The organism is Alcanivorax sp. IL3, assembly GCF_047495465.1.
Lineage (GTDB): Bacteria > Pseudomonadota > Gammaproteobacteria > Pseudomonadales > Alcanivoracaceae > Alcanivorax > Alcanivorax jadensis.
In genome coordinates, this window is sequence record NZ_CP179931.1 from 3542311 (window position 1) to 3599981 (window position 57671).

The 57671-nt window shown below is 57.4% G+C and carries 54 protein-coding genes and 4 pseudogenes (2 of these 58 only partly in view); 22 read left to right on the forward strand and 36 right to left on the reverse strand.

Annotated elements, in window-relative coordinates:
- Positions 1–690, forward strand: the 3' portion of a protein-coding gene (locus ACMG4M_RS16545; protein ID WP_035248624.1) for a thiazole synthase. It extends 90 nt beyond the left edge of the window; 690 of the gene's 780 nt are visible here — the last part of the coding sequence; its start codon lies beyond the left edge, outside the window; the stop codon is at positions 688–690.
- A 166-nt stretch (positions 691–856) separates the two neighbouring features.
- On the forward strand, positions 857–1573 hold the full coding sequence (gene trmB / locus ACMG4M_RS16550; protein WP_035248627.1) for a tRNA (guanosine(46)-N7)-methyltransferase TrmB: 717 nt from the start codon (positions 857–859) through the stop codon (positions 1571–1573).
- 97 nt (positions 1574–1670) lie between these two features.
- On the opposite strand, the gene ACMG4M_RS16555 is transcribed toward trmB, so the two are convergent.
- Positions 1671–2972, reverse strand: coding sequence for an MFS transporter (locus ACMG4M_RS16555; protein ID WP_414430450.1), 1302 nt, complete (start codon positions 2970–2972; stop codon positions 1671–1673).
- A 90-nt stretch (positions 2973–3062) separates the two neighbouring features.
- Here ACMG4M_RS16555 and ACMG4M_RS16560 point away from each other — a divergent pair, with 90 nt between their 5' ends.
- The 5 genes from ACMG4M_RS16560 to ACMG4M_RS16580 all read left to right on the forward strand — a co-directional run bounded on the left by ACMG4M_RS16560 (position 3063) and on the right by ACMG4M_RS16580 (position 6936).
- Positions 3063–3578 carry a hypothetical protein gene (locus ACMG4M_RS16560; protein ID WP_272962277.1) on the forward strand — a complete coding sequence of 172 codons (516 nt, stop codon included), beginning with the start codon at positions 3063–3065 and terminating at the stop codon, positions 3576–3578.
- A 96-nt stretch (positions 3579–3674) separates the two neighbouring features.
- Positions 3675–4877, forward strand: a complete 1203-nt coding sequence (gene metX, locus ACMG4M_RS16565) for a homoserine O-succinyltransferase MetX (RefSeq protein ID WP_156964895.1) — start codon at positions 3675–3677, stop codon at positions 4875–4877.
- Positions 4870–5460: a methionine biosynthesis protein MetW gene (gene metW, locus ACMG4M_RS16570; RefSeq protein ID WP_035248636.1), complete on the forward strand. Its 591-nt coding sequence runs from the start codon at positions 4870–4872 to the stop codon at positions 5458–5460. Before metX ends, metW begins: the two co-directional genes overlap by 8 nt.
- A 126-nt stretch (positions 5461–5586) precedes the next feature.
- Complete coding sequence (gene rdgB / locus ACMG4M_RS16575) at positions 5587–6174, forward strand: RdgB/HAM1 family non-canonical purine NTP pyrophosphatase (RefSeq protein WP_035248640.1); 588 nt, start codon at positions 5587–5589, stop codon at positions 6172–6174.
- A gap of 75 nt (positions 6175–6249) precedes the next feature.
- Entirely contained in the window at positions 6250–6936 is a 687-nt protein-coding gene (locus ACMG4M_RS16580) for a hypothetical protein (protein WP_414430451.1), read from the forward strand.
- On the opposite strand, the gene ACMG4M_RS16585 is transcribed toward ACMG4M_RS16580, so the two are convergent.
- A complete protein-coding gene (locus ACMG4M_RS16585; RefSeq protein WP_035248646.1) occupies positions 6927–7379 on the reverse strand; it encodes a YaiI/YqxD family protein in 453 nt (150 codons plus the stop codon). The two genes, ACMG4M_RS16580 and ACMG4M_RS16585, sit on opposite strands and share 10 nt — an antisense overlap.
- Before the next feature lie 167 nt (positions 7380–7546).
- On the opposite strand from ACMG4M_RS16585, the pseudogene hemW reads away from it, so the two are divergent.
- Both hemW and ACMG4M_RS16595 read left to right on the forward strand, forming a co-directional pair.
- Positions 7547–8693: pseudogene (hemW, locus tag ACMG4M_RS16590) on the forward strand (radical SAM family heme chaperone HemW).
- 66 nt (positions 8694–8759) lie between these two features.
- Positions 8760–9515: a TetR/AcrR family transcriptional regulator gene (locus tag ACMG4M_RS16595; RefSeq protein ID WP_414430452.1), complete on the forward strand. Its 756-nt coding sequence runs from the start codon at positions 8760–8762 to the stop codon at positions 9513–9515.
- A 184-nt stretch (positions 9516–9699) separates the two neighbouring features.
- On the opposite strand, the gene ACMG4M_RS16600 is transcribed toward ACMG4M_RS16595, so the two are convergent.
- The 4 genes from ACMG4M_RS16600 to mutM all read right to left on the reverse strand — a co-directional run bounded on the left by ACMG4M_RS16600 (position 9700) and on the right by mutM (position 14549).
- Entirely contained in the window at positions 9700–12630 is a 2931-nt protein-coding gene (locus ACMG4M_RS16600; RefSeq protein ID WP_414430453.1) for a hypothetical protein, read from the reverse strand.
- Between the two features lie 14 nt (positions 12631–12644).
- Positions 12645–13160 (reverse strand): outer membrane beta-barrel protein, encoded by a 516-nt coding sequence (locus ACMG4M_RS16605; RefSeq protein ID WP_272975156.1) that lies wholly within the window; start codon positions 13158–13160, stop codon positions 12645–12647.
- Between the two features lie 67 nt (positions 13161–13227).
- Positions 13228–13563: a hypothetical protein gene (locus tag ACMG4M_RS16610; RefSeq protein WP_035248658.1), complete on the reverse strand. Its 336-nt coding sequence runs from the start codon at positions 13561–13563 to the stop codon at positions 13228–13230.
- A 176-nt stretch (positions 13564–13739) separates the two neighbouring features.
- The gene (mutM, locus tag ACMG4M_RS16615) at positions 13740–14549 is read right to left on the reverse strand and encodes a bifunctional DNA-formamidopyrimidine glycosylase/DNA-(apurinic or apyrimidinic site) lyase (protein ID WP_272975155.1); all 810 of its coding nucleotides are present in this window, start codon (positions 14547–14549) and stop codon (positions 13740–13742) included.
- 128 nt (positions 14550–14677) lie between these two features.
- Here mutM and ACMG4M_RS16620 point away from each other — a divergent pair, with 128 nt between their 5' ends.
- Positions 14678–16657 carry a hydantoinase/oxoprolinase family protein gene (locus ACMG4M_RS16620; protein ID WP_414430454.1) on the forward strand — a complete coding sequence of 660 codons (1980 nt, stop codon included), beginning with the start codon at positions 14678–14680 and terminating at the stop codon, positions 16655–16657.
- Positions 16658–16863: 206 nt separating this feature from the next.
- A pseudogene (locus ACMG4M_RS16625) lies at positions 16864–18055 on the forward strand (fatty acid desaturase).
- Between the two features lie 195 nt (positions 18056–18250).
- Here ACMG4M_RS16625 and ACMG4M_RS16630 read toward each other — a convergent pair.
- The 15 genes from ACMG4M_RS16630 to ACMG4M_RS16700 all read right to left on the reverse strand — a co-directional run bounded on the left by ACMG4M_RS16630 (position 18251) and on the right by ACMG4M_RS16700 (position 30050).
- Positions 18251–20008 carry a hypothetical protein gene (locus ACMG4M_RS16630; RefSeq protein ID WP_414430455.1) on the reverse strand — a complete coding sequence of 586 codons (1758 nt, stop codon included), beginning with the start codon at positions 20006–20008 and terminating at the stop codon, positions 18251–18253.
- 22 nt (positions 20009–20030) lie between these two features.
- Positions 20031–20303, reverse strand: coding sequence for a hypothetical protein (locus ACMG4M_RS16635; protein WP_035248672.1), 273 nt, complete (start codon positions 20301–20303; stop codon positions 20031–20033).
- A complete protein-coding gene (locus ACMG4M_RS16640) occupies positions 20300–20971 on the reverse strand; it encodes a tetratricopeptide repeat protein (RefSeq protein WP_035248674.1) in 672 nt (223 codons plus the stop codon). Before ACMG4M_RS16640 ends, ACMG4M_RS16635 begins: the two co-directional genes overlap by 4 nt.
- Before the next feature lie 15 nt (positions 20972–20986).
- Positions 20987–21856, reverse strand: a complete 870-nt coding sequence (locus tag ACMG4M_RS16645; RefSeq protein WP_035248676.1) for a type II secretion system F family protein — start codon at positions 21854–21856, stop codon at positions 20987–20989.
- Positions 21849–22769: a type II secretion system F family protein gene (locus tag ACMG4M_RS16650; RefSeq protein WP_035248678.1), complete on the reverse strand. Its 921-nt coding sequence runs from the start codon at positions 22767–22769 to the stop codon at positions 21849–21851. Before ACMG4M_RS16650 ends, ACMG4M_RS16645 begins: the two co-directional genes overlap by 8 nt.
- Positions 22766–23926 carry a CpaF family protein gene (locus ACMG4M_RS16655; protein WP_035248681.1) on the reverse strand — a complete coding sequence of 387 codons (1161 nt, stop codon included), beginning with the start codon at positions 23924–23926 and terminating at the stop codon, positions 22766–22768. Before ACMG4M_RS16655 ends, ACMG4M_RS16650 begins: the two co-directional genes overlap by 4 nt.
- 11 nt (positions 23927–23937) lie before the next feature.
- A complete protein-coding gene (locus ACMG4M_RS16660; protein ID WP_035248683.1) occupies positions 23938–25128 on the reverse strand; it encodes an AAA family ATPase in 1191 nt (396 codons plus the stop codon).
- A 4-nt stretch (positions 25129–25132) separates the two neighbouring features.
- Positions 25133–26305 (reverse strand): type II and III secretion system protein family protein, encoded by a 1173-nt coding sequence (locus ACMG4M_RS16665; protein ID WP_232222095.1) that lies wholly within the window; start codon positions 26303–26305, stop codon positions 25133–25135.
- Positions 26295–27137 (reverse strand): Flp pilus assembly protein CpaB, encoded by an 843-nt coding sequence (gene cpaB, locus ACMG4M_RS16670; RefSeq protein WP_035248685.1) that lies wholly within the window; start codon positions 27135–27137, stop codon positions 26295–26297. The genes ACMG4M_RS16665 and cpaB overlap by 11 nt, the downstream gene beginning before the upstream one ends.
- Positions 27138–27194: 57 nt before the next feature.
- Positions 27195–27605 (reverse strand): hypothetical protein, encoded by a 411-nt coding sequence (locus ACMG4M_RS16675; RefSeq protein WP_052042908.1) that lies wholly within the window; start codon positions 27603–27605, stop codon positions 27195–27197.
- Between the two features lie 75 nt (positions 27606–27680).
- The gene (locus ACMG4M_RS16680) at positions 27681–27908 is read right to left on the reverse strand and encodes a Flp family type IVb pilin (protein ID WP_035248689.1); all 228 of its coding nucleotides are present in this window, start codon (positions 27906–27908) and stop codon (positions 27681–27683) included.
- 452 nt (positions 27909–28360) lie between these two features.
- Complete coding sequence (rpmG, locus tag ACMG4M_RS16685; protein ID WP_007151127.1) at positions 28361–28528, reverse strand: 50S ribosomal protein L33; 168 nt, start codon at positions 28526–28528, stop codon at positions 28361–28363.
- Between the two features lie 21 nt (positions 28529–28549).
- On the reverse strand, positions 28550–28786 hold the full coding sequence (rpmB, locus tag ACMG4M_RS16690) for a 50S ribosomal protein L28 (protein ID WP_035248690.1): 237 nt from the start codon (positions 28784–28786) through the stop codon (positions 28550–28552).
- 194 nt (positions 28787–28980) lie between these two features.
- Complete coding sequence (radC, locus tag ACMG4M_RS16695; protein WP_272975152.1) at positions 28981–29655, reverse strand: RadC family protein; 675 nt, start codon at positions 29653–29655, stop codon at positions 28981–28983.
- Positions 29656–29657: 2 nt separating this feature from the next.
- Positions 29658–30050, reverse strand: a complete 393-nt coding sequence (locus tag ACMG4M_RS16700; RefSeq protein ID WP_414430456.1) for a four helix bundle protein — start codon at positions 30048–30050, stop codon at positions 29658–29660.
- A gap of 149 nt (positions 30051–30199) precedes the next feature.
- Between ACMG4M_RS16700 and coaBC the strand changes: the two genes are divergently transcribed.
- From coaBC to slmA, 5 genes are all read left to right on the forward strand, one after another.
- Positions 30200–31399, forward strand: coding sequence for a bifunctional phosphopantothenoylcysteine decarboxylase/phosphopantothenate--cysteine ligase CoaBC (gene coaBC / locus ACMG4M_RS16705; protein WP_035248694.1), 1200 nt, complete (start codon positions 30200–30202; stop codon positions 31397–31399).
- An 87-nt stretch (positions 31400–31486) separates the two neighbouring features.
- Positions 31487–31939: a dUTP diphosphatase gene (gene dut / locus ACMG4M_RS16710; RefSeq protein WP_035248696.1), complete on the forward strand. Its 453-nt coding sequence runs from the start codon at positions 31487–31489 to the stop codon at positions 31937–31939.
- 198 nt (positions 31940–32137) lie between these two features.
- Complete coding sequence (locus tag ACMG4M_RS16715; RefSeq protein ID WP_035248698.1) at positions 32138–34534, forward strand: phosphomannomutase/phosphoglucomutase; 2397 nt, start codon at positions 32138–32140, stop codon at positions 34532–34534.
- Between the two features lie 215 nt (positions 34535–34749).
- Positions 34750–35649, forward strand: coding sequence for an acetylglutamate kinase (gene argB, locus ACMG4M_RS16720; RefSeq protein ID WP_035248699.1), 900 nt, complete (start codon positions 34750–34752; stop codon positions 35647–35649).
- A gap of 110 nt (positions 35650–35759) precedes the next feature.
- Positions 35760–36347 (forward strand): nucleoid occlusion factor SlmA, encoded by a 588-nt coding sequence (gene slmA / locus ACMG4M_RS16725; protein ID WP_414430457.1) that lies wholly within the window; start codon positions 35760–35762, stop codon positions 36345–36347.
- Positions 36348–36396: 49 nt separating this feature from the next.
- Here the strand turns inward: slmA and ACMG4M_RS16730 are convergent, their stop codons facing one another.
- The 3 genes from ACMG4M_RS16730 to rph are packed head-to-tail and all read right to left on the reverse strand — an operon-like array spanning position 36397 to position 38408.
- Positions 36397–37017, reverse strand: a complete 621-nt coding sequence (locus tag ACMG4M_RS16730) for a hypothetical protein (RefSeq protein WP_414430458.1) — start codon at positions 37015–37017, stop codon at positions 36397–36399.
- A gap of 2 nt (positions 37018–37019) precedes the next feature.
- Positions 37020–37682, reverse strand: coding sequence for an orotate phosphoribosyltransferase (pyrE, locus tag ACMG4M_RS16735; protein WP_035248706.1), 663 nt, complete (start codon positions 37680–37682; stop codon positions 37020–37022).
- Positions 37683–37691: 9 nt separating this feature from the next.
- Positions 37692–38408 carry a ribonuclease PH gene (rph, locus tag ACMG4M_RS16740; RefSeq protein WP_035248709.1) on the reverse strand — a complete coding sequence of 239 codons (717 nt, stop codon included), beginning with the start codon at positions 38406–38408 and terminating at the stop codon, positions 37692–37694.
- Positions 38409–38566: 158 nt separating this feature from the next.
- On the opposite strand from rph, the gene ACMG4M_RS16745 reads away from it, so the two are divergent.
- The 4 genes from ACMG4M_RS16745 to ACMG4M_RS16760 all read left to right on the forward strand — a co-directional run bounded on the left by ACMG4M_RS16745 (position 38567) and on the right by ACMG4M_RS16760 (position 42849).
- Positions 38567–39418, forward strand: a complete 852-nt coding sequence (locus tag ACMG4M_RS16745) for a YicC/YloC family endoribonuclease (protein WP_414430459.1) — start codon at positions 38567–38569, stop codon at positions 39416–39418.
- Positions 39419–39710: 292 nt separating this feature from the next.
- Positions 39711–40928: a tyrosine-type recombinase/integrase gene (locus ACMG4M_RS16750; RefSeq protein ID WP_414430460.1), complete on the forward strand. Its 1218-nt coding sequence runs from the start codon at positions 39711–39713 to the stop codon at positions 40926–40928.
- A gap of 449 nt (positions 40929–41377) precedes the next feature.
- The gene (locus ACMG4M_RS16755) at positions 41378–41692 is read left to right on the forward strand and encodes a helix-turn-helix domain-containing protein (RefSeq protein WP_052042919.1); all 315 of its coding nucleotides are present in this window, start codon (positions 41378–41380) and stop codon (positions 41690–41692) included.
- Positions 41693–41925: 233 nt separating this feature from the next.
- Entirely contained in the window at positions 41926–42849 is a 924-nt protein-coding gene (locus tag ACMG4M_RS16760; RefSeq protein WP_035248713.1) for an alpha/beta hydrolase, read from the forward strand.
- Between the two features lie 74 nt (positions 42850–42923).
- On the opposite strand, the gene ACMG4M_RS16765 is transcribed toward ACMG4M_RS16760, so the two are convergent.
- From ACMG4M_RS16765 to ACMG4M_RS16795, 7 genes and pseudogenes are all read right to left on the reverse strand, one after another.
- Entirely contained in the window at positions 42924–43493 is a 570-nt protein-coding gene (locus tag ACMG4M_RS16765) for a LysR substrate-binding domain-containing protein (protein WP_231866110.1), read from the reverse strand.
- Positions 43494–43682: 189 nt separating this feature from the next.
- Positions 43683–43809 (reverse strand): annotated as a pseudogene (locus tag ACMG4M_RS16770) (LysR family transcriptional regulator); the annotation flags it as partial.
- 194 nt (positions 43810–44003) lie between these two features.
- A pseudogene (locus ACMG4M_RS16775) lies at positions 44004–44165 on the reverse strand (integrase core domain-containing protein); the annotation flags it as partial.
- 19 nt (positions 44166–44184) lie between these two features.
- Entirely contained in the window at positions 44185–44544 is a 360-nt protein-coding gene (locus ACMG4M_RS16780; RefSeq protein ID WP_082844634.1) for an iron-containing alcohol dehydrogenase, read from the reverse strand.
- 163 nt (positions 44545–44707) lie between these two features.
- Positions 44708–45889, reverse strand: a complete 1182-nt coding sequence (locus tag ACMG4M_RS16785; RefSeq protein WP_063508269.1) for a lipid-transfer protein — start codon at positions 45887–45889, stop codon at positions 44708–44710.
- A gap of 23 nt (positions 45890–45912) precedes the next feature.
- Complete coding sequence (locus ACMG4M_RS16790; RefSeq protein WP_063508268.1) at positions 45913–48900, reverse strand: peroxisomal multifunctional enzyme type 2; 2988 nt, start codon at positions 48898–48900, stop codon at positions 45913–45915.
- A gap of 56 nt (positions 48901–48956) precedes the next feature.
- On the reverse strand, positions 48957–50132 hold the full coding sequence (locus ACMG4M_RS16795; protein ID WP_063508267.1) for an acyl-CoA dehydrogenase family protein: 1176 nt from the start codon (positions 50130–50132) through the stop codon (positions 48957–48959).
- Between the two features lie 162 nt (positions 50133–50294).
- On the opposite strand from ACMG4M_RS16795, the gene ACMG4M_RS16800 reads away from it, so the two are divergent.
- Entirely contained in the window at positions 50295–50960 is a 666-nt protein-coding gene (locus tag ACMG4M_RS16800) for a TetR/AcrR family transcriptional regulator (RefSeq protein WP_035248720.1), read from the forward strand.
- 681 nt (positions 50961–51641) lie between these two features.
- Here ACMG4M_RS16800 and ACMG4M_RS16805 read toward each other — a convergent pair.
- The 4 genes from ACMG4M_RS16805 to ACMG4M_RS16820 all read right to left on the reverse strand — a co-directional run bounded on the left by ACMG4M_RS16805 (position 51642) and on the right by ACMG4M_RS16820 (position 56374).
- Positions 51642–52874 (reverse strand): NAD(P)/FAD-dependent oxidoreductase, encoded by a 1233-nt coding sequence (locus tag ACMG4M_RS16805; RefSeq protein ID WP_035248721.1) that lies wholly within the window; start codon positions 52872–52874, stop codon positions 51642–51644.
- Positions 52875–52971: 97 nt separating this feature from the next.
- Positions 52972–54627 (reverse strand): GMC family oxidoreductase, encoded by a 1656-nt coding sequence (locus ACMG4M_RS16810; RefSeq protein ID WP_035248722.1) that lies wholly within the window; start codon positions 54625–54627, stop codon positions 52972–52974.
- Entirely contained in the window at positions 54627–56039 is a 1413-nt protein-coding gene (locus ACMG4M_RS16815) for a cytochrome P450 (RefSeq protein ID WP_035248723.1), read from the reverse strand. Before ACMG4M_RS16815 ends, ACMG4M_RS16810 begins: the two co-directional genes overlap by 1 nt.
- A gap of 14 nt (positions 56040–56053) precedes the next feature.
- Complete coding sequence (locus tag ACMG4M_RS16820) at positions 56054–56374, reverse strand: 2Fe-2S iron-sulfur cluster-binding protein (RefSeq protein ID WP_008930234.1); 321 nt, start codon at positions 56372–56374, stop codon at positions 56054–56056.
- Between the two features lie 122 nt (positions 56375–56496).
- Here ACMG4M_RS16820 and ACMG4M_RS16825 point away from each other — a divergent pair, with 122 nt between their 5' ends.
- Positions 56497–57543, forward strand: a complete 1047-nt coding sequence (locus ACMG4M_RS16825) for an AraC family transcriptional regulator (RefSeq protein WP_035233471.1) — start codon at positions 56497–56499, stop codon at positions 57541–57543.
- Positions 57544–57599: 56 nt separating this feature from the next.
- On the opposite strand, the gene ACMG4M_RS16830 is transcribed toward ACMG4M_RS16825, so the two are convergent.
- Positions 57600–57671, reverse strand: partial view of a TetR/AcrR family transcriptional regulator gene (locus tag ACMG4M_RS16830; RefSeq protein WP_063525805.1) — the 3' end only. Its footprint extends 534 nt past the window's final position; 72 of the gene's 606 nt are visible here — the last part of the coding sequence; the start codon falls outside the window, past its right edge — the gene reads right to left on this strand; the stop codon is at positions 57600–57602.

The following is a 57671-nucleotide window of genomic DNA, read 5'->3' on the forward strand; positions in this document are numbered from 1 at the left end:
GAGGCTATCGAAACCAGTGGCGCCGAGATCGTCACCGTGGCCATTCGCCGTACCAATATTGGCCAGAACGCAGACGAGCCCAACCTGCTGGATTTCATTAACCCGGACAAGTACACCATCCTGCCCAACACCGCCGGCTGTTTCTCCGCCGAGGATGCGGTGCGCTGTTGCAAGCTGGCGCGGGAACTGCTGGACGGCCATGATCTGGTAAAGCTGGAAGTGCTGGGTGACCAGAAAACCCTGTATCCGAACATTACCCACACCCTGCGAGCGGCCCGGGAACTGATCGATGACGGCTTCAAGGTGATGGTCTATACCAACGATGACCCGATTGTGGCCAAGGAACTGGAAGACATGGGCTGTGTGGCGGTAATGCCGCTGGGTTCACTGATCGGGTCCGGCCTGGGCATTCTCAACCCGCACAGTATCCGTCTGATCCTGGAAGAGGCGAACGTGCCCATCATCGTGGATGCCGGCGTCGGCACCGCCTCCGACGCCGCCCTGGCCATGGAAATGGGCTGTGACGGCGTGCTGCTCAACTCCGCCGTGGCCCATGCACAGAAACCAGTATTGATGGCTTCCGCCATGAGAAAAGCGATCGAGGCCGGGCGCGAAGCTTTCCTGGCCGGGCGCATGCCCCGAAAGGCGTATGCCTCAGCCTCTTCACCGCTGGACGGCATCAGTCGATAAAAAAAAGGCGCCGATCTTGGGGGAGAGTCGGCGCCGGGGTAATGGGGTTTTCAATACCATGACTTGCAGGGTGATAATCACCCACTTGCCATCAAGGTGACGTGAACCCCACCCACTCGCGGTTTTTGCTACAATCGCTCCCCGCTTCAACTCACCTGGCAGCCCCATGCTCGATTTCATCAAACAGGATCAAGACCCGGAAACCGGCAAGGTCATGCGCAAGGTGCGCAGCTTTGTGTTGCGCGAGGGCCGCCTCACCGCCGGACAGCGTAATGCGCTGGATAGCCTCTGGCCGCAATTTGGCCTGGAGCGCGCCGATGGAGTGCTGGATCCACAAGCGGTCTTCGGTCGCGATGCCCCTCGGGTTCTGGAAATTGGCTACGGCATGGGGCACTCCCTGGCGGATATGGCGCAGGCCGATCCAGACAAGGATTTTATCGGCATCGAAGTGCATCGCCCGGGAGTGGGGGCCCTGCTGATGGAAATCCAGCAGCGCGGCCTGAGCAACCTGCGCAGCTATTGCGATGACGCGGTGGAGATTCTCGAGCTATGCATCCCGGATAACAGCCTGGCCCGGGTGCAACTCTACTTCCCCGACCCCTGGCACAAGAAAAAACACCACAAGCGCCGCATCGTTCAACCCGCCTGGGTGGCCCTGGTGCATCGCAAGCTGCAGCCCGGCGGCGTGCTGCACATGGCCACGGACTGGGAGAATTACTCCGAATACATGATGGAAGTGATGAACGACGCCGAAGGCTTCACCAATACCGCCGGTACCGGACAATTCTCACCCCGGCCATCATGGCGCCCGGAAACCAAATTTGAACGGCGCGGTGAAAAACTGGGGCACGGGGTGTGGGATCTATTGTTTGAAAAAAGCTAAGCCCTCCCCGTTGGAGCTTTGTTCACAAAGCGAAGAGTGGACGCCCTTGCCTCTCTCGCTCTTCGCTTTGTGAACAAAGCTCCAACAAATACGCGTATTACACGTCTTTCAGCAATCTCGCACTGAGCACTCCCACCGCGCCCATACCCCCCAACACCAGCAAGGCCCAGTCATTGCCCAACAGTGCCACCCCCGCACTGATGCCACCCACTGCCAGCAACAGAAAGCCAATAACGGTATTACTCACTGCGGTGTAGTCCGTGCGCTTGGTGCCACCCGCCATGTCCACCATGTAGGTCTTGCGACCGATGCGCACGCCGGCATGGGCAATGGCCAGCACGAAGAAGGCCAGCGGATACAGCCAGTGGAGCCAATCCGCCTGCGGACCCCAGGCGGCGAACCCACCGGCCAGCAGACAGACCAGCGCCGCCAGCCCACCGCCCCGCACCATCACATTACGGCTGGAGGTGTCGGCCATATAGCCCCAGACCGTGGCGCTGACGGTACTGGCCAGGCTGGAGGCCAGCACGAAGCTGCCCAGCAGCAGCGGCAGCGAGGCCTGCTCCTGGGCCACCAGCACCAGGAACGGCGAGGCCAGCGACGACGCCATCAGCAAGGCGCGGGTGATCACAAAACGGCGGAAAGGGGCATCGGTTTTCAGCAGGCTCAGACTGCCCAATGCTTCCTTGAAGGCGTTATTGCCTCCTTCCCTGGCCCCCGGATACTCGTCTACGGTAAAGAACACGCCAGCAGCCACCAACCAGGCCACCCCTGCCGACGCCAACAACGCCCCATAGAACGCCATGGACGGGTCCTCACCACCGCGGAAGATAACCAGTGACAGCGCGAAAGTGATGGCGCCGGAGAGCGTGGCAGACAACCCGGTGAGGCGACCACGGCGAGACTTGGGGATGCACTTCCCCTGCACATCCTTCATGGCCACGGAACAGAAGCCGCGACTGATACTGAACAGAACCAACAAACCGATAATCGCCAGACCTGCCTGCATGCCCTCCAGCAACCAGACCGCTGCGGCCATTGCCAGCACGGCGATACCCTGCAGCGCCGCCCCCAGGGTCCAGAAGCCCTTGCGTACCGGGTAGCGACGCACCAGCGCACCGATCATCAACTGGGGAATCAGCGAGCCGGATTCACGAATGGGCACCAGTAACGCGGCAAGATAAGACGGCGCCCCTACCGCGGTGATCAGCCAGGCCAGCACGGTTTTCGGGTTGATCAACAGATCGCCGATCTTGGTCAGGGTATTGGCGCAGATGATACGAAAGAAATTCCCGGGCACCTCCCGACAGGCGGCATCACTGATGTCCGTGCAGGTACGTGCGTCTTCCTCGTTGGCCACCTGGGCGTAGAGGCGGTCGAGAAGATCCTGTTTTGCCATGCTTCACCCCATCTTGATCACTTTTTGACCCGGCACTCACTGTGGCAGGCTTAGCGTGAACCCAACATATAACGACGGAGGGTAAGACGCATGTATCGGGTTTACTATCTCGTTCCCAACCTGCAACAGGTCACCAACGCGATCACCCGCCTGGATACCGCCGGTATCGGTGGAGATCGTATTCATGTCATGGCACGGGATGCCGGTGAGCTTGATCGTCACGGCATCAACGCCACCACCCCCTGGGAAGATACTGACATCATGAGTAATGGCTACAGCGGCGCCACCCGCGGCCTGCTGATCGGTCTGCTTGCCGGTTATGCCATCGCGTTCATTGATCCATGGGGCGTGGATGCCCATCTGGGAGTATGGCTGCTGACTGCCCTGTTTTTCACCTGCTTCGGTGCCTGGGCCGGCGGTCTACGCGGTATTTCCCAGTCCAATCATCATCTGGCCCCCTATCTGCAGTCAGTGAAAAACGGCAATTACCTGCTGCTGATTGATGTGGATCGAAAACATGAACGCAATCGCGTCCACCAGGCGCTGGATCATCACATCGACATCCGCAACCAGAGCGAAGAGGAACATTTCTCCCCTCTGGGATAAATCATCCACTGATTAACAGGCCAACCGCCCGGTCGCCGATTGCACGGCCACCGGGCGGGCTTTAGACTTTGCGGCATCCTTTGCAAGCGAGTCATCATGCCGCAACAGATCCCCGACGACGCTCCATGGTCTGCTGAAGACTCTGTAGGTCTGGTCGAGCCCAGAACGCTCCAGTTTGATACTGCTCTCGAACTGGAATGCGGCCGTACCCTGACGTCCTACGAGCTGGTCTATGAGACCTATGGCACCCTCAACAGCAACGCCTCCAATGCGGTGCTGATCTGCCATGCCCTGTCCGGCCACCACCATGCCGCCGGCTATACCAGCAAGAGCGACAAGCGCCCCGGCTGGTGGGATGCCTGCATCGGGCCCGGCAAGGTGATCGATACCAACCGCTTTTTCGTGGTCAGCCTGAACAATCTGGGTGGCTGTCACGGCTCCACCGGCCCCGCGTCCATCAACCCGGAAAGCGGTCAGCCCTGGGGGCCGGACTTCCCCATGATGACGGTGAAGGACTGGGTGAACAGTCAGGCCAGGCTGGCAGATGTGCTGGGAATTTCCCGCTGGGCGGCGGTGATCGGCGGCAGCATGGGCGGCATGCAGGCACTGCAGTGGTCCATCGACTACCCGGACCGACTCAGTCATGCGGTGGTCATCGCCGCGGCGCCGAAACTGTCTGCCCAGAACATTGCCTTCAATGAAGTGGCGCGCCAGTCGATTCTTACCGACCCCAACTTCCACGGCGGGCGCTATTACCTGCACGACACCTATCCCCGTCAGGGACTAATCCTGGCGCGCATGGTCGGCCATATCACCTACCTAAGCGACGACGCCATGCGCATGAAGTTCGGTCGCGACCTGCGTGCCGGCCGCTTCCATTTCGGCTTCGACGTGGAATTCCAGGTGGAATCCTATCTGCGCCATCAGGGCGAAGTGTTCTCGCGCAATTTCGACGCCAACACCTACCTGCTGATGACCAAGGCGCTGGATTATTTCGACCCGGCCCGGGAGTTCGATAATTCCCTGGAAACCGCCCTGGCAAAGCCGGAGTGCAAGTTCCTGGTCATGTCTTTCACGTCGGATTGGCGCTTTGCGCCGGAGCGCAGCCGGGAAATCGTCAACGGCCTGGTCCATGCCGGCCGTGATGTGAGCTACGCGGAAATCGATACGCCCAAAGGCCACGACGCCTTCCTGCTGGATATTCCCGAATACACCAAGCTGTTCGGCGCCTACATGCACAGGGTCGCCAACGAAGTGGAAAACGGCGTCAACAATGTGGAGGCAGGCGACCATGCGTGATGACCTGCAACTGATCAGTGACTGGATCCCCGCTGACGCCAGCCTGCTGGACCTGGGCTGTGGTGACGGCACCCTGCTGGCCCACCTGCAACACCACAAGCAGATCCGTGGCTACGGCCTGGAGATCAACCAGGACAACCTGGCGGCCTGTTTTGAAAAAGGCGTCAATGTACTGGAACAGGATCTGGACGAAGGCCTGGGCAATTTCCAGAATCATCGTTTCGATTATGTGGTGATGACCCAGGCCCTGCAGGCCGTGCTACGCCCGGACCAAATCCTCAATGAAATGCTGCGCGTGGGTCGCGAAGCGATTATCACCTTCCCCAATTTCGGCCACTGGCGGGTGCGCGCCTACCTGGGTCTGAAAGGACGCATGCCGGTGTCTTCCACGCTGCCCTACGAGTGGTACAACACGCCCAACATCCACTTGTGCACGGTGCAGGATTTCGAAACCCACTGTCGCAAGAGCAATATTCGCATCCTGGAACGGCAGGTAATCAACCGCCGCCATCGCAGCGGCCTGCTGGCAAGACTATGGCCGAACCTGTTCGGAGAAATTGCGATCTATCGGGTGACGGTATAAAAGCAGCTACGAGCTACGAGCTAAACAGTTGGATAACAAAGAGCCGGGCACTCAAGTTCCAGGCTTTTCTCTTTTCCTCGCAGCTCGTCGCTAGAAGCTCGCCGCTAACGACGTCAGGAGTTTTCCATGGAAAAAATCGTTCTTGCCTCCGGCAACGCCAAAAAACTCGCCGAAATGCAGCAACTGCTGGCGCCACTGAATATTGAGGTGGTGGCCCAGAGTGAGTTTTCCGTGCCGGAAGCGGATGAAACCGGTACCACCTTTGTGGAAAACGCCATTATCAAGGCCCGCAATGCCAGCAAATACACCGGCCTGCCCGCCATCGCCGATGATTCCGGCATTGAAGTGGCAGCACTGAAAGGAGCCCCTGGGGTGTACTCAGCGCGTTTTTCCGGGGTCGGCGCCACCGATGCCAAGAACAATGCCTTGCTGGTGGAAATGCTGACCGATGCGCCGGACGTCTCCCGTAACGCCCGCTACGTAGCCGTGATCGTGCTCATGCGCCACGAGGATGATGCCACCCCGCTGATTTGCCAGGGCACCTGGGACGGAGAAATCGTACTGGAACCCCAGGGAGAGCAGGGCTTCGGCTATGATCCGCATTTCTTTGTTAAAGAAAAGCACTGCACCGCCGCCCAGTTGCCCGCGCAAGAAAAAAACGCACTCAGCCACCGGGGCAAGGCCATGGCCCAGCTGATCCAGGCCCTGCAGTAATGTTCTCCAGTCACCTTCACCCGTGTATCTTCCCGGCCTGTTAGCATGGACTTCACGTGCAGCAGGGATGCCATTATGCGAACACGACAACTTGCCGTCGCCAGTGCCCTGACATCACTCGTCTCACTGGCCCAAGGCAGTGGCCTGGAGGGCAGCTTCCAGTCTCAGTGGCAAAGCCGCTATGTGACCGAAGGGCGAGACAACCTGGACGGCAACCCTCTGGTCTCCGCTGCCGTTGACCTGACCCGCCAGGCCATCACCGCCGGGGTCTGGCAGGCCTGGGCCAATGGCAGCGATTACCGGGAAAACAATCTCTTCGTGGAATACGCTCCCTACGTGGAGCACTGGAGCCCCTACCTCAACGTCACCTACCTGCAGTTTCACCCGCAGGGTGCGGATGATGTGGAAACCGGCGCCGGTTTTACCGCGCCGCTTCAGCCCTGGCTATCCGTATCTCTGGATGGCACCTGGAGCAAACAGGCCTCTGGCGCTTTCTATGCTCTGACACTGCACGCCCGGAGAGAACTGGCCCCCGATTGGACCGGTAAACTTCATATCACCCAGACCTACGATGACGGCTATGCCAGTGAGGATTACAACGGCCCGAATCACAGGGAGGTGGGCGCTCATTTACTCTGGGACGTACTGCCGGCACTGGAACTGCATGCGGGCTGGCAACATAGCTGGGCCGGGGAAGACGTACGCCGGGACGGCGGTAATGACCTCAGCTGGGGCCAGATCGGCCTGACCAGCTATTTCTGAACACGAGCCAGCCAGCGATCCAGGGCATTGGCGAATCTCGCCTTGTCCTGACCCGAATAACTGCTGGGGCCGCCGGTCTGCATACCGGCCGAGCGCATCTCTTCCATGAAATCGCGCATATTCAACCGCTCGCGCACGGTATCCTTGTCCAACCAATGCCCGTGTGGCGTTACCGCCTCCGCCCCCTTGGCGACCACCTCTGCCGCCAGCGGGATATCCTGGGTCACCACCAGGTCCCCCGGCTCGCAGCGGCGCACAATCTCGTTATCGGCCACGTCAAAGCCCTGTCTCACCTGAATGGCACGGATCAACGCAGAGCGCGGCACTGCCACCGGTTGATTGGCCACCAGAGTGCACGGAACCTGCACCCGCTGAGCCGCCCGAAACAACACCTCTTTCACCGGCCGCGGACACGCGTCGGCATCTACCCAGATATGCACCATATAGACCAGTTGATAATTGACAGTGAACAGTTGACAGCTAAAACCCTGTAAGCCCCATAACTCGACGCAACTCTTTGTTTTTCGCTGTCAATTGTCAACTATCAACTGTCAACTATTCTGCTACCATGCCCACACTTTCCCATTGCCCCAGCGCTCCTCCAACTCTCATGCCTCTGAAGAACCCACCCCTCTCCCTCTACATCCACACCCCCTGGTGTGTGCGCAAATGCCCTTATTGCGATTTTAATTCCCACGAGCGGGGTGAATTGCCAGAGGCGGCTTATCTACAGGCACTGCTGAAGGATCTGGATCAGGATCTACCGCTGATCAAGGACCGGCCGGTGGAAACCGTGTTTATTGGTGGCGGCACGCCGAGTTTGCTGTCCGGGGATTTTTATCAACAATTGTTTCAGGGTATCCGGCAACGGCTATGCCTGACCGATCAGGCTGAAATCACTCTAGAGGCCAATCCTGGCACGGTGGAAGCGGGTCGCTTTGCCGGCTTTCGGGAGGCTGGCATCAACCGGCTGTCTATCGGGGTGCAGAGCTTTAACAATGCGCACCTTCAAGCCCTGGGCCGCATCCATGATGCCAGTACCGCCATTGATGCCGCCCGCCAGGCCCGGGAGGCCGGCTTCACCACCTTCAACCTGGATATCATGCATGCCCTGCCCGGCCAGAGCCGGGCCCAGGCCCTGGATGACCTGCAACAGGCCATTGCGCTGCAGCCGACACATCTGAGCTGGTACGAGCTAACCATCGAGCCGAACACCGTCTTCTACCGCTCCCCCCGACCAGCCCGCACCCGACAGCATGGCCGATACCGAAGAGGCCGGCTTTGCCCTGCTGGCCAGCGAGGGGTTTCAGCGCTATGAGGTTTCTGCCTTTTCCCTGGACGGCCATGCCTGTCGGCATAACCTGAATTACTGGCAATTCGGCGATTACCTGGGTATCGGCGCAGGCGCCCACGGCAAGATCACCGATGCCGCCCGGGGCACCATCCACCGCTACCAGAAAACCCGTAAGCCGGAAGACTATCTGGCCCACCCGGAACAGGCCCGCCGCCAGTTCCAGCCAGTGACAGAAGATGACCGCTTGTTCGAATCCCTGATGAACGGCCTGCGACTCGTGGAGGGTATCCGGTTACAGACTGTAGAGGACAACACCGGCCTTCCTGCGGCACAATGGATAAAGAATCTGGGGGAACTCCGGCAACAGGGACTGCTGGAGGTCACCGCTCAGCGACTGCATTGCACCGACAAGGGCATGCACCACCTGAACGGGGTATTGGCGAAGCTGGCAGAGGCGCTATGACAAAGCGCTTGAACCACTCCCCAATGCTATCCACACTGTTTCCATGCATCACAACAGATACCGACTATGATCAAGACACGGAGCGGGCGCGAACAGGCGCTGGCAGAGCGCGAACAACTGTTTATCGAAGCCACCCGCCAGCAATTGTGCAACGAAGGCCTGCTCGGCATCCAGATGGCTGCCATTGCCCGGAGCTGTAATTTCGCTACCGGCACGCTGTACCACCACTTTGCCTCGAAAGAGGATCTGCTTATCGCGGTCTGCACGGAGTTGACCACGACTCGCCGGGACTACTTCCAGCGCGTCGCCGACTCCGAGCTCAGCACCCGTGACAAGATGCTGGCCTTCGCCGTGGCCTATGCCCTGTTTGCCCAGCACTACCCGGAACACTTCCGGCTGGAACAATATGTAATGACCGAAGTGGTCTGGCACGCAGCGTCTGCCAATCGCCGCGAACAAATGCTGGAAGCAACCCAACCCATCGGCCGCATGGTGGAGCAGGTAGTCAAGGACGCCATGGAAAATGGCGAACTGGAAACCCACGGCCTGGCGCCGCTGGCTTTCAGCATCGGCCAATGGTCCATGAGCATGGGCATGCACACCCTGATCCATGCGGAAGGGATTCTGGACATGTATGACCTGAAAGACCCCTACCGGATGCTGCTGCGCAATATCCAGCTACAGCTCAATGCCATGCAGTGGCAGCCGCTGGCTGGCGATCCCTTTGACGATGCTGAACTCGACCAGAAAGTGGATGACTTGTGCAGAACGCTCTTCAGTGATCTGTGCAGTGAAAAGAAGCATTGCCTGGCTCTGGGATAATTCACCTACCCACTACTAGTGGCAGACTCTCCCCCACAGGCCCAAGCGACCAGTTTGGGCTGCATACTATATGTTACAACAAGCACAGACCCCAACCCGCCCTCGCAATCTGAATACTTGAACCCATAAAAAACGGCCTAGGCACTTAGACACCTAGACCGTTTCAAAAACCGCAACTATTGAATCAGTTTACTGGCACGATCCGGCTTATTGCGCGACCAGTAGGCGGATCCACCGTAATCACCAGCGGCAAGAAATTTTGCCCCTCGGGGTTTTTGGTGAATGCGAATGAGCAGAATTCTGGCTCGGAAGTCGAACCAATCGTACATTCTGTTGCACCTGCCGATAGCAGCATATCCCCAGGATCGACCGAAATGGTTGTGCCCTCCTCAGGAGCGTTACCGTTCAGATCTGCCACCATTGGAGAAATGGTAAAACCACCCACATCGGCATAAGTGACGCTTTGAATAAACCCTTCTGCGGATACGGTTACCCCGCTCACTGGGCTGCCTGCTACAGAATCAACAAAAAGCGCGTCAGCCCACCCTTGCGGGGAATCGTTACTTCCACTGGCAAGCCAGGCCTGCTCAGAAACCCATTCGGCGCTGCTCAAATCCGCATTGGCCATAAAAGGATACAGCTGAACATTTGCGGTAGAAGATACGATCACCAGCTGTCGTCTTACGTAGATCCGGCAATCCCCTCCCTGAGCACAATCGCCATTGATGCCGTTATACTCACCATTACGCTGCTGGTAGCTTCCTGCATTTTCAATATTGAAGAAAACATTATTAGGCGGAGCACCATACAACCCGGTTTCATTGGCATCCACGAATGGGTCTGGCAAATCCACATAGACCCGATCACTATTATCCGCCGCCGTTCCCCAGATTGAATCACCATTGGTGTCGATAAAAGATTCGACGCCAGGCGTATAAGCGAGAACCGTACTACGACCAAAACGATCATGGAAACCACACCCAAATCGGGCCACACCATACTGAGAGACAAACTCTCCAGGCTGCGCAGTCACACAGGTCCGCCCTTTCTTAGAGGCATCGAACTTTTCTTCTCGCAAACCCTGGCTGGTCCAGGTTACCGAACAGGTACCATCTACTGTCTGACAACTGGATCCAATTTTTCCCAACTCGGACACAAACTGAACATTAGTGCCATCCGGCACAGGGTTGCCGAATTGATCAGCCGCACTGGCGATCACCTGAGTCGGTGTATTTAGAATACTGCCACCAGCAGGAGATGGGTTTTGTGAACCAACAGCAATTCGAAAGTTCTCCTGTACCGGCAGCCCGGCACTGATTGATAGCGCATTTGTACTAGTGGTGACTGCAGGGAGAGCGGTGAGCGTCGCCTGGACTGCCAACGAGGTGGGCACAGTACCGGAGTTCACCTGTACACTGACCTCACCCTGGGAATTGCTCTGACGGACAATTTCCGTCTGGCCACCGGCAAATACAATACCGCCGATGGTCGTGGAGAGGGTAAACGTCACATCCGCAGGGGAGGTGAGCGGCGTACCGTTCTCGTCTTTCAGCAGGAATAGCAAGGTAGCACTTTCCTGGCCACCCACAGATGCAGAGCCCTTGATGCTCAGCTGACCGTCAGCCGGATCCGAACCAAGATATTCGATGGAAGACGGCGCCGCATTCTCGATGGCGATTGTGCCGGACTGGGCTTGAAGCTGCTCGCCGTTCACGGTTGCAAACGCACGGATACTGTCAGAATCACAACCCGCACCGGCAGTATAGGTCACTGTGACGACGCCGCTGCGAGCAATCTTGCTGGCCTCCACCTGAGAGGTACCACAATTTACGCTCTGGAAAGTCACTTCCGTTTCGTCGGTGTAGGCTGTACCCGCAGTCACATTACGAAGGTTACCGGTGACGGTAATCGTGCTACCGGCAGCGATGTCATCGTTGCTGAGGCCCAATACCCCTTCCTGAAAGCTGGCGCCATCATCGAAACCAAATTGCACTTCATCCTGAACCGCATTGAAAACCCGCTCTTCGACCACGGTCTGGTTATCAAAATCAGTGGTTGCCTGAAGCGTACCCGCACCAGAATCATTGCCGATATCCAGTGACACCGTTGCCTGTCCTGACGCATTGGTCAGCACTTTACCGGTAGAGGGCGACAGAGTGCCCAGATCGGTGGAGAAAACCACGATCTTGTTCTGCTGGGTCGCCCCCGAGGAATTCCTCACCTCAACCGTAATATTTTCGGGCTGAGAAGAATTGATCTCCGTGGGCATCTGCACAAACGAAATGGTGCCAACCTGCACATCACTGCCGGAACCATCGGTAACGAAATTGACCGTAGCGTTCAAATTGCCATAGGAGGCGGCGGCGGCGGCGGCACCCGCGGAAGAACCCGCCGAGAGATTCGCGCTGGCACAGCCATTATTCTGTGTAAGGGCGGTACCGGAGGCTGGAGAAATCACCCCCAGGGAAGTCTGGAAGAAGATGACTTCACCCGGTACCGGGTCACCCTCCGAGTCCACCAGGCAGGCTTTTAACAACCCTAATTGATCACGACTGACTTCGGCGATGTTCACCGTATCATTCTGGTCACGCAGCACCAGGGACAACGCATTACTATTATCCACCGTTCCACCGCCGCCAGTCGCATCGCCCAGGGTTTCAAAGTTCACAATGCCCAGCGAATCGGTGTTCGGAATACCTGCCACCAGTTGACCGGCGCCTTCTACATCACCAGCGCGAAGAACAATGGTCGCGACACCACTGGCATTCGTCAAAGCTGTACCGCCTTCTGGCGACAGCTCGCCCAGTGATGCCTGGAACTCGACAATGACACCTTCCTGGGGCACCCCATTTTGCGCAACAAATGCTCTTGCCCTTGCCGGATTATCCGCTGAAATAGGGTTCATCGCGCTGCCAATGGCACCACCAGAAAGATCATTCAGACTAACGGATATGGAGAACCCGGACCCATCATCACTACCGGGGGTTCCTCCGTTTCCGGGGATCAGATCCTGGCTACTACCACCACCGCCACAGGCGGCCAGCATTAGCACCAACAGGCCCATCATAAAGCCTGGCAACAACCGCAAGGACGCCGCCTTATTCATCTCAGACATTTCCTTCCCCCACTTCAGAACTGATGAACCAGGCCTACTGATGGGCCTTTATAAGATACATTCCCGATATCGTAATACTGGGTATATTCCACATTGACACCGAGACGTTCACCAAATATGACATCGGCCCCTACACCATAGGAGACATCCTCAATGGTATTCTTGAAAGTCCTGGATGGTTTTTCAAACTCTTCCTCCCCTGCGGTGAAACCGACTAATGCATAGGGACGGACCAAACCAAGCTGGTAGCCAAGAGACAGATAGCCGCCGGCATGGTAGTTAAAGCGATATTGGGTGTTGTTTTCAGAATGATCCGACAGGGTTGTGCCGAGCCGCATTTCAGCACTGACATACTCGTTAATATGTGCACCCAAACGAACAAAGACCTCACCGGTGTCGAAACGGTCACCCCGGAAGAAACGGTCATCCTGCTCCAACTGGGTATAATTGATCCCGATAAAACCATCATCCGCTACAGACAAAGATGGCATCAGTACCAGCAAGGCGGCGGCCCCCGCAAATACTTTCATTGTTCTCTCCTTGGCGTCCAAACCAGGATCTGGACGTTTCTTTTTTTAAGGTCTGTCAGGTCGCTAGCTAGCGATCCATAGCGTTCTGTGCCGGGGTGCATCCCAGGCAGCGCAGGAATGTTGAGCGAGCCGGGGTTTTCACCAACACTTCAGCGGCTTCGTCTTCATTTTTTCCCAAAAGCGTGAAAGGCAAAGACACCGTGTAAACAGCGGTACCAACAATCGTCGCTCCCAGCATCAACGGACGCACCAGCAAAGTATCGGCGATCATGGCGATTTCACCTGGCCGGTTCCCTTCAATGTCGTCCATCTGACGAGCTTGGGCAGCAAGCGGAGACAGCGCCCCAAAGGCCATGCTGATCGCGAGTGCGGATGCCACTACCGGGCGCTTTGCTCGCTTCATGGTGATTCCCTCTTCGAGTCTTGATTCTTGTAGTTAAAGTATCGCTGACATTGTTCCAGCTAAGTCGTTAATATTCCGACAATTGCATCACAATCTACACCTTTGTTCGTAGCCCAGCAATAGGCTGAATGATCAATTCATGACCAGCGGCACCCGACTGCGGACCAGGTCTCATACTAGCGTTGGCATTGCGGGCAATAGCTGGTGCTGCGCTGGCCATGACGATCTGCCTTGAGCAACGCCTCGCATTGCGGGCAGGGCTGGCCGGCCCGACCATAGACATTCAGGGACTGGGCAAAATAGCCTGGCTGACCATCTGCACTGGTAAAGTCTTTCAGGGTCGTGCCGCCCGCCTCGATTGCCCTGGCCAGCACCACCCGGATGGCATCCGCCAACCGCTTGTAACGCTCCCGGGAAATCCGACCTGCCGCCCGGGAAGGATGGATTCCAGCAATAAACAGACTTTCCTGCGCGTAGATATTGCCCACCCCGACCACCGTGGCGTTATCCATGATGAAGCTCTTCACCGCCACCTTGCGCCCCCGCGAGCGGGCAAACAGCCAGTTACCATGGAAGTCCTCACCCAAGGGTTCCGGGCCAAGTGCCGCCAGTAACGCATGGGGCTCGCCTCCAGGCTGATACAACACGCTGCCGAAACGTCGCGGATCGTTAAACCGCAGCACCTTGCCACTGTCGAGCAACAGATCCACATGATCATGCTTGCGCAGCGGCAGAGCGGCCTCCACCACTCGCAAAGTCCCAGACATGCCGAGATGAATCATTACCTGGCCCGCCTCGAGCTCAATCAGCAGGTATTTAGCCCGTCGCCGCAGGGCAATGACCGGGCAATCCTTCAGCGCATACAGGGCGTCACTGACCGGCCATCGTAACCGTGACTCACGCACGGTAACGGCTTTCAGGGTGCGCCCTTCCAGGTGGGGGCGAATGCCTCTGAGGGTGGTTTCCACTTCGGGTAATTCGGGCATAGGAAAGTCAGTTGACAGTTGATAGTGGACAATTGACAGCTAAGGGCGTGCTGGCGCCAGCTATGTTACCTTGCTGCCAGTTTTTTTGTCTTTCGCTGTCAACTTTCAACTGTTAACTGTCAACTGATATGTCCGTTTCCTACTGGCTCGGCGTCGACACCGGCGGCACGTTTACCGATTTTGTGCTGCTCGGGGACGGCGAGCCGCGTATTCACAAGGTACTGTCCACTCCAACAGCTCCCGAACAGGCGATCCTGCAAGGCATTGGTGAGCTTGGGCTCGATGACGCCATGGCCGCGGGCCAGCTGGCCATCGTCCATGGCACTACAGTGGCTACCAACGCGGCGCTGGAAGGCAAAGGCGTCCACACGGTGCTGGTCACCAACCAGGGGCTGGAAGACATTCTGCGCATCGGCCGGCAGAACCGGGCAGAGCTTTATAACCTGACACCGACACAGCCCCCCTCAGTGCTGGAGACCTTGCCCGTTGCCGGCACATCTTGCCGGCTTGATGCCCAGGGCCAGGAAGTGACACCACTCAGTGAAGCGAGCCTGTCACAACTGGTGGAGGAAGTGCTTGTCCACCAGCCGCAATCTGTGGCCCTGTGTCTGCTGTTTTCCTATCTGAATCCGGCCCATGAGCAACGGATCCGCGAGGCCCTGGAAGCCACCGGCCTGCCGGTCAGTGCCTCCCACACCATTCTGCCCACCCGGGGTGAGTACGAACGTGGCATAGCCACTTGGCTGAATGCCTGGCTGGCCCCCAAGGTAGCCAAGTATCTGCAGCGCCTTCAGCAGGCGACAAGCCCCGCGCCACTGGCAATTATGCAATCCCACGGCGGCACCATTGCCTCCGAGCAGGCCGCCGATCTGGCGGTAAACCTGCTGCTATCCGGCCCTGCCGGCGGCCTTGCCGCCGCCAAGCGACTGGGCGAACAGCTCCAGCAGCCGCAACTGATGACCTTTGATATGGGCGGCACCTCCACGGACGTTGCCCTGCTGGACGGCGACCTGCGACTCACCCAGCAGGGCCACATAGGCCCCTATCCAGTGGCGGTTCCCATGGTAGACATGCATACCATCGGCGCCGGTGGCGGCTCACTGGCCTATGTGGATGATGCCGGCCTGCTCCACGTGGGGCCGCATTCCGCTGGCGCCGACCCTGGGCCAGCCTGTTATGGACGTGGCGGTGACCGGGTCACGGTCACCGACGCCAATGTAGTGCTCGGCCGTCTGCAACCGGATTTCGCCCTCGGCGGCTCCCTGACACTGGATGTGGCCTCCGCGAAAAATGCCATGCAGCAGCTGGCAACACAGCTTGGGCTCGGCATGGAGGAAACGGCAGAAGGGGTATTGGCACTGGCCAATGAACACATGACCCAGGCACTACGGGTGATTTCCATTCAGAAAGGCTTCGATCCGGCGGATTTTGCCCTGCTCAGTTTTGGCGGTGCCGGCGGTCTTCACGTCTGCGCCCTGGCAGACAATCTGGGCATGCAGAGGGCCATTGTTCCCCGTCGTGCAGGCGTCCTTTCTGCCGAGGGGCTGGTGTATGCACCCCGTAAACGCGAACACCTCCAGGCGCTGCCCGAGGCCTCTGACGACACGACACTGCAATCCCTGATCACAGCCCTGCAACAACAGGGCAGCGAAGAACTGATTCAAGAAGGGGTCCCGGAGCGCGACATTCAGCACCAGGTCTTTGTGGATATGTGTTACCAGGGCCAGTCATCCGTATTACAGATTCCCTGGCAGAGCGCCGCCGCAGAGCGAGAAAAACGGTTTCACGCGGCCCATGAGCAGCGTTTCGGTCACCGCCTGGCACTGCCGGTACAACAGGTGAATATCAGGGTACAAAGCCTGGCCACCACCTATCCCCCTCCCCAGCCGCCCCTGCCTGCGCGAACCGGTCAGGCAAATCGCCAAGCGCAGCTGCCCGGCGTGGACCCGCTGGTGACAGTTTATGACCGCGAGACCCTGGGCGCAGGCCAGACCCTACATGGCCCGGCATTGATCAGTGAAGCGGTGGGAACGACCTGGCTCGCCCAGGGCTGGCAGGCTTCGGTGGACCAGTCCGGCCATTTGTTGCTGGACCGCTCTGACGCCTGACACCAATCACTGTAGTCGCCCTGAGTCCAGCACGCTGGTTTTGCTTATTTTGCGTCCTGCGTCAGGCCCAGGGGCTCTTTTTCCTACCGCTCATCCCCCCTGGCCAACCCCTGGCCCGAAAGTCCGAATATGACCCGTTCGGCACCTTCTTCCTGTCATCCTGACTGGGCACAATAGGAGTTCCGTTTTTACCTTGTGCGATTTTCATGCTGAATTATCTGAGCAACGGCCTGCTGGCCCCTAGCCTGGGTGTGCTGATTCTGATCACCCTGGCCATGACCCACATCACTATTGTCGGCGTCACTGTATACCTGCACCGCTATTCCGCCCACCGGGCCCTGGAATTGCATCCGGTGCTGAAACATTTTTCGCTTCTGGCTGTGGCTGACCACCGCTCAGAACACTCTCGAGTGGACCGCCATCCACCGCAAGCACCACGCCAAATGCGAAACCGAAGACGACCCGCACAGCCCGCAGGTCAAAGGCATCAAAAAAGTCCTCAGCGAAGGGGCTGAGCTTTATCGTGAAGAAGCGGAAAATCAGGAAACCCTGAAAAAGTATGGCGCCGGCTGCCCGGACGACTGGGTTGAGCGCAATATCTATTCCCGCTTCCCCATGGGCGGCGTGACTCTGATGGCGGTGATCGACCTGCTGCTGTTTGGTGCCGCCGGTATCACCGTGTGGGCGATTCAGATGATGTGGATTCCACTGTTCGCTGCCGGGGTCATCAACGGCATCGGTCATTACTGGGGCTATCGCAACTTCGAGTGCGCCGATGCCTCCCGTAACATTTCGCCGTGGGGCATCCTGATCGGCGGTGAAGAACTGCATAACAATCACCACACCTACCCCAACTCCGCGAAACTTTCCGTACGCCGCTTTGAGTTTGATATGGGCTGGGCCTGGATTCGTCTGTTTGAAATGCTGGGTATGGCCAAGGTGAAAAAAGTCGCTCCCAAACCGGCCTTCGAGAAAAGCGCCAGCAAAGTAGACCTGGATGCCCTGCGCGGCATCATGCAGCATCGTTTCCAGGTAATGGCCACCTATCGCAAGACCGTCATCGTGCCGGTGTTCAAACAGGAACAGGCCCGCGCCTGTGACGCTACCCGCGATTTGTATGCCCGTGCCCACGCCCTTTTCCATCGGGACATAAGCCTGATCAAGCCCGGCCAGAAAAAGCGGCTGCAGAAGCTGACCGAAAGCAACGAAACCCTGGATGCCATCTACCAGTTTCGGTTACGCCTGCAGGACATCTGGACCCAGACCAGCCGTAATTCTTCGGAGATGGTAGAAGCTCTGGAGCAGTGGTATCACGATGCCCGAGAGTCAGGCATTGCGGCCCTGCAGGAGTTTGCCGACCAGCTGACTCGCTATCGGCCAGCGACTGTGTCGCACTGATTTTCAGTTGTCGAGCACCACAAAAAAGGCCGCATTTTTGCGGCCTTTTTTTGTGGTGCCAGGTTGGCAGTCTTCGAAGAACACGAAACTCAATATCCAGGCTGAAGCAGAGGAGAGGGCGCGAATAGGCAGAGTACTCCAGTGCCAACATCACCTCTGATTAGCCGTTTCCTAAAAGAGCGACCGAAAGGGCCATCACTGATCCGGCTGCTCAACCGCAATATTCTCGATCAGTTGGATACCATCCTGGTTGGCCGCACTGACATTAACGCTAATACCCCCCAGCCCAACACCCAGGGTTCGTAGCAAAGGATTGATAACAGCCTCCGCGAGGCTTGATATGACATCATTCAAAAGCACAAGCACCGGATCCACAATAGGGGTCAATAGCGGCGTCAGGTTAATCAAGCCAAAATTGCTCCTGAGAAGCGAAGCCTCATGAACCGTTATATCCAGATCCAGACCAGACAACCCATCACCCAGATCGTTGTGTTGTGACTGATCGCATCCTTCAATTGGATCACAATACAAATTATAGCGAGGGTCCATGAACACCGTTTCTTCAACACCGGGAACCTCCCCCTCCACTTCCGCGTTCAGATAAAGTATGCCTTCGATGGGGGGAAGCAGCCCAGACAACAGCGACAATCTACCAACATTTGCTTCCAATCGCTCTGGCAGTAACTCGCCCCCCGGCCCCAACCGCCCGGTTACAATACGAGCCACTTCCCGATCAAGATTAACGCCAAACTCCACCGAGTTTGAGCGCCCTCTAGCGCAATCAGCGGAAATTAATTGGCCTTCGCCGCCGCCTGCATTGACGGCCAGAGGGACCGTTAAATCCGCAAGAGAAAATGTCAGCAGGGGACCCAGGCTTATCGGCAACAATTCTACCTGTGCGGATAACTGCAACGTCACATCCGGCGCATAAAAACGGGTGACCCATTCCCCATCCGCGTCCTGACGAGCAGGACCGACAGCTACAGTCGGTGGCTCACCCACGTTCAAGCCAAGGTCCACCGAATTAATATTGGCGATAAGCGGGACAGACAGGTTGTTGATAGTTAGCGGCAACGACAGCAGGCCGCCGGCTCCAGCCTGCTGCTGCTCAGCCAGATTGAGCACCAGGCTGATGACTAGATCATAGACAGGAAACTCACTGGAAGCAGGAACAGAGGCATTTTCCACCACATTGATAATGTCTCCCACTTTGACAGTATCGATTCCTTGGGCCGTTACAATATCATCCAATAGATCGGCAACCGGCGCCGTAACGTCTCCAACATCACCAATGGCCGTCGCTAATTCGGACGCATCAAGCGCCAGGAGATCCACCAGGTCATCAACACCGATTGCTGTCAACAAATCGCCTAATTGCACGGTGGTATTTTCTAGGCTGTTGAGGTCAGTCGGATCAAGACTGAACCCCGGCTGATTGAGAACAACGCCTAGCAAACTGCCCAGCAAGGTGGCATCACCGCCCACGCCTGCAGTGCTGCCAGCCGCACTGACGGTTGCCACCACCTCCTTGCGCACAGCAGCATTGACGGAAATATCAATGCCCCCGAACACCGATTGCGGCAACAGCATGGAAATCGGTTCTGTGCGGGTATAGCTCACCAGCACCGCATTACTTTGTTCGATAATATTGACGGGAGCGAAAGCCACCACACCATCATTATCGGTATCATCAATCACACCGAGCTGCACTTCCAGCTCTTCAGCAGCACCCTGAAAGCCCTGGGCGGCTGCCGCCGCCAATGCGCGCTGCTGGACAAGGGCAGTGCTGGGTGCTTGCCCACCACAGGCCTGAGCCTCTCCTGCTGCAGCCTGGGCCGCCACATTCACTTGAGCCTGCATATCACTGCGCAAACTGTAAAGGCGCGCACCATCCAGCGCCATGACCGTGAGGGTAATGACGATCAACAGCAACAGCGGGGTAATGACTGACAAGGCCCCGCGTTGCCGGAGACGGTTAATTGTCGTCTCGGGTCTGTTCACCGAAGCTTTCCGGAATCGCGGTACGGAAGGAGTCTGCCAGTCGGCGCTGGGTATCTACATAAAGCGGCGCTGACAGCTCACTCTGCCCTGCCGGGCGGGAGTCACGCTGCTGGTTAAGCAACCAGTCAGTCACTGTCTCGGATTCATTACTGACAACCTGCCCGGAAACACCAAAGCTATAGGTTTGCTGGGGCTCCGCTGCCAGAACCGCTCCAGGCAACACGAGTATCAAGGCCAGTTTTTTCATTGTCGGGTCCTCCCGAACTGTTCACTGAGTTTCTCGGCATAGGCGATTTCATCCTCCGAGAACCCATAATTGGACTGTAACGCTTGCAGCCCCTCACGGTCATCGGTCATCAGATAGGCCACTGCCAGGTTCTGACGAACCGGTCCCTTGCCATTCGCCAGCTCCAGAGCGGTTCGCAACTCGAAGGCGGCATCTTCATAGCGCCCCACCAGCATCAACGCATAGCCATAATCATTACGCACCTGAGAGGTGGCGGGCGCAAGGCTTCGTGCACGCTCCAGATGCGACAGTGCCGCCATGACCTCATGCCGCTTTAGCAGAACCATACCCAGCCCATGGCGGCTGCGACCATCATCACAGCGGTTGGCCAGGGTCCGGTATACCTGTTCGGCCTCATCAAGCTTGCCGGAAGCTGCCAGCAACTGGCCGTATCGCAACCAGTGGTCGATTGCGCCCATCGGCTTGCTTTCCAGCTGTGCCAGAGCCGCATAATTGCGCCCCTTGGCCATCAGAGTATCAACCATTTCCAGATCCACGCGCTGCTCTGGCTGCAATGCGTCCTTGCAGGCAATTGCTGATACATCCACTGTGCCGGGGGCCGACTCCGGCACTGACTGGTGGGCACAACCCGCCAGCAATACCAGTGCTCCCCAAACCATGCCACGCATGTTGTTACTCCCTTGTTATCGTGCCAATGCATCGGCGATGGAAATCACCGCCGGTCCGCCGATCAAGATAAACAGTGCTGGCAGCATGAACGCCATCATTACCACCGTCATCTTGGCGCCGATCCGGTTAGTTTCCTCCCGGATGCGGCTACGTTCCACGTTCTGGGCTTCTTCAATAATCTGATCCAGGCTAGCTGAGACACCCGCCCCCAGTTGGCTGCTTTGCTTCATCAGCACCACATAGCTACGCAACACTGGAATACGCTTGTTTTCACCCAGTTCATCCAGCGCCTGTGTGCGCTCCGCACCAGACTTCATCAGCCGGTTAAAACGATCTATCCGCATAATGAGAATGGGTAGAAGTGGTCGACCCTGGCGGCCGATGATACGCAGCACTCGTTCCAGCGAGAGACCCGCCTCCATCAGCATCCGCGTCATATGACAAAGCTCCACGGCTTCCAGATTCTGTCGCAATTCGGCCTGAGCGCCCATGCCGCGAATCATCCGCCGCGGCACAATAAATCCCGCTGCCGATGCCAGCAGGCCACCCAACAGACCGAACACCAGAAATCCCACTAGAGCCACCAGGCCCGGCAACAGCCAGCAGGACAGCAGGTAGATAACCTGGGATTGTTCGCGGCTTTTGCCCATGCCTGCCAACGCCTGGCGAATCTCCTGATAATCGCCGGAAGCGACAGAGGAGTCCGTCAATGCACTGGAAAGCTTCCAAAGCCAGAACCCCCGATCCTCATCGTCCCGATGACTGCCGCTATCCTGCAAACGCTGACTAACGCGCGCACGCAGCGCCCAGTCCCGGGTCTTGTATACCAGCCACAAGGACAACGCAGACAGAAGAATGGCGACTATCAGCAGCGCATTATTCACGGCCCACCCCCTGGATCATTCGCCAGATCACCAGCACGCCCACACCCTGCAGGATGCCGGCGATCATCAGCATGGTATGGCCGGTATCCGTGTTCAGCAGAACCTCGGCATACTTCTCGTTGATCAGCATCATGTACGCAGCCATACCCAGTGGCAGCAGGGTAAAGGCACCGGCTGTAAAACGGGTTTCAGCCGTTGAGGCAAGAAATTCCCGACGCAGCTCCTGCTGGGAGCGAAGCGAGGTGGCCACCTGCTCAAGTACCGGCCTAATGGAGGAACCAAACCGGGCAGAAGTACGTAATGCAATGGAAACCAGCACCAGAGACGACACCTGGTAAAGTCTGGAAAAATCTTCAAACAGGCCGGTGTAATCCCGTCCCGATTCAATGGCACTGCGCAACCGGAAGGTCAACGGCGCAAACACGGGTGGCGCATCCTGAAAAGATTCCAGCAGGGACGCTTCCAGAGACCGGCCCGCACTCATATAGCGCAAAGTGGATTCCATGATTCCAGGCAGGGACTCAAAAATCATGCGTCGCTGTTGCTGGAAGCGAAACCGCCAATACATCCACAGGCTCGCCGCCAACAGGGCCAGCACTACAGCAGCCGCAATGAACCCCGAAGATGCCAGCACCAGCACCACGATCAGGAAGATAACAATACCGAGTAACGACAACTGTACTCTGGACAGGCGGATATCGGCCCGCAATAACAGCCGCTCCAGCGGCCCCGCCACCACTCGCACCTGTCCCGGCTCACCACCGATTTCCATCCGCTGCTGCAAACGCTGGCGCACCCGCTCGGTGAGCAGGCTACGTTGCCGGTAGCGAAACCAGACGAGCTGCATCAGCACGGTCAGCACGGCAATAATGCCGAGCATCTGCGCCATGCCGAGCAACTCCACTGCACTCATGCCTGACTCCTGTACAGGTAATCCATGTGATAGAGATCATTTTCCGTAGGCGTCAGCGCCACCACCTCGCTGACGCGACGGCGACCATCGGGCAACCTTTCCAGCTGAATGATGATATCCAGCGCCGAGCCGATCAGTCGGCCGATAGCGGTTTCGCTGGCTTCATAGCCACTGACCGCCAGCAAGGTTTCGATCCTCACCAGAGCATCGCGGGTGCTATTGGCATGAATGGTGCTCATGGAACCATCATGGCCGGTGTTCATGGCCTGGAGCAATTCGATGATCTCGTTGGAACGTACCTCACCGAGGATAATCCGGTCCGGGCGCATCCGCAGGGCGTTGATGACCAACTCCCGGGCACTGATTCGGCCCCTACCCTCTGTGTTGGCCGGGCGGGTTTCCAGACGAACCACATGGGGATGGTTGAGCACCAGTTCGGCAGAATCCTCAATGGTGAGGATGCGCTCCTGGCGAGGAATATACTGGCTGATCAGGTTCAGCATGGTGGTCTTACCAGTACCCGTACCGCCACTAATAATGATATTTCGCTGCGATTCCACTGCCTTGACCATGGTGTCCAGGCACGCTTCGGTCAGGGAGCCGCTGTCAATCAGCTCCTGTGCGCTCAGATGGTTACCGGTGAATTTACGGATACTGATACTGGGGCCGTCCAGAGCCAGCGGCGGAATGATCGCATTGACCCGGGAACCATCCGGCAGCCGGGCATCCACCATGGGGCTGGATTCATCCAGCCGGCGCCCCAGGGGAGCCAGCATGCGACGAATCACCCGTACTACATGGTCATCATTGATGAACCGCACCGATGCCTTTTGTAGCACCCCGGCCACCTCAATAAAGACGCTGTCCGGACCATTGACCAGAATATCGTTGATCCGCGGGTCTGCCAGCAAAGGCTCCAGCGGCCCGTAGCCGGTCACTTCGTCCAGCGTATCGCGCACCAGCTGATTAAGGTCCTGGGTGGACAGGGGCACCCGGTTAAGAGCGATATGCTGCCCTGCGGCGGTTCGGACAAAATCCGCAAGCTGATCTCGGCCGGTATTACCTACCTCGATGCCTTCTTCATCCAGCCGCTCCACCACCCAGCGATGAGTGCGATCCTTGAGGTGCTGGTACTCCGCGTCGATTCGTCCCGCCACAAGTGCTCCTGCTATCCGTTGCTACGCAGTCGTTGCCACCAGCTCTCGCCGATACTGTTTTCCTGCTGGGACTCCAGTTTGTTCATCAACGTCTGCAAGCTACGACTGTAACGACAGCGGGAAGATTGCTCCTGAATCGGCAGTCCACTGTTCATGGCCATCAGGCGATGACGCCAGTCCATGGGCAATCCACCCAGCAGGCTCACTCCGGCGGTCTCCGACAGCTCATCCAGCCCCGGTGGCACCTTGCCTTCCATGCCATCCACAACAAGATGAACCTGGCTATCGCGGCCAAGGTGAGAGCGCCATTCATTGCCCAGGGTCCGCACGGCATGGGCCTGGTCCACCAGCGGCTGCATGGTGATCAGCAGATGGCGGGCATGAATACCCAGCGCCCGCACCCAGTGACGGCTCTCCAGAGTGCCCACATTGATCACGATGCGATCGAACATCTGCATCAGGTGGTTGAGCGCGATAAACAGATCTGCGCTGCGATCTCCCTCCAGCTCGCGGCTATCGATACCGCCGGCCAGCAATCGTAGCCCTGGCCGGTACTCTTCCAAAGCGGTGCCGATCAGGGTTTCATCCAGGGTTTCCGGGCTCGCCAACAAGTTCTCCAGGGTGTATTCGTTATGCACATCCAGATAGAAAATACCGCGCTCGGCGGGCTGGGTATCGATGGCCAGGCAGCGCTCATTGGGGAACAGGCGGTTCAACCCCAACGCCACGTTCTGAGCCAGAAAACGGGTGTCCACCGTGGGGCTCGCTGCTGCAACCAGGGTCAGATTATTGGTGGCCGAACGGGCCTGATCATCATAGTGACCGACTCGCAGCAGCTGATGGCGACGCAAGCGATCACGGACATCGCCGGCTTCACTGCCTGCCACAAAACAATCCCGGGCACCGGCGCGCATGGACTGCAGCAGCAATTCCTGATTGGCGCGGGCACAAACGGTAATCACGGTTACCCAGGGGCGAGCACTGGTCAGGGCAGTGATAATCGCCAGTGACTGGTCCATATCCACTTCGGAAATTTCCACCATCACGACATGGGCCGTAGTGGCTTCCAACAACCGCAGCACCCGGGTCAGGTCACTGCGGCTGACCTGCTCCAGACGGAAGGGTTCATCCACCACCCGTTCCAGCCAGGCCTCGATGCCTTCATCGTCAACGACGGAAAGAACAATGTCATGATCACTCATAGCATCACCAGCTCAGGCCGTGACGAATGGGCTGAGAACCACGGCGGCTTTCCGTGGCCATATCCAGCCAGCCCATACTGCTGCTGTGGTAGCCCGCGCCAGGCAGGGTCACCGGAGGTTCGGTGCTTTGCTGTGGCGTCACCAGATGAGGCGTCACCACCATCACCAGCTCCTTGTCACTTTTCTCGATACGCGAAGAACGGAAAAAGGCACCCAGCAGCGGGATATTGCCGATACCCGGCAGTCGATTGCTGTTATTGATAGTGTTGCGGCTGACCAGACCACTAATGATAAAAGTCTCTCCCGGCGCCAGAGACACGGTGGTCTCAGCACGCCGCACCCGCAGGCCCGGCACCGCCACGCCACCGGTTTCCACACCGGCAGAGAAATCCAGTTCGGATACTTCCGGCGCCACCTTGAGAATAATCTGTCCGGCATCAATCACCGTAGGGGTCAGACTCAGGCCAATACCGAATTCCTTGAACTCAATCTGTATCCCGGTGTTATCACTGCGAATCGGAACGGGAAACTCACCGCCTGACAGAAAACTGGCGCTCTGTCCGGACAGGCTGGTCAGAGAGGGCTCTGCCAGGGTGTACGCAAAGCCGCCGGCCTCGAGGGCATTAATGGCCAACACTGAATTGGGGCCAAAGCCGAACAGATTGAAGCCGTCTGAACTCAACGGCGCCGGCACCACTCCCGGCACCTGGAAGCCAGCCCCGGGAGGGGCAATCCCCACGGCAGACTGGCCATCATTAAAGACATTGCTATAGCTCATACCCAGTTGATTGAGCTCGGAACGGCTTACCTCGAGCACGCGGATATCCGTTTGCACCTGAGTACCAAATGGCAATGCGGATCCCAACGTTGTTGCAACTACCACGGTGCTGCGAAGTGGCTTTGACTCGCCACGCAACCATACCGATATCACCGCCGAGCCCTCAGCCTTGGCCGTCAGCAACAGCTCTTCACTGCCGGTCACGGTTAGCGCTGCCACCTTCGGGTCGGAAGTCGCTACCTTGGCCACAGCGGCCGGAAAGTTCAGAACTTTCTGATCTCCAGGCGCAACTCGCATGGTGCCTTGAAGGGTTTCCGCCTGCGCCACCATGGCAAGCGACAGGGATAACCACAGTGCCAGGCAGGTCCCGGCCCCCTTCCACAACCACTTAACGCACATAAGTGCTCCTTGACTCTGATCCCTCATACACTTCCACTTTCTGGCCCGGTGTCGCCCGTGGTGCAGGTGCGCGGGCCGCCGGGAACAGATCCTTGTAATAAACCGGTTTGGCTTTATTTTCTTCGTCGCTGTCGTCAGCAGCCTTGTCTTGGCTGGCCACCACCGCCAATCGCAACGTACCCTCTTCCGAGGCAAGCAACAGTGTCGGCACCTTCTCTTTCGGTACCGCCAGTACCACGGTGTTGTTGCGGCGCTGGGCCTCGCGATCCTGGTCACTGCTAGCCGCAGCCATGGCACCCTTCACGGCAAGCACCTGAAGGCTGCGCAACAACACCATGGCAGCCGGGTTGTCCCGTTCCGATTTGCGAAAAGACACCGCCACATCCACCAGATCGCCAGGTTGTAGCAAACCTCCGGCCATGACCACATCATCCACCCCTACCGCCACGGCGCGGAAGCCGGAGGGCAGAGTGCTGGGCAGGGTGCCACCAGGCTCAAGATGGTTTCGGGAAAGTAGCTCGCCCGGGCGGGCGTATTGACGTAATTCCTTGCCGACCACCTTTTCATCAGCAGTCAGCACATTGGGGATGGGCGCCGGCGAAGATACTACCGCCAGAGCCTCTTCATCCAGGGAGTCACCGATATTGAGACTTTCAGTAACGACCCAATAGCGGTAACTGGGCGTTTCCTGATCGCGCACTTCCTCGCCGGAGGCGTTATCGCGGACTACCAGCGACGGTGCCGGGTCGCGACTTAATCCCACCAGCGCCAGTATCAGCGCAACCAATGCCACCGCCAACGCCGGCAGCATGTAGAGCAGTCTTGATCCCATGTTCTCTCCGGAACATCCCTGTCAAATATTGATTCTTTTGCCGATCCGCATCCTAAATCAAAACGCGGCCCGGGCATCCACATCCAGTTGTGCCGGCAGTGGGGGGAAATCCCCCAGCATGCCAAAACTCAACACCGGCACAATCGGGTTGGTTTGATAGTTGGGGTATACCAGACTGCAGCGAAGCACTTCCACCCCCCCCGCAATGGTTTCCAGCCCACAGGCCGAAGCCGTATTCAGATTATCTCTCAGACTTTCCGGTAACTGCGCCACCAGGCCAGCCAGAGCCGTGTTGGCCCTCTGTGATACCGCTGTGCCGATGTTACTGGCCTGGTTTTCGGACCGGTCCACATACAGCGCCGTTGATACTGCGGTATCCACGGCGGCCTGCATCCGATACTGGGCAAAGAAAGTCAGGCCGTAGACCGCCGCGCCATAGAGCATGGCAATCACAAAAGGGAACAGCATCAGAAACTCCAATGCTACCGCCCCAGTCCATCTCCGGCGAGTCAGCATACTTTGCATCCGAATGGCGATTAAACTCTACGAGCCACCAGCGTTGGAAGCGTCGGTAAACAGATCTGTAAATGCCGTATTAATGGTGGTCTGGACAGTCTCATTCGTTGCCAAAACACCAATAATGATAATCAGTGCCGCAGCCAGCACAATATATTCAAGCGCACTAGCGCCACGCTGGTTACGTGCTCGCCCCGGCAATTGGGTGTACAGGCGGATCATCAACAAACGAAACATATTTTTAAAGGTACTCATAGTGCTCTCCGTTGCACGTTCCTTGATGTGAACATTGCGTAAATTCATATGCGAAAAAGTGAATTACTCATTTAATGCTATGCATCCGTGAAGTGCATCACAACTTTCACTGCGTAGTGTTTTGTTGCGATGTACCGCTTTCTGTAAACGTAGCACCAGAGTACCGGCAGCAGCATGGCAAAAGCCCCATTCGGGCCTGAAAGGTGACGAACGGTGTTTCAAAAGCACAGAATTGCACGTATGCGACAGACAAAGGTTGTGACTTTGTGATATCGATTTGAATATCGGCAAACTATTGCCTCCCCGCAGAAGGAAATTTGCCGCAACCATCCGGCAAAAGGCACCTTAACCAACTTTTTTGACCTTCCCGGCAAGATTTCGGACATAAAAAAACCCGGAACAGAATCCCGGGTTTTTTTATGTCCGTTGCCAGGCAGGCAGGAAGAAAATCGTTACTTGATCTTCGCTTCCTTGTAGGCCACGTGCTTGCGCACGACCGGATCATACTTCTTGGTTTCCATCTTTTCAGGATGGAGACGCTTGTTCTTGGTGGTAGTGTAGAAGTGCCCCGTGCCAGCAGAGGACACCAGGCGGATTTTTTCACGAATAGGACCGGCCATGGGTTAGCTCCTTAATTAGCCTTAAACACGCTCGCCGCGAGAACGGATATCAGCCAGCACGGCATCAATCCCTTTCTTGTCGATAATACGCATGCCCTTGGAGGTCACACGCAGGCGCACAAAGCGCTTCTCGGACTCAACCCAGAAACGATGGTGGTGCAGATTCGGCTCGAAACGACGCTTGGTCTTGATGTTCGAGTGAGAAACTCTGTTGCCCGTTACAGGGCGCTTACCGGTCACCTGGCAAACCTTGGACATTGTCTTGCTCCGTAAATCTTCTTGCGGGGGGACGGTAGAGCCCCGGAAAAGGCGCGTTTTATACCAATCCGCCGGTCAAGTTTCAAGCTAAATCTTGGATATTCGACCGGAAGGGCCAGGATTCAGGGACTTACCTCCGCCTTGCCAAGACCTGGCAGGGCGAAAATACCCCGCAGAGAATCTTCGCAACGCCACTATAAGGCCCCTCTCGAGGCCAGCGACACCCAGCCACCATCACCGATCACCAGATGATCCAGCACCCGAATCTCCATCAGCCCCAGCGCCTCCACCAGCCGCCGGGTGATGGCATGGTCGGACTGGCTGGGTTCCGCCACACCGGAGGGGTGATTGTGAGCCAGAATCACTGCCGCCGCATTGTGCTCCATGGCCCGGCGCACCACCTCCCGCGGATACACCGCTGCCGCATCGATAGTGCCCTGAAACAACTGCTCAAAGGCAATCAGCCGATGCTTGTTGTCCAGAAACAGGCAGGCAAACACCTCGTAAGGCAACCCGCGCAGGCGAGCAGTGAGTAACTGCCCGGCCTTGTCCGGATTATCCAGCGGCAAGCCCCGCTCCAGAGGTTCAGCCAGATAACGCCGCCCCAGCTCCAGGGCCGCCAGCAACAAAGCCCGCCGGGCAGTGCCCATGCCCGGCAGACGGGCCATACGCTCCGGCCCGGCATCCAGCAAGGCGCGCAGCCCGCCCCCTGCCAACAACTGTGTTCTGGCCAGATCCACCGCTGTCATACCCTGCTGCCCGGTGCGCAAGAAAATCGCCAGCAGCTCCGCATCACTCAGTGATTCCGCCCCTCTTGCCAGCAACTTTTCCCTGGGCCGCTCATCCGTCGGCCAGTCAGTTATGGCCATGGTTAAACGCCCGAAGGCGGACGCGGAACGCCGGACGCTCGCTCATCGCCAACCGAAAATCGCTTGAGCAGAGCGGCAAGCTGGGCAAACACCCGCTCACTATGGGGAGAGATAGTCTCAACGCCTGGATAAGAGAGCCTTTGCGCTATCAGCGCCTGGGTTTCCAATTCCAGCAAGGATCCTCTGGCGATATACAGGAAACGCATTCGCTCTTTTTCCGTTCCCCTGCCATACCCCTCGGCAATATTGGAAGGAATACTGACCGCAGCACGTCGCATTTGCCGTATCAGGCCAAACTGTTCCTGCCGGGGGAATTGTTGCGTTACCCGATATGTCGCCTCCACCAATGCCATCGCCGACTGCCACACCCTCATATTTTCATGCTTCCTTGTCATTTTTCCCTCCCTGCTTTCGCGTCCTGCGTCAGGCATCCCGCGTCTGGCGCGCCTTGTGCTACCCTATGCGCCTCGATTAATAGCATTCCGGGGGCAGCATCGGCAGACGAGATTTGCCATGATTGCCGTCAGCCAATAAGGGTTCTCGCATGCATCGTCTGGTGAACAAACGCATCCTTCTGGGAGTCACGGGCGGGATTGCCGCTTATAAAGCCGCCGATCTGGTTCGTCGCCTGCAGGATGTGGGTGCCCAGGTGCGGGTGGTGATGACCCAGGGAGCCTGCGAATTCATTACCCCATTGACCATGCAGGCCCTGTCCGGGCATCCGGTCCATACCACCTTGCTGGACCCCAACGCGGAAGCCGCCATGGGCCATATCGAGCTGGCCCGATGGGCGGATCTGGTACTGATTGCCCCGGCCTCAGCCAACTTCATGGCGCGTCTCGCTCATGGCCATGGCAACGATCTGCTCGCCACCCTCTGCCTGGCCACCGGCGCCCCCATCGCCATCGCTCCGGCCATGAATCAGCAGATGTGGGCGGACACCAGCACCCAGAAAAACCTGCTGATCCTGCAGGAAAAGGGCATCAAGGTATTCGGCCCCGGCAGCGGCAGCCAGGCCTGCGGCGAAATCGGCGCAGGGCGGATGCTTGAGCCGCTGGAGATCCTCCAGCATGCCGCCGAGGTATTCGATTACCAGCTACTCACCGGCAAACATGTGGTGATTACCGCCGGCCCTACCCGCGAGGCCATCGACCCGGTGCGCTATATCACCAACAAGAGTTCCGGGAAAATGGGCTTCGCCCTGGCCGAGGCCGCCGCCGAAGCCGGTGCGCGGGTCACCCTGATCGCCGGGCCGGTCAATCTGCCGACCCCGTCGCGGGTAGACCGGGTGGACGTGAGCCGGGCGGTGGACATGTTCGATGCCTGCATGAAAACCGTGGACGAGGGCTGTGATGTGTTCATTGCCACTGCCGCCGTGGCCGACTACCGCCCCACCGTCACCGCCGACCACAAGATCAAAAAATCCACCGAGGAAATTCACCTCACCCTGGTGAAAAACCCGGACATCGTGGCGTCGGTGGCAGAACACGACAAACGCCCCTTCACTGTGGGCTTCGCCGCTGAAACCCGGGATGTGGTGGCCTACGCCCAGGCCAAACTGGTGAACAAGAAACTGGATATGATCGCCACCAATGATGTGTCCGGCAGCAACGTGGGCTTCAACAGCGACAACAACGCCCTCACCGTCATCTGGCCCGGTGGCCACAAGGTGTTGCCGCTGGCCTCCAAGGCCCAGATTGCCAAACAACTGATCGAACTGATTGCGATACGGTATAAAGATTAATAACGCCTGACGCCTGACGCCAGATGCCAGACGCTCAGCGCGTCCGGCGTTCAGCGTCAGGTGTCCGGCCAATCAGGAACTGATTCCATGAAACTGCAATACCGCGTTCTCGACACCCGACTGGGCGACGCAATTCCACTGCCCCATTACGCCACCGACGGCTCCGCCGGCCTGGACCTGCGTGCCATGGTCAAAGAACCACTGACACTGGCACCGGGGCAGACCGAATTACTGCCCACCGGCATGGCCATCCACATCAGCGATCCCGGCTATGCGGGCATGATCCTGCCGCGCTCCGGACTGGGCCACAAACACGGCATAGTGCTGGGCAATCTGGTGGGGCTGATTGACTCTGACTACCAGGGGGAGCTGATGGTGTCCTGCTGGAACCGGGGCAACCAGCCATTCACCGTGGAACCCGGCGAGCGAATCGCCCAGCTGGTGATCGTGCCGGTGATGCAGGTGCAACTGGAACAGGTGGAGACTTTCACCAACACTGAGCGGGGCAGCGGCGGTTTCGGCCACAGCGGCCGTCACTGAGCCTAACCTGAAGCCATGACTTCAGCGCGGATGGATGGCATAAAAATTTGTTGTCACAGCGAGCTTTCTGAAGAAGTCTCGTATCAGAGAGTACGATTGACTGAAGACTTTTCTTCAGAAAAAACGGGTCTGTGGCGGCAAAGGCTTGTGTCAGACGCCGCGCCGCCATCACGGATTCAGGTCTAATCCGGAGGGGATATGGGGAACAACAAGAAGAACAATAAAGGCGCCGACGTCAGCGTATTCAAGCCACTGGCGCCCCTGCTGATTGCCGCCCTGGCGGCCATCCTGGTGGCCGGCAGTGCAACCTGGTTTTACCAGACGAGGGTGGCAGACGCGGCACAACAACAGCAAGCCGCCACGCAGCTTGCTCAGTCCATCGCCAACCTGGCCCAGAGCCATATCAAGGCACACCAGCAGCAGCTGGCATTGCTGGCCACCCGTAACGATATCGACCAGGCACTATCCACTGACACCGTCGCCAACTTCAACGCCCATCATCACCAATGGCTGCCGGATGCCAGCCTGCGCCTGGTGCCACGCCGTGGCGCGAACACCGACGATTTCAGCTATACCGCACAGCAACTGCTCAAGGAAGTGCGTCTGGGCCAGTCACCGGGCCCGGCCATCATCGCCGGCCAGCCCCCCACCCTGATTCTGGTGAAAGCCACCCGCACCCAAAGTGGCGCCCTGCTACTACAAGTGCCTCTGAGCGTATTGGCAAAAAGCCTGCAAGACCTGGCGCCCGCCGGTAGCCAACTGCAGGTAACATTCGCTGGCAGCAACCTCTTCAGCCAGCCCGACAACAATAATGGCACCCGTGTCGACGCCACTTCTGGCCAGGTGCTTGTCCAACTGACGCTGCCCCCCACCGACAGCAATCTGCTGATGATCAGCACCATCGTTGTAGCCCTGGGCATCGTGTTGTTATTACTCGGCACCTTGTTGGTCAACCGCTTGCTGGCCCGGTTTCTCAAGCAAGACTGCGCCGAACTGATTCGTTACTGCGATGAACTGGCGCGCCAGCCCGGCGTCAGCGCCCGCAATCACTTCCATTTTCCGCTTTTCAGCACCGTCAACGACGCCCAGGCACGCATGGCAACCAAGCTTCGTGAGCGGGGCGGCCCACACCGCTCTGCTGTCAAAAAACAGTCGGAAGACCTGGTCGTGGTGGAAGAAAATGACGACAGCATTCTGCTGATGGACGAGAAACAAGGCGAGACCCTCCCGGACAGCATCTTTCGTGCCTACGACATCCGTGGCGTGGCCGGCGACACACTCACCGCCCAGGGTGTGTATCTGCTCGGCCGCGCCATCGGCACCGAAGCTGGCGACGCCGGCCAGCAAAGCGTACTGGTGGCCCGGGACGGGCGCCTGTCCAGCCCGGAGCTGAGTCGCTCTCTGATCAAGGGCCTGCTGGAATCCGGTCGTGATGTCATCAATCTGGGGCTGGTGCCCACCCCGGTGCTCTACTACGCCACCGAAGTGCTGGAAACCCGTAGCGGCGTCATGCTCACCGGCAGCCACAATCCGACCAGCCACAACGGCCTGAAGATCGTTATCAATGGCGACACTCTCTACGGCGAACGCATCACTGCCTTGCAGGAACGCATCCGCAACAAGGCCTTCAGTGAAGGCAAGGGCCGCGAGGAGGAACGCGATATCGCCGATCGTTATCTGGACGATATTCTCAGCGATATCGTGCTGGCACGATCCCTCAGAGTCGCCATAGACTGCGGTAACGGCGCTGGCGGCGAACTGGCGCCACGCCTTTTCCAGCAACTTGGCTGTGAAGTAACCTCTTTATACACCGATATCGACGGCAACTTCCCCAATCACGCCCCCGACCCGGGCAATCCGGACAACCTGGCCGACCTGATCCGCATCGTGCAAGAGGAAAATCTGGATCTTGGCCTGGCCTTTGATGGCGACGCTGACCGGGTTGCAGTGGTCACCAACAGCGGCGAAATCATCTGGCCCGACCGCCTGTTGATGCTGTTCGCCAAGGATCTGCTGGGGCGCAGCCCGGGCGCAGACATTCTCTTTGACGTAAAATGCAGCCGGGCTCTGCCGGCCATTATCCGCAAGAACGGTGGCCGCCCGATGATGTACAAGACCGGGCATTCACTAATCAAGGCCAAAATGAAAGAGTGCGGTGCGCCACTGGCCGGCGAGATCAGTGGCCACATCTTCTTCGCCGACCGCTGGTTCGGCTGCGATGACGGCCTGTACGCCGGCGCTCGTCTGCTGGAAATCCTCTCACTGCAGGATGACAGCGCCGGGCAGGTGTTCGACGGCCTGAAAACCGGTCTCACCACCCCGGCCCTCTACATCGATGTGAGCGAAGAAAACAAGTTTGCCCTTGTGGACGCCCTTGCCGCTCGCGCCGAACAATTCGCTGGCGGCCGGCCCACTACCATCGATGGTTTGCGGGTGGACTTCCCGGACGGCTGGGGCCTGGTGCGCGCCTCAAACACCACGCCGTCGTTGGTGGCCCGCTTCGAAGGCCGCGACGAGGAAGCCCTGGAAAGGGTCAAGGAACAGTTCCGCAAGCACCTTCAGGCCGTGGACGACAGCCTGGAATTGCCATTTTGAGTTAGAATCAAGCAGTCGAGGAGTTGAAAGTTCAAAGTGCAAAGTTGAAAAGCGTGGGCAAGGCATTTTGTATTCGGCAAGGTCGCACCCGCGTTCGCGCCAAGGATGAAGCGCGGAGCAAAATATTTTCGGTTAGCGTGGTGCCATCTTCACGTTTCAACTTTGAACTTTAAATTTTCAACTCCCCGGCTAACGCTAATACCCTAGGAGATCCAATGGACACCAACAGTGCCCACGACACTGCCCGGATTCTGATCGAGGCGCTGCCCTACATTCAGCGCTTTTCCGGTGCCACCGTGGTGATCAAGTACGGCGGCAACGCCATGGAAAACGACGAGCTGAAAAACAGCTTCGCTCGCGACGTGGTGATGCTGAAACAGGTTGGCCTCAACCCGGTGATCGTTCACGGCGGCGGCCCACAGATCGGCAGCCTGCTGGAACGCCTGGGCAAGGAATCCAAGTTTGTTCAGGGCATGCGCGTCACTGATCAGGAAACCATGGACGTGGTGCAGATGGTGCTCGGCGGCCTGGTCAACAAGGACATCGTCAACCTGATCCAGCACAACGGCGGCCAGGCCATCGGTCTCACCGGCAAGGACGGACGCCTGATCAAGGCCCGCAAGATGCTGCTCAAGGCACAGGACAAAAACGACCCGGCCCTGCAGACGTCGGAAATTATCGACATCGGCCATGTGGGCGAAGTGCAGGGTATTGATACCACCATCATCGACCTGATTGCCGGCAGTGACTTTATTCCGGTAATCGCCCCCATCGGCGTGGATAAAGATGGCGTTAGCTACAATATCAATGCGGATCTGGTGGCCGGCAAAATGGCCGAGGTGTTGCGCGCCGAAAAATTGATCCTGCTCACCAATGTGGCGGGCCTGAAAGATAAACAGGGTAAAGTACTCACCGGCCTTAGCGCCGAACGGGTCGATGAACTAATCAAGGACGGCACCATCCACGGCGGCATGCTGCCCAAGATCGGCTGCGCCCTGGAAGCGGTAAAAAACGGCGTACACACCGCTCACATCATCGATGGGCGGGTATCCCACGCGGTGCTGCTGGAAATCCTTACCGATCAGGGGATCGGGACCCTGATCAGCAAGGACTGAGACTGTAGGAACCATGCTCGCATGGCGAACATGGCAATGCCCTTCAGGACTTCGCCATGCAAGCATAGCTCCTACGAAGGCTGACAATATAACAACGGGAACGACGCTACATGACCGAAAAAAAACCGTCGCGCAAAGAGCAGATTCTGCAGTCGCTCGCCCATATGCTGGAAGCCGGCCCCGGGGGACGTATCACCACCGCCGGCCTGGCTCGGGAAGTGGGAGTTTCAGAGGCGGCGCTGTACCGGCATTTTCCCAGCAAGGCGAAGATGTTCGAGGGGCTGATCGAGTTTATTGAAGAGGCGATCTTCTCCCGCATTAATCGCATTACCGAAGAAGGAAATGCCACTGGCCAGGTGGAACAGATCCTGACCCTGATGCTGGCTTTTACCGAGCGCAACCCGGGGATTACCAGGCTGCTCACCGGTGATGCCCTGACCGGCGAGAATGAACGACTGCACCAGCGCATCCAGCAGTTCTATGATCGGGTGGAAAGCCAGCTCAAGCAGGTACTGCGCGACGCAGAGCTGAAGGAAGAGCTGCGCACCCGGACCACCCCCACCATTACTGCCAACCTGTTGCTGGCAGTGGTTGAGGGCCGTATTGCCCAATTCGTTCGCTCAGGCTTCAAAGCCCGTCCCAGCCAGGACTGGCAGACGCAGTGGGAATTGCTGATCCCAACCCTGTTCCGGGAATAGCCCTGTAGCCGCCAGCCTGCAGGCAGGCGGCTACAGCAAAGGGGCAAGGTTAACGTTCTGTCTTCTCGATTTCCTTCAGTCGCTGGATAATAGGCGCATATTCCTTTTTCGCCGCGTCGATATCGGTTTCGAACTCCACCAGCTTTTCTTCTGTCAGCTCAATCTGGCGCTTCAGGCGCTCAATGGCCTCCTGAACGCCATCCGGCACATCGCGACCGGCTCGCTCATTCCGGGCCGCTACTGCAATCTCGTCATCAAGCTTCATCTGTAGCTGGGCCAGGCTGTTTTCTTCATAGCTGATGCTAAGCTCCAGGGCATCGATCTTGCGATCCATGGCACGTACCGCATCTTCCGGCCCCGCATACAGGCGCACGAGCTCCTTGTCTTCACGGGCCTGACGAGCCCGCTGCAGACGAACCTCCCGGGCCTCTTCGTCATTCAGATTAACGCCGTCCACATCTTCCAGGACCCGCCCGTGCTGATCCAGCAGCTGATAACCGCTACGCATGGCGTCAGTGGTCAGAGTACGGTTCAGGTGAACCACTCCATCGGCAGTCACATGCCGAAAATAGGCCCCGTCCGGCATGCGCTCACTGGCGCGTTGTCCAAATCGCGCAGCCAGTGTTGGCGCCGACAGAATCAACACCAGAATCAGAGCAATAGATCTCATTATTATTCCACTCCATAACGCTCCCGGTACTGCCGCATACGGTACACCATGGGCTCGCTATCCGGTTGCTGTTCCAGCCAGTGGATAATATCGTTCATCGCCACGATACTGCCCACCGGCACCCCCAACGATTGCTCCACTTCCTGAATCGCCGACAGCCCCCTCCCTGCTTCGGAAGGCTCCTTGCCGCATTCCTGACGATCCAGTGCCACCATGACCCCCGCCATGGTGGCATCGGTCTTCTCGAACAGCGCCGCCACTTCACGGATCGCAGTACCCGCAGTGATCACATCATCAATTACCAGCACCCGGCCCTGTAAGGGCGCCCCTACCAGCCAGCCGCCTTCGCCATGATCCTTGGCTTCCTTGCGGTTGAAGGCCCAGGGCAAATCGCGACCATGGTGTTCGGCCAGCGCCACCGCCACCGCTGCCACCAGTGGAATGCCTTTATAGGCCGGCCCGAATAGCATATCGAATTCCTGCCCGGAGGCGACGATGGCGTCCGCATAATAGCGACCCAGCCGCGCCAGGGCCTCACCGGTATTGAAGGTGCCCGCGTTGAAGAAGTACGGGCTCTTGCGACCGGACTTGAGTGTGAATTCGCCGAATTTCAGCGCTTCACGCTCCTGGGCAAAACGCAGAAAATGCTTCTTGTAGTTCTTCATTGTCTGTCCTTACCAGCCCAGCACCTGCTGTTGGGCCTGAATGATTTCACCAATGCCCTTTTCCGCCAGCCCCAGCAGAGTGTCGGACTGTTCGCGGGTAAAGGGAGCCCCTTCGGCAGAGCCCTGGATTTCGATAAAGCCGCCCTGCTGAGTCATGACCACGTTCATGTCGGTACCGGCATTGGAATCTTCGGCATAGTCCAGATCCAGCACCGGCTCGTCCTTGTAGACCCCCACGGATACTGCGCCGACCAGACCGGTGAGCGGGTCATCCTTGATCTTCTTGGTTTCCAGCAAATGGGAAAAGGCATCCACCAGGGCCACGCAGGCACCGGAAATGGATGCGGTGCGGGTGCCGCCATCAGCCTGCAGTACATCACAATCCAGGAAGATGGTGCGCTCACCCAGCTTTTTCATATCTACGGCAGCACGCAGGGAACGACCGATCAGACGCTGGATTTCAAGGGTACGGCCACCCTGCTTGCCCCGGGAAGCCTCGCGACCGGAGCGGGTGTGGGTGGAACGGGGCAGCATGCCGTACTCGGCAGTGATCCAGCCCTGGCCCTTGCCCTTCAGAAAGCGCGGCACACCTTCCTCTACGGACGCGGTACACAGCACCTTGGTATCCCCGAAAGCGACCAGCACACTGCCCTCGGCGTGAACGGTGTAGTTGCGGGTGAAGCTCAGTTCACGCAGCTGATCGTGGGCTCGGCCGGAAGGACGCATGGAAACTCCTGAAGTGTCTTGAATGCAAAAGGGCCGCCATTGTAGCAAAGGCAGGGGCGGTTATGCCTGCCTGGTGGGTCATTAGGCCCGATGGGCCCTCGTGGTCTAGACTAAGGGGCCTTTCCAACAGCTGTTTCGAGGTTCACATGATCTGCAGTATGACCGCTTTCGCCCGCGCCGACCGTCATCTGGAAGGCTACAGCCTGGTCTGGGAGATCAAAGCCGTGAATCATCGCTACCTGGAGGTGAGCCCGCGTCTGCCCGATGCCTTGCGCGCCCTGGAAAACGGCGTGCGTGAGAAATGCCGCAAGGCGCTGGCCCGGGGCAAGGTGGAAGTGACCCTGCGCTACCAGCAGGACGATAGCGAGGTCTCCCTGGAGCTCAACGAGGAGTTGGTAAAGCAGCTTTCCGACGTGTCCCGCCGGGTCGGTGATATCGTCCAGCATCCGGGCCAAGTCAACCCCATGGAAATCCTGCGCCATCCTGGCGTGCTCAGCACCCGCAAGCTGGATGTGGAACTGCTGCAGAACGAATCCCAGTCCCTGCTGGATGAAGCCCTCGACGCCCTTATCGACACTCGCCGCCGGGAAGGCGAGCAACTGGGCCAGCTGATCGTCGACCGGCTGGATGGCATCGGCACCCAGATCGATATCGTCAAAGCCGCCATCCCCCGCATCAAGGAAGCCCAGCGCGAACGCCTGCGTACCCGCATTCAGGATGTGATCGAGTCCCCGGACCCGGACCGGCTGGAGCAGGAGCTGGTAATGCTGGCCCAGAAAATGGACGTGGACGAAGAGCTGGATCGCCTGGTTACCCACGTCAGCGAAGTGCGCCGCATTCTCAAGAAAGGCGGCCACATCGGCCGCCGCCTGGATTTCCTGATGCAGGAACTCAACCGCGAAGCCAACACCCTGGCAAGTAAATCCGTGGACAGCGAGACCACCGCGGCAGCGGTGGAACTGAAAGTGCTGATCGAGCAGATGCGGGAACAGATCCAGAATATCGAGTAAAATCCAGGGAAGTCCATAATTGCATTTAATATATTGTTTTTAAAGGATTAAATCCGACCTCCAGTCCATGGAAATCCACTGTCATCCACCCCTATCCAGACAAAAGTGGTGGGCAAAATGGTGGGCAAAAACGTGACTTTTTCCTCCCTGACACCTATATTGACCTGAAATGGTGGGCAGCTCTCAAGGGGCTGCCTGCAAACCATTGATGACAGAGAAATTTTCTCTTTAATCAACAAACAAAAAGTGGTGGGCAGCCTGTTTTTATAGGCTCAAACGCCACAAGGTCAAAATGAGCAAACTCACCGCCACTCAGATCAAGTCTTTGGCAAAGCAGGCCCCCAAGAAACACACCGATGGCGGCGGCCTCTATTTCTGTGTACGCAAGTCCGGCATGCCCTACTGGATGCTACGCTACAGCGCCCAGGGCAAGCGCCACGAAATCACCTTGGGTCAATACCCACAGATGTCCCTGGGTGACGCCCGGGAAGCCGCTGTGCTAACCAAGCAAGGCATCCGAACGGGCACCGACCCACTCCAGGAAAGGGCCAAAGTTGTCCAGCCCAACATCCGCACCGTCAAAGACCTCTTCCAGGACTGGCATGAAACCGATCTGTCCCGGCGCCTGAAACACCCCAACATCCCCAAGCGCATCTATCAGAAAGAAATTCACCCTGTGATCGGCCTCTACCCAATTGCCGACGTCACCCCAAGGGATATCCGGGCCGTCCTGCAGCGCGTCCAGCGCAGCAACCGCCCCACCATCGCCAATGACACCCTGATGTACATGAAGCAGCTGTTTCGTCATGGCATCAAACTGGACCTGTGCCAGAACAACCCGGCCAGCCCATTCACAGTCAGCGACGCCGGCGGCGTCGAAGCCAGCCGGGAGCGCACCCTGACGCTGGAAGAAATCGAACATGTCTTTGGGGTCTTCCGTGAACACATCAGCAGCTTTGGTCGAGACAACTATCGGGCCTGCTGCTTGTTCCTGGTGCTAGGCGTTAGAAAAAGCGAGCTATGCGAAGCCCGCTGGGAAGAATTCGACCTCGAGGCCGGAATCTGGGATCTCTCCAAAGAGCGCAGCAAGACTGGCGCAGCGATCACCATCCCTCTGCCAACCCAAGCCATTGAGTGGCTAAAAGTACAGCAAGGCCATGCCTGCGGCTCCCCCTATGTGTTCCCTGCCAGGCGCGCCAGCAAACGCCCCCACATGGGCCCTGACACCCTGAACCGCGCCATTTCCAAGCTATTTGGCCGAGAGGCTGGCCGGAAGATGCAGCCACCCAACAAAATGGGCGACCTGGAGCACTTCACCATCCACGACCTCCGACGCACCTTCCGCAGCCTCGCGGCTGCGGAAGGCGTGCCGAGTCATGTGGCGGAACGGTGTTTGAATCACAAGTTGAAGGGAGTTGAGGGGATTTATGATCGGTATGATTATTTCGAGGAGCGGAAAATAGCTCACCAGCGAGTAGCCAACGCCATAGAAGCCTTAATACACCTATGATGTACAGGTGTGTTTAGGCTGTATTTATTGACTATCGACAACCATAAGCCAAGACCCTGAACTACAACCTATACAAAGAATCGGGATTTTGATGGACTCGCTTGGACACCTCTGGACAATCAGCAGCCTGCATCACACAACAGCAAATGTGGCCACGAATCGCTGTCCTGCTACCCTGCGCCGCCCAATGGCTTATGCATAATCTTTTAACCTGATCCAGCTCCCTAGCGCCACAGGTTGTCGCTTCTGCCTCGGATTCATTTTTGCCAGCCAGGTTGTTTAGTCAATCTATAACCGCTCAAGATACTGGCCGCTTGCGAAAAGATGGCGCCGCTTATACGCAGGGAAATTTGTTGGAGCCTGTTGTGCTCGCCGCTGGGGGGGGGCGGCGGCGTTACACCAAATCGGCAGAAAGACAGCGACATCACTCGCATCGGTCGGGTCACGACTTGGATGCATGCGAATTATCAAAAGTCTTTCAAAGTCGGGGAGCTGACCGCTATGCCGAATATAAGCCCCGCGTTTTTCATCGGCATTTCAAGACCATCAGCCAGCTAACCCAGGTGCAGTTCCAGGAGCGGGTGCGTTTGCAGGAAGCCTGGCGGCTGCTATTCAGCGAGCAGGACGTGGCCAGCGTTGATTACCTGGTCGGTTATGAAAGCCCGTCCCAGTTCAGCCGCGACTACCACAAGCTTTTTGGTGCTCCGTCAGATCGAGACAAGGCGATGATGCGGTCTAGTTTGGCGATTGAGAGTGGGGTTTAGGTGCTCGTAGACATGGAGCTGGCCTACCCCCCTTTGGGGTACGAAATAAGAGATCTGGGAAGATATTGCATCATGCAGTAAAGCGCAGTGTCGAAAATGTAGTACTGCCTTAATTCATTGGCTAAGCTAATAACCCCTTCCTTAAATTGCCATCTAATCAGAACAATCCCCGCTTGCTACCGTGAATCCCATAGTCACTGACCAACCTAATGGATTCACAAGAGGGTAAGACCATGAAAGCTGTGAGCTTCAAGAACCGTAATGTCGATGTGGCCGCCAATCTGTACTTCCCGGAAGGCTTTGATGCGTCCCGGCAGTACCCCACGATTATCTGTGCGCACCCGATCAGTAGCTGCAAGGAGCAGACCTCCGGTGCGATCTATGCCGCCCGGCTGGCGAAAATGGGGTATGTGACGCTGGCGTTTGATGCGTCCTTCCAGGGGGAAAGTGGTGGCGAGCCACGTTTTCTGGAAGACCCGGCGACCCGGGTGGAGGACTTCCGCTGTGCGGTGGACTATCTGGTGACCCAGGATTTTGTGGATGAGAGCCGCATCGGGGTGCTGGGTATTTGTGGCGGTGGCGGTTATGCCGTGCATGCGGCCATGACGGAGCGTCGTATCAAGGCGGTGGGCACCGTGGTGGCGGCCAACTATGGGCGGCTGATGCGCGAGGGGGATATGTCCCCGAATGCAGCGATCCAGACCCTGGAGGCCATTGGCCAGCAGCGTACCGCCGAGGCCCGTGGGGCGGAGCCGCTGATCACCGGCTATATTCCCAACTCGAAAGACGAGTGTGAGCAGGCAGGCATTACCGATATTGATGTGGTGGAAGCGGTGGATTACTACACCACGCCGCGCGGGCAGCAGCCGGGTTCCCCCAACAAGCTGCGTTTCTCAGGGCTGGCACCGGCAGTGGCCTTCGATGCGTTCCATCTGGCTGAGCATCTGCTGACCCAGCCGCTGCAAGTCATCATCGGCAGCAAGACCGGGGCCTTCGGTTCTCACCGGGATGGCTACGAGCTGTATGGCCGTGCGGCGTCGAAAAACAAGGATCTGCTGGTGGTCGATGGTGCCAGCCATTATGACCTGTACGATCAGCCGCAAGCGGTGGATCAGGCGTTGGCAAAACTGCAGCAGTTTTATCAGGATCACTTGTAACACATCGCGACAGCATCAAGGGCGGCCAGGTTGGTCGCCCTTTTTTATATTCGGTCGATTGGTTTCGAGAGCTCTCAGGTAAGGCGCAAGGCATCAACCACCATGGCAAAGGCAGTGGAGGCCTTGCGGCGGCTGGTGTAATAGAGGTGATAGCCGGGAAAGGTGTGGCTATAGCGATCCAGCACGGAGATCAGGCTGCCGTCGTCCAGTCCCGGCTGGGCCAGGGCTTCTGGAAGGTAGGCCAGGCCCATGCCGTCTTTGGCCGCTTGCAGCACTTGCAGGATGCTGTTGAATACCAGTTGTCCTTCCGTGTGGGTTTTCACTTCTTTCTTGCGTACCTGAAACAGCCAGGGGAAGACGCCGCCCTGGGTGGGCAGGCGCAGGTTGATGGCGTTGTGTGCCACCAGGTCCTGGGGTTTTTGCGGTGGCGTGTGTCGGTTGAAGTAGTCCGGTGAGCCCACCACGACCATGCGGATCGGCGGGCAGATCGGTACTGCAATCATGTCCTTGGCAATCAGTCCGGCGCGGCGTACCCCGGCATCGAATCGTTCCTTGGCAATATCCACCAGTCCATAGTCCACGCTTAGTTCCACCTTGATATCCGGGTGGTCACGCAGCAGGGGCTGCAGGGCTGGCCACAGCACGGTGGAGACGGCAAATTCATCGGCGGTGATGCGTACGGTGCCGGCGGGTTTGCCCTTGAGCGAGTGCAGCTCCGCCAGCCCGGCGTCGATATCGTCCAGCGCCGGCCCTACCAGTTCCAGCAGCCGGTCGCCGGCTTCCGTGGTGGTGACGCTGCGGGTGGTGCGGTTGAGCAGCTTCAGGTCCAGCCGCTCCTCCAGGTTACGCAGGGTCTGACTGAGGGGACTGGGACACACCCAGCCCGGCGGCGGCGCGGGTAAAGCTCTGTTCCCGAGCCACGGCCATAAAGGCGATCAGATCGTTCAGGTTCTCTTTCATGACTAATTAGCTGCGCTAATGGCTGATTCGGTATTGATCATGAAAGCATGAAGCGCGGAGGGGTGCCAGATTTAGTGATTCATGCGTGTCACCGACGTCTATCACGGAAAGCAGAATCGTTCTACGGGCTCACTGAGGAAGCAATCCATGAAGGTGTAATCCACCCATTTTTCATCGCTCGTTTGAGTATAGAGTCACTGTAGCAATCGGGCCGGAGGCACTCCGCCAATGGCCGAATTGGGCCATCCGTTATTGTATTGCCACCGCCACTGTGTGGTTAATAGCTGGGCATGGGCAACGCAGGTGAACTCGTGGAGATCCAGCCACTCGCGCCATGTCGTTCGATTAAATCGTTGTCCCCGTTTCCACAAAACCTCAGGCCTGCATCTTCTTCAACAGTGCCTCACACACCGTCTGATTCATATAGCGCGGTACCGCATAACTGAAATGCGCTTCCTGCAATGCAGCCCTGGCAATGTCGGGAACATCTTCGCTGCGCAATGCGTCCAGCTTCTCGGGAATGCCAAGCTCCTGTTTCAGTTCGCGGACACGTTTGATGAATTTTCCTGCCAGCGCTTCATCGGTTTCACCGCCCTGCTCCAGGCCGCTGACGCGGGCCAGTTCGGCCAGGCGCTCAATGCAGGCGGGGGCGGAATATTCGAGTACGTGAGGCAGCACAATGGCATTCGCCAGGCCATGGGGCGTGTGATAGTGGGCGCCGAAGTTGTGGGCAATGCCGTGGGCGTAGCCAAGACCGGCGCGGTGAGAAGCTGGCCTTTACTACCTTGCTTTTACTTTTTGTCGTTACCGCATTCATCCCGGACCTCCTTAACAGGGAAGCCGGCCTGCGAACCGGCAGGCCGGCACCCTGTATGTGACAGTTCAGTCTTTACGGTACTCAGTCATTGCGATACATGGTTACCACACAGGCACCACCCAGACCGAGGTTATGCTGCAAGGCCACCCGTGCACCGTCTACCTGACGCTTGTCCGCCTGACCGCGCAACTGCCACACCAGCTCAGTACATTGCGCCAGCCCGGTGGCGCCCAACGGATGGCCCTTGGACAGCAGGCCACCGGATGGATTGGTCACATACTTGCCGCCATAGGTGTTGTCACCATCCCAGATGAATTGCTCCGCACCGCCTTCCGGGCACAGACCCAGGCCTTCATAAGTGAGCAGCTCATTGGCGGTAAAACAGTCATGCAACTCGACCACATTGATGTCTTGCGGACCAATGCCGGCCTGCTCGTACACACTCTCTGCAGCCGCGCGTGTCATGTCGTAGCCGACCATCTTGATCATGGATTTTTCGTCAAAGCTGCTGGCGAAATCCGTGGTCATGGCCTGGGCGGCGATATACACCGGATTCTCAATGCCATGCTTTTTCGCGAACTCGTCCGAGCACAGGATCGCCGCACCGGCACCACAGGTGGGAGGACAGCACTGGAAGCGGGTGAGCGGATCAAACACCTCGTCGGACGCCATGATTTCTTCCAGCGACAGCACCTGGTTGAACAGCGCGTAGGGGTTGTTGCCGGCATGGCGGCGCGCCTTCTCGGCGATCTTGCCGAAGGTTTCCCGTTTGGTGCCGTGCTGCCACCGGTACTCGCGGCCCGCGCCACCGAACATCTGTGCCGCCGGCGGCGCCTGGTTGAAACCCTGCGCATCCATCATCACCTGCGCATGCTGACTCATGGGGTTTTCGCGATCATTGAACTTGGAGCCCAGCGCCCCGCGTTCCATTTTCTCGAAACCGAGCGCAATCACACATTCGGCCAAGCCGCCCTCGATGGCCTGGCGGGCCAGGAACAGGGCCGACGACCCGGTGGAGCAGTTGTTGTTCACATTGACCACAGGAATACCGGTCAATCCCAGCTCATACACGGCGCGCTGACCACAAGTGGAATCGCCGTAGACATAACCGCAGAACGCCTGCTCCACATCGCTGTACTGGATGCCGGCATCCTTCATGGCGGCGAGGCCTGCAGCCTTTGCCATCACATGGTAATCATCGCTGGCACCGGGCTTGGCAAACTTGGTCATCCCGACACCGATTACATTCACTCTACGTTTCATTGTCGTTTCTCCGAATTCGGGTGTTACAGGATTTGTTCGAGTTTGCGTACCAGCGACAGATCACCGTCCACGCGCATGTCGCCTTGCTGATACAGGGCGCGCAAGGCCACCTTGCCGGTAATCAGATCGGCCAGCTTGCCGTCGTCCAGTGTCATCACCGCCGCAGCGTCTTTTTCGCCGCTGGAGACAGCAGGCGACGAATCGGACAGGTCGATAAACCAGGCACTGTCAGGGCGTTGTACCTTGATCTGCAATACACCACCCTGCCCGCCGATGGCGGACAATTTTTCCGCCAGCTGCGGCAGCACTTTTTCCGCCTGCGGTTCTTTCTGCTTTTTCGGTGGCGCGGCGGCGGTGTCCGGCTGGCCGGAGGCCAGTCGCTTGTCCCGCGCCTGATCCACCAGCTTCGGGTCCATGCCCTGCAACACGGTGAGCTTGTTGGAGGCCATCACATTGCCGTCGATCTTCAGCTCGCCACCGAAGAACAGTTTCTGCACGGCGGCCAGGTCACCGCCAAACAGGGTCGGCGCATGTTTGGTATCCAGTTCCAGCGTCACATCCGCCTTGTCCAGTTGCCCCGGCCCGGCGGTGCCCGGTGCATTCTTCAGATCGATATAGAAATCCTGATCCGGGTTGCTGAACGCAAACTGGAAGCTGGTGCCGGTCTTCTCGATCAGGTCCGGGTTGTCGGCGATGAAGTGGCCGATGGCACTGAACACATCCACCATGGTCGGCTCCTGCGATTCGACCGGTGCGGCGGCAGCTTGTGAACCACCACCGTCAGCCACACGCTTGTCGCGTTCCTGTTCGGCCAGTTTCGGGTCCATGTCCTGCAACACGGTCAACTTGTTGGAGGCCATCACGTTGCCGGAGATTTTCAGCTCACCACCGAAGAACAGTTTCTGCACGGCAGCGAGATCGCCACCAAACACGGTGGAAAGGTGCTCGCTGTCCAGTGCCAGGGTCACGTCCGGTTTGTCAATCGTGCCCGGCCCTGCCGCGCCCGGTGCATTTTTCAGGTCAATAAAGAACTGCTGATCCGGATTGCTGAACTCGAACAGGAAACTGGTGCCGGTCTGGTCGACCAGTTCCGGCTTCTGCTCGATGTAGGTCGCCACCGCGGCGAACACATCGTCAGGCGTCACCGCCTGCTCCACCTGCGGCGCAGAATCTTCCTCGGCGGAAGCCTGCTCCGGCACCGGCGCCTCTGCCGGAATCTCGGAGAACAGCTCGATGGCGGCATTCTTCAGCACCACCTCGTTACGCTCTTTCACCCAGGTTTCGAAGATGATGCGGTTATCGGATTCCTTCCACATGCGTGTTTCCAGGGTTTCACCCGGGAACACCGTCTTGGCAAAGCGCACCTTGATGCTCTTGAAGTAACGGCCATCGTTATTGCTGAACGCCTTGATCACATGGCGGCCCGCGTAACCAAAGGTACAAAGCCCGTGCAGGATCGGTTTGTCATAGCCAAAGGCCTTGGCAAACGCCGGGTCCGCATGCAGCGGGTTCCAGTCACCGCACAGGCGGTACAGCAATGTCTGGTTGGCGTCGGTTTTTTCCTCGATCACCGCATCCGGTTCGCGGGCGGGCGGCACATTGATCTCGCCGGAATCGCCACGCTCACCGCCCCAGCCACCGGCACCTTTCACGAACGAGGTCATCTCGTTGTAGGCCACCTCGTTACCGTTCTCGTCGGTGGAAGTAATGGCGAAGGTGACGACTGCGTTCGGGTCCTTGTCCAGCGCCTTCTTGAATTTGAAGGTGTGTTTCAGCTTGGCATGCGGCGGCAGTGGCCGCTTGATCTCGGTGTACTGCTCACCATGCAGTAAGCGGTCAAAACCAAAGTTCATCCCCGGCAAGGTCAGCGCACCTTCCTTCGCCGCTTTCAGCATCGCGCCGATCTGCGGCATGACGCCATAGGTGGGCAACGCCTGGAAATTGCCGCCCAGCTCGTAGACGAATTTCAGTTCATCTTTATCGAGCGGGTCACGGGCGGCGCCAACACTCAGCGCGTACAGCGACAAATCATTTTCATCATAGGCCGATTCCAGCTCGACGCTTTCCTTGCTGGCCACATCCAGATCGATGAACTCGTTGCCGCCCAGAGACGGATTATTGATGTTGTCGAGGATCGGCGAGAAGGATTCGTTGACGTTGGACGGATGATCCGCGTCGGTAAAATCGGTGATCTTGTCCCAGCGACGGGCCACATCATCGACGCTGAATGCCTTGCCGAGCGGGAAGTTGTTGCCCTGGGTGCGCTCCCAGCGCAGCTTGCTGATGTAACCGGCGCCCACTTCGAAGATGCCCTTGGTCTCTTCACAGTCTTCATGACACAACCAGGCCACCAGTGGGCTGACCGCTTCCGGCTTCAGGTTTTCCAGCAGATTCGGCGGCATGATGGTTTCCGTCAGCCGCGAGGCGGCAATCGGCGCGATGGTATTCACATGAATGTTCTTGCTGCGCCCTTCCTCGGCCAGACAGTTGGCCAGCCCGGCCAGTCCCAGCTTGGCGGCACAGTAGTTGGCCTGACCGAAGTTGCCATACAGGCCCGCTGCCGAGGTGGTCATGATGATGCGGCCATAGCCCTTCTCGCGCATGATCGGCCAGGCCGCATGGGTCACGCTCATGGAGCCTTCCAGGTGGACTTTTAGCACCAGGTCCCAGTCCTGCTTCGACATCTTGGCGAAGCTCACATCACGCAAGATGCCAGCATTGTTGACCACGATGTCCACGGTGCCGAAGTTATCCAGGGCGGTCTGCACTATCGACTCGCCGTTTTCCACGGAGTCATAGTTGGCAACCGCTTTTCCCCCCATGGCCCGGATCTCTTCCACCACCTTGTCTGCGGCGGACGATGACTTGCCATCACCGTGGGCACTACCACCCAGATCGTTAACCACCACCTTGCAGCCGCGCTCGGCCAGGGTCAGTGCATGCTGGCGGCCCAACCCGCCCCCGGCACCGGTGACGATGGCCACACGATCATCAAAACGACGTTCTGCCATGATGCTTTCCTCTTTTCATTCCCGGGCCCACTTGCCGCGCGAGCCCGGGAAAATCTTTAGATAGAGCGGGAAATGAGTTCTTTCATGATTTCGTTGGTGCCGCCGTAGATGCGGTTGGCACGGGTGTCGATATAGGCGCGGGCGATGGGGTACTCGAGCATGTAGCCGTAGCCACCGTGTAGCTGCACACAGCGATCAACCACATTACTGAGCAAATCGGACACCCAGTACTTGGCCGCACAGGCTGCCTCGGGGGACAAGGCATTGCGCACCACCAACTCCATACAGCGATCCACATAGACCCGCGCAATCTGGATTTCAGAACGCATCTCGGCCAGTTCAAAACGGGTGTTCTGGAACGCCGCCACCGGCTTGCCAAACGCCTGCCTCTGTTTCACATATTCCACGGTGGTTGCCAGCGCATGCTCGGCAGCCGACGCACAGATGATGGCGATCATCATCCGCTCCCAGGCCAACTCCTTCATCAAGGCAATAAAGCCCATACCCTCGGCGCCCAGCAGGTTTTCCTTAGGCACCTTGACGTTGTCGAAGAACAACTCGCAGGTGTCCTGCCCGCGCATGCCCACTTTCTTCAGCGGCTTGCCCTTGGAGAAGCCCTCGCGATCCGCCTCGATAATCATCAGGGATACACTTTGTGCTCCCAGATCCGCCGGCCCGGTTCGCACCGCCACCACCGCCATGTCACAGAGGTAACCGTTGGTGATAAAGATTTTCGAGCCATTCACCACATAGTGATCACCCTCAAGGGTGGCAGTGGTCTTGATGCGCTGCAGATCGGAACCGGTACCCGGCTCGGTCATGGCCACGGCAGTGACCGCTTCACCGGTGGCCATTTTGGGCAACCACTGGCTTTTCTGTTCATGGGAGCCAAAGTTGTTGATGTAGTTGGCAACAATGTCCGAATGCAGCGCAAAGCCGCTGGCCGAATCACCCACCCGGGCCTGCTCTTCCATAAGAATCATCGAGTAGAGGCGGTCAACGCCGCAGCCACCGTATTCCTCGGGCATGGTGGCACACAGCAGCCCAAGCTCACCCGCCTTGTTCCACAGCTCGCGATCGAGATGCTGCTGCTCTTCCCACTTCTCGTGATAAGGGGCAATTTCCGTCTCGAAGAAACGTCGAGCGGTGGCGCGAAACGCTTCATGGTCTTCATTGAACAGGGTACGGGGAATCATTGGCGACACAGCCGCCGGTACATGCACGTCACTCATTACAGGTTTTCCACTGTTGATTCATAAACATGACAAGAACTCTATAACTTACAATACGTACGTTCAACTTGTTTTTAATCGTTCGCGCGCATAAGCTATATATCGTTTAGAATCAGCATCCTACGCCAGAGAAAGCAAACCCGACAACAGGCAGATAACGTCATGAAGGCACAGCGACGAACCCAGGAACAACGTAGCGATGCCATGCGAGAACGCATCATCCAGGCGGTACTCACGTGTCTTGAGAAGGACGGATTTGCAGGCACGACAGTGAGTCGCATCATCGAGGTCGCTGGCGTTTCCCGGGGAGCACCGCTACACCATTTCCACAGCAAAGCCGCCATGATTGCCGCTGCTGCCGAGCAACTGATTCGCCAGCAATATATTCAACTGGGCAAAGCCATTGCCAAGCTGCACGGCTCTGAGGACCGACTGGAAGAGCTGATCTTTGGCGCCTGGAAAAATGTCTTTGATCAACCGGAATACATCCCGTTGATGCAGCTACTGACCGCCAGCCAGCACGATCAGGAACTCGCCGCCATTTTGCAGCGCGTCTGGACATCCAGTTATTTCATCGTGGGTAACGCAGCCGATCACTACCTGGAGGCCACCAAGGAAGATACCGATGTGCGCTCGATGATGATGTTGACGCAATGGCTATTGCGCGGCATGGCACAGGACCTGCACATCGTTGCGGACAAGGCGCTGTTTGACCGTTATCTGAAGCTTTGGTGTGACACGCTTGCCCTTCACTTGCGAGCTAGGGCGGGCGTAACGACACCGCCCCCTTATCCACCCAGGTGGGATCTACCGCTGACTGATGTTTGACGGTAGCTATCTCAGCACGCCATGTTTATGTCAACGTATCGCTTATCCAATACTCGATATGTCACAGCATTTCGCCCCTGGCTAGCAGCGATAATGGCAGACAGGGGTATCCTCAGTTGAGCATACGCCAATAATACAAAGGTACCCGAGTATCGCTACGACTGATGCACAGGTGTTTATGGGCAAAGTCAGTGGAATTTCCAAGACAGGGAAGAGGCTGGCTACACCAATTACTACACTTTCAGTACGGTTACAGAAGCCGGACTGAAATACAGCCTAACCAGCTGATTTAAATAAAAGTACAAAGTCGAAAAAGGTGTTGCCCAACACGGTTAGCCCATCAAAAATAACCTGAAGATGGGGCCCGAACCCCTAGCGAGTAGCAGTGTATCGCAGCCCTCACGACAAGTCATCGAACGATGGAAAATCGCCAGCACAGCCAGGATCGTCCCACTGAAGAGACTCCAACACTCTATAATATTTTCCTTTCCACACAGGCATCCACCTTAGGCCCCAATGAGTGATCGTACATTCAGATGTAGTGTCAAATTAACTATCTCACTACAATTTACCCAGCCGATGCTCTCAAGGAGGCCATGCCAGTGGATCCCTCCTTTAAACCGGAATCTCTATTGGGATACCACGAAAGGATGACCGGTTACTGATCGCACTTCGCATGCTTCAGATTAAAGACTTCAGCTCGATATCCGTATTACTCAATGCGTCAGCGCTAACGCTCTTGCGTTGCTGGACCAACTGCTTGCCCACCATGAAAGCAATGGGCAGATTGACCGCGTCAACAGCAATGACAGAGCCCTCGAGCAGATAGAACACCGCAAATCCCTTATCATTGGTGGTGCCGCGCAGCACCCGCTGATCATGATTTTGCGACAGCCCAACCATCTGTAAGCGGACGTCATATTGGTTCGACCAGAACCATGGTGCGCTATCGTAGGGCATCTCCTCGCCCATCAAGGTCGCCGCCGCCGTACGCGCTTGATCAACCGCGTTGGCAACAGACTCAAGCCGTTGCATCTTTTCGAAAAAAAGATTCCGGTGGCGGGTACAGTCGCCGATTGCCAAGATGTCGCGATCATCAGTGCGGGTAAATTCATCCACGACAATACCGTCATCGCAGAGTAGGCCAGCGTTCTCGGCCAATGTAGTTTCCGGTATGACACCTATTGATACGAGCACGATATCAGCCGGAACATTGCCACCATCGGCCAAGGTCACGCCTGCCACACGCCCCTTATCACCCGCTTCGAAGCCAGTTACCGCCGTGCCAAGACGCACATCAACGCCAGCAGCAGTGTGCTTGGCGTAGAAAAACGTGGACATTTCTGGCCCCGTAACACGCTGCATCAAGCGTTCGGCGGCTTCCAGGACCGTGACATTAACACCTTTCTTGATAGCGCTGGCAGCCACTTCAAGGCCAATATAACCGCCGCCCACGATGACCAGGCGTTTACCCGGCACTAATTGATTGCGCAGAGCATCGGTGTCAGCGATATCATGCAGATAGTGTATTCCTTTCAAATCTGATCCGGGCGCTTTAAGGCGACGAACATGTGACCCCGTCGCCAGAACCAATCGATCGTATTTCAATGTGCTTTGATCCGACAACTTGATGCTTTTCGCGTATCGGTCGATCCCTTCGACGCGCACACCGAGCCGCAACTGCTGCCCCGCATTCTCATACACCGAACGCGGCTTCAGGTACAGAGACGACTGATCAACCTCTCCTGCAAGATAACTTTTGGACAAAGGTGGACGCTGGTAGGGAGGATGAGGCTCATCGCTCACCAGTACTACCTCATGCTGATATTTCTTTTGCAGCAAGGCTGTCAAGAGCGTACCGGCTGCATGTCCACCACCAACGATGACTGTCGTATCTTTCTTTTTGTTAACCATAGGTTGTCTCTTTTGTGCGCCTTGGAAGCGTATTTTCATATCCCAACACCGCAGGTGAGCAAGAGGCCGCGATATCGATCGCGCACGCACAGGATGCCTAACTGCTGAGCATCTCAGCATCCTCAAGTATCATCGCGGCTCCCTTCTCGCCGATCATGGTTGCCGGCTGGTTGGTGTTACCGCCGACCAGTGTCGGCATGATAGAGGCATCAACTACCCTCAAGGATCGCAGGCCGTGCACTCGCAGACGCGAATCGACCACCGCCATCGGATCCACACCCATCTTACAGGTTCCGACTGGATGGTAGGCGGACTCGCCGCTACGCCGCACCCATGCGGCCAGGTCCTCATCATTCTGCAGCTCCGACCCTGGCGACATCTCGACTTCGTGGTGCAAGCAGAATGCAGGCTGCGCCAAGATCTTACGCACCAGACGTACCCCGCGAACGAGCTGCTCGACGTCGGCGGATTCGGCCATGTAGTTGGGATCTATCAACGGGGCAGTGAACGGATCAGCACTGTGCAAACCAATCCGCCCACGCGACAATGGCCTAAGTCCGTAGATCATCACTATGTAGCCATAACCACTCATTGCGACCTTCATGTCCCTCCCGTGATCGGCGTACAGCATAGGGCCAAAGTGTAGTTGCAGGTCGGGTATCGCCTCCTCCGGCCGGGAGCGGATGAACCCGCCTGCCTCGGCGCCGTTGCTGGACAGCACACCGCGCCGACCGATCAGGTATTGCAGCAGTGCCCCCAGGCCCTTTAGCCAGTAGCTAGGATGCATCGAGATACTCTGGCGGCTGCGCGTTCTGGCGCGCACGAACACGTCGATATGGTCCTGTAGATTCTGTCCAACGCCCTCCAGGACATGACGCAATTCAATGCCATGCCGGTACAGCTCCTCACGCGGACCGATGCCGGATAACATTAGCAATTGCGGCGAGTTGAACGTTCCGCCGCAGAGCACAACTTCGCGCCCGGCACTGACCTGCACCAGCCCCTTAGCGCTTCGGTACTCGACACCGGTGGCACGGGTGCCATCAAGCAGCACACGGGTAACATGCGCGCCGCTGCGAACCGTCAGGTTGGAACGCTCCTCGGCGGGTTCGAGATAGGCGCGCGCATTACTGCACCGCATGCCGTCTTTCTGATAAGCGTAGTAGAACCCCACTCCCTCCTGCTCACTACCGTTGAAGTCCCTATTGAGCCGGTACCCTGCCTGCCTCGCTGCCTCAACGAAGGTCGCACTTAACGGGTTGGTGTAACGGCGCTCGGCAACATTGAGCGGACCTCCGAGGCCATGAAATTCAACCTCGGCCGGGTTCAGCTTCGGCTCGAAATGTTCGGATCTACGAAAGTAAGGTAGAACATCAGTGTATGACCACCCATCACAGCCCTGCCGCGCCCATTCGTCGTAGTCCCAGGCATGCCCGCGGATGTAGACCTGCGCGTTCATGCCACTAGAACCACCAAGCATTCTGCCCCGCGGCTGGAACAAGACACGGTCATGCATATGGGGCTGCGGTTCGGTATTGAACTGCCAATTGAATCGGCGGCTGAACATCAGCTGCAGGAAACCCAACGGCATGTTCACAAAAGGGTTACCGCGGCTCTCAGGTCCGGCTTCAAGCAGCAGCACCGAATAGCGGCCGCTCTCGGACAAACGGCTTGCAACCGCACACCCAGCAGAGCCCGCGCCGACCACCACATAATCGAATGCTTCAGGCGACACCCCGCTCAGACATTTCATTAACTTTTTGCCGTCAGCTTGACCATCAATTTGGAATAGCCCCGCACGAAGTTAGACTGCACACGCTCGGGCTCGCCAACAACTTCAATATTCTCGAAGCGTTTCAGTAACTCTTCCCACAGAATGCGAAGTTGCAGCTCGGCCAAGCGGTTACCCATGCAACGGTGAATGCCGTAACCAAAAGAGATATGGTTTCGCGCGTCCTTGCGATCAATAATAAGTTGATCAGGGTTTTCGAACTTGCGTTCGTCCCGGTTTCCCGAGGCATACCACATTAACACCCGGTCCCCTTTCTTGATGGTCTGACCACGAAGCTCAACATCCTGGGTAGCAACCCTGCGCATATTCGCCAACGGGGTTTGCCAACGGATGATTTCCGAAACCATATTCGGAATCAACTCCGGTTTTGCCTTCAGTTTTCTAAATTCCTCGGGAAACTGATTCAAAGCCAGCACGCCACCACTCATCGAGTTGCGAGTGGTATCATTTCCACCAACAATAAGCAGCGCCAGATTCCCGATAAACTCCATCGGCCGATTGATCAGGTCTTTTGTATCTTCGTTGCTCTGCAGCATACTGATCAAATCGAAACCGGGTTCTTCGCCGGAAGCACGTCGCGCCTCCTTGTCTCGCCACAGCCTGGAGAACGCCCTCGCCATATCTGCCGCGTCATCAAACATGACATCTTCGTCGGTAAATTCTCCACCCGTGGCGGATGCCGCGCCAGACAAACGATCAGACCATTCAACGAGTTTGTGACGATCCTCATAAGGGAAATCCAGCAACGTAGCGAGCATACGGCCAGTCAGTTCTTTGGACACCGCCGGCACCCAATCGAAAGGTTTATCCAGAGGCAAGCTGTCTAGCACTTCCGCCGCACGAGAACGAATCAGCCCTTCCATTTCTTTAAGGTTTTTCGGAGCAACGACGCCCTGCACCGCTCGGCGCTGTACATCATGTTTGGGCGGATCCATGGCGATAAACATTTCCACCGATAGTCCGTCCGGTGGATCACCCAGAATAATTTGCGGCTCAGAGGAAAACAGTTCATGGCTCTTGTCGACGAACAAAATATCTTCATAGCGCGTTATTGACCAGAAAGGCCCGAATGGACTGTTCTTCTGGTAATGTACCGGAGCTTCATCTCGTAACCGCTTAAAATAGGCGCGCCACTGATCTTGTCGATACAGAAAAGGGTTGCTGGTGTCGATATCTTCCAGTGCCAAGGTGCTAACATCAGGCAGGGGAGTTTCGACAAACTCCATTTGTGTGGAGCGAGAACCCACGGCCTTTCTCTTTGCCTTCATCAACATTTTCATGGTTTTAATCTGAAAATGCATTGGCACCACTTTCGACGAAACGTTGAAAACCTTGGTCTGCAAACTGTTGCTTGAGCTTGTTTTTGTTGACATAGCTTTCTCCCTGCTTACATCTGGAATTCAGGCAAATGCACGGTCATACCGTCCATCGCCTCAGTAATTTCTACCTGGCAGCCCAGACGCGAGGTTCTCGCCCGCTCCGGGGTCATGGACAGCATCTGTTCTTCCGCGTCACCAACCGTTCCGGTATTGCCGAACCACTCATCGGCAACAATCATGTGGCAGGTACCACAGGCGCACTCGCCGCCACAATCACCATCGATACCTGGCACGGCGTTATCAACCGCAACTTGCATAAGCGTAGAACCCGCCCTGAATTCCGTCACATGCTCGGTATCGTCATGTTCAATAAAGATAATTTTTCCCACAGCGCGTCTCCTAGTATTTATGTCTAACCTGAAGATTGGCTATATAGCGGCATGCCAGCGAGGACATTTCTTGACAGGACGGGGACATTTAAAGACAGTAATGACTTTCCGAGGAGAGGCTAATGGCAATAACTACGCAGAGTGATAGCTTGCAAAGCGTGGATGCTGATATCCCATCGAACTACTCACGCCTTATCGCCCGTGAACTTGGTCTGAGTGCACGAGAGCTGCCCCGACTCCTGCGCAAAACAGATGTGGATGTTACGCAATTACTCAAAGATGAGAGTCGACTCACCGCAACCCAACAGATGCAGATCTTGCGTAATGCTTTGGATCTATCCGGTAAACCAGAGTTCGGCTTGCGGTTGGGCAGGCGCCTCACCCCGGCAACCCATGGGGTGATGGGCTTTGTTGCTAACAGCAGCCCCGACCTTTATACCGCGCTGCAAGCCGTTCACACTTTCCTGCCTACGCGAGCAAGCTTTATTCAGGTGAACCTGCAAAACACTGAGGATTATCTGGAATGTGTTGTGAGCTTTCAGGTAGCGATGGACAACGACGTGGAGCGCTGCTTGGCAGATACTGTGATCAAGGCTTTTTTTGAAATTGGCGAGTTCATCGTAGGTCGCCCATTGTATGAATCAGAGGTTCATTTCCCCCATCCAGCCCCCGTCTACCAGGACATGTACCGGGAGTATTTACCAGGCAAAGTTTACTTCGACTGCAATCACTTCAAACTAAAATTAGCAATGGAGTTATGTCGAAAGCCGAACGCATCAGCCAATCATGAAAGCTATCATCTGGCCTTTCAGCAGTGCGAATCCATGCTTGCGCGCCTTCAGAACCCTGAACCGGACTATCGGACTCGGCTACAGAAAATGATGCTTTCCCGACCACCCGGGACACTGAGTGAAGATGAAGCCGCCGCCTCCCTCTTCATGAGCAAACGCACCCTTGCACGGAAGCTCAAGAAAGAAAACAGCAGCTTCAGAAAGATTCGCGATGAAGTGCTATCCAGGCAAGCAGCAAGCTATTTATGCGAGAGTCAGCTCTCGGTCGAAGCAACCGCTACACTGTTGAATTATCATGACACTGCCAGCTTCAGACGGGCGTTTAAACGCTGGTTTGGTCAGACTCCTGATCAGTACAGACAAAGGACGGGCACATAAGCCGTGCTGACAGTCAGCAATCAGCGCTGGTCATGACTTCTCATTCAATAGATCGTCTAGCGCTTGAGCACACCGTCTTTAATTACCACCCACACAAAGTCACCGATATCTTTTACGGTATACCGCCC

What these genes read in the sequence shown, in the direction of transcription:
- rpmB (WP_035248690.1), bottom strand. Translation starts at nt 28,786, where the DNA reads ATGTCCAAGGTTTGCCAGGTGACCGGTAAGCGCCCTGTAACGGGCAAC.
- slmA (WP_414430457.1), top strand. Translation starts at nt 35,760, where the DNA reads ATGACCGAAAAAAAACCGTCGCGCAAAGAGCAGATTCTGCAGTCGCTC.
- ACMG4M_RS16790 (WP_063508268.1), bottom strand. Translation starts at nt 48,900, where the DNA reads ATGGCAGAACGTCGTTTTGATGATCGTGTGGCCATCGTCACCGGTGCC.
- ACMG4M_RS16750 (WP_414430460.1), top strand. Translation starts at nt 39,711, where the DNA reads ATGAGCAAACTCACCGCCACTCAGATCAAGTCTTTGGCAAAGCAGGCC.
- ACMG4M_RS16610 (WP_035248658.1), bottom strand. Translation starts at nt 13,563, where the DNA reads ATGAAGCGAGCAAAGCGCCCGGTAGTGGCATCCGCACTCGCGATCAGC.
- dut (WP_035248696.1), top strand. Translation starts at nt 31,487, where the DNA reads ATGAAACTGCAATACCGCGTTCTCGACACCCGACTGGGCGACGCAATT.
- pyrE (WP_035248706.1), bottom strand. Translation starts at nt 37,682, where the DNA reads ATGAAGAACTACAAGAAGCATTTTCTGCGTTTTGCCCAGGAGCGTGAA.
- ACMG4M_RS16620 (WP_414430454.1), top strand. Translation starts at nt 14,678, where the DNA reads ATGTCCGTTTCCTACTGGCTCGGCGTCGACACCGGCGGCACGTTTACC.
- ACMG4M_RS16680 (WP_035248689.1), bottom strand. Translation starts at nt 27,908, where the DNA reads ATGAGTACCTTTAAAAATATGTTTCGTTTGTTGATGATCCGCCTGTAC.
- radC (WP_272975152.1), bottom strand. Translation starts at nt 29,655, where the DNA reads ATGGCCATAACTGACTGGCCGACGGATGAGCGGCCCAGGGAAAAGTTG.
- ACMG4M_RS16760 (WP_035248713.1), top strand. Translation starts at nt 41,926, where the DNA reads ATGAAAGCTGTGAGCTTCAAGAACCGTAATGTCGATGTGGCCGCCAAT.
- metX (WP_156964895.1), top strand. Translation starts at nt 3,675, where the DNA reads ATGCCGCAACAGATCCCCGACGACGCTCCATGGTCTGCTGAAGACTCT.
- ACMG4M_RS16580 (WP_414430451.1), top strand. Translation starts at nt 6,250, where the DNA reads ATGCGAACACGACAACTTGCCGTCGCCAGTGCCCTGACATCACTCGTC.
- ACMG4M_RS16795 (WP_063508267.1), bottom strand. Translation starts at nt 50,132, where the DNA reads ATGAGTGACGTGCATGTACCGGCGGCTGTGTCGCCAATGATTCCCCGT.
- metW (WP_035248636.1), top strand. Translation starts at nt 4,870, where the DNA reads ATGCGTGATGACCTGCAACTGATCAGTGACTGGATCCCCGCTGACGCC.
- ACMG4M_RS16730 (WP_414430458.1), bottom strand. Translation starts at nt 37,017, where the DNA reads ATGAGATCTATTGCTCTGATTCTGGTGTTGATTCTGTCGGCGCCAACA.
- ACMG4M_RS16675 (WP_052042908.1), bottom strand. Translation starts at nt 27,605, where the DNA reads ATGCTGTTCCCTTTTGTGATTGCCATGCTCTATGGCGCGGCGGTCTAC.
- coaBC (WP_035248694.1), top strand. Translation starts at nt 30,200, where the DNA reads ATGCATCGTCTGGTGAACAAACGCATCCTTCTGGGAGTCACGGGCGGG.
- rpmG (WP_007151127.1), bottom strand. Translation starts at nt 28,528, where the DNA reads ATGGCCGGTCCTATTCGTGAAAAAATCCGCCTGGTGTCCTCTGCTGGC.
- ACMG4M_RS16595 (WP_414430452.1), top strand. Translation starts at nt 8,760, where the DNA reads ATGATCAAGACACGGAGCGGGCGCGAACAGGCGCTGGCAGAGCGCGAA.
- ACMG4M_RS16585 (WP_035248646.1), bottom strand. Translation starts at nt 7,379, where the DNA reads ATGGTGCATATCTGGGTAGATGCCGACGCGTGTCCGCGGCCGGTGAAA.
- ACMG4M_RS16700 (WP_414430456.1), bottom strand. Translation starts at nt 30,050, where the DNA reads ATGACAAGGAAGCATGAAAATATGAGGGTGTGGCAGTCGGCGATGGCA.
- ACMG4M_RS16560 (WP_272962277.1), top strand. Translation starts at nt 3,063, where the DNA reads ATGTATCGGGTTTACTATCTCGTTCCCAACCTGCAACAGGTCACCAAC.
- ACMG4M_RS16640 (WP_035248674.1), bottom strand. Translation starts at nt 20,971, where the DNA reads ATGCGTGGCATGGTTTGGGGAGCACTGGTATTGCTGGCGGGTTGTGCC.
- rph (WP_035248709.1), bottom strand. Translation starts at nt 38,408, where the DNA reads ATGCGTCCTTCCGGCCGAGCCCACGATCAGCTGCGTGAACTGAGCTTC.
- ACMG4M_RS16815 (WP_035248723.1), bottom strand. Translation starts at nt 56,039, where the DNA reads ATGTCAACAAAAACAAGCTCAAGCAACAGTTTGCAGACCAAGGTTTTC.
- argB (WP_035248699.1), top strand. Translation starts at nt 34,750, where the DNA reads ATGGACACCAACAGTGCCCACGACACTGCCCGGATTCTGATCGAGGCG.
- ACMG4M_RS16715 (WP_035248698.1), top strand. Translation starts at nt 32,138, where the DNA reads ATGGGGAACAACAAGAAGAACAATAAAGGCGCCGACGTCAGCGTATTC.
- ACMG4M_RS16555 (WP_414430450.1), bottom strand. Translation starts at nt 2,972, where the DNA reads ATGGCAAAACAGGATCTTCTCGACCGCCTCTACGCCCAGGTGGCCAAC.
- ACMG4M_RS16635 (WP_035248672.1), bottom strand. Translation starts at nt 20,303, where the DNA reads ATGAAAAAACTGGCCTTGATACTCGTGTTGCCTGGAGCGGTTCTGGCA.
- trmB (WP_035248627.1), top strand. Translation starts at nt 857, where the DNA reads ATGCTCGATTTCATCAAACAGGATCAAGACCCGGAAACCGGCAAGGTC.
- ACMG4M_RS16660 (WP_035248683.1), bottom strand. Translation starts at nt 25,128, where the DNA reads ATGAGTGATCATGACATTGTTCTTTCCGTCGTTGACGATGAAGGCATC.
- ACMG4M_RS16605 (WP_272975156.1), bottom strand. Translation starts at nt 13,160, where the DNA reads ATGAAAGTATTTGCGGGGGCCGCCGCCTTGCTGGTACTGATGCCATCT.
- cpaB (WP_035248685.1), bottom strand. Translation starts at nt 27,137, where the DNA reads ATGGGATCAAGACTGCTCTACATGCTGCCGGCGTTGGCGGTGGCATTG.
- ACMG4M_RS16665 (WP_232222095.1), bottom strand. Translation starts at nt 26,305, where the DNA reads ATGTGCGTTAAGTGGTTGTGGAAGGGGGCCGGGACCTGCCTGGCACTG.
- mutM (WP_272975155.1), bottom strand. Translation starts at nt 14,549, where the DNA reads ATGCCCGAATTACCCGAAGTGGAAACCACCCTCAGAGGCATTCGCCCC.
- ACMG4M_RS16785 (WP_063508269.1), bottom strand. Translation starts at nt 45,889, where the DNA reads ATGAAACGTAGAGTGAATGTAATCGGTGTCGGGATGACCAAGTTTGCC.
- ACMG4M_RS16600 (WP_414430453.1), bottom strand. Translation starts at nt 12,630, where the DNA reads ATGTCTGAGATGAATAAGGCGGCGTCCTTGCGGTTGTTGCCAGGCTTT.
- rdgB (WP_035248640.1), top strand. Translation starts at nt 5,587, where the DNA reads ATGGAAAAAATCGTTCTTGCCTCCGGCAACGCCAAAAAACTCGCCGAA.
- ACMG4M_RS16810 (WP_035248722.1), bottom strand. Translation starts at nt 54,627, where the DNA reads ATGAAATGTCTGAGCGGGGTGTCGCCTGAAGCATTCGATTATGTGGTG.
- ACMG4M_RS16650 (WP_035248678.1), bottom strand. Translation starts at nt 22,769, where the DNA reads ATGAGTGCAGTGGAGTTGCTCGGCATGGCGCAGATGCTCGGCATTATT.
- ACMG4M_RS16800 (WP_035248720.1), top strand. Translation starts at nt 50,295, where the DNA reads ATGAAGGCACAGCGACGAACCCAGGAACAACGTAGCGATGCCATGCGA.
- ACMG4M_RS16825 (WP_035233471.1), top strand. Translation starts at nt 56,497, where the DNA reads ATGGCAATAACTACGCAGAGTGATAGCTTGCAAAGCGTGGATGCTGAT.
- ACMG4M_RS16805 (WP_035248721.1), bottom strand. Translation starts at nt 52,874, where the DNA reads ATGGTTAACAAAAAGAAAGATACGACAGTCATCGTTGGTGGTGGACAT.
- ACMG4M_RS16745 (WP_414430459.1), top strand. Translation starts at nt 38,567, where the DNA reads ATGACCGCTTTCGCCCGCGCCGACCGTCATCTGGAAGGCTACAGCCTG.